The sequence below is a fragment of the Burkholderiales bacterium genome, assembly GCA_035543335.1.
Classification (GTDB): Bacteria; Pseudomonadota; Gammaproteobacteria; order Burkholderiales; family JAHFRG01; genus JAHFRG01.
The window spans coordinates 1-53,884 of sequence record DASZZH010000034.1; the positions used below are offsets into that span (position 1 = coordinate 1).

Annotated in this window: 51 protein-coding genes and 1 pseudogene; 35 read left to right on the forward strand and 17 right to left on the reverse strand. The window is 56.9% G+C overall.

Translation table 11 applies throughout. The annotated features are described in order from the left end of the window. Positions 1 to 376 precede the first annotated feature (376 nt). The 10 genes from VHE58_09215 (at position 377) to VHE58_09260 (ending at position 9,640) form a co-directional block, all read left to right on the forward strand. Positions 377 to 877 carry a DUF3305 domain-containing protein gene (locus VHE58_09215; protein ID HVS27455.1) on the forward strand — a complete coding sequence of 167 codons (501 nt, stop codon included), beginning with the start codon at positions 377 to 379 and terminating at the stop codon, positions 875 to 877. A gap of 3 nt (positions 878 to 880) precedes the next feature. Beyond that, the gene (locus VHE58_09220) at positions 881 to 1,369 is read left to right on the forward strand and encodes a DUF3306 domain-containing protein (GenBank protein ID HVS27456.1); all 489 of its coding nucleotides are present in this window, start codon (positions 881 to 883) and stop codon (positions 1,367 to 1,369) included. A 108-nt stretch (positions 1,370 to 1,477) separates the two neighbouring features. Further along, positions 1,478 to 3,517: a 4Fe-4S binding protein gene (locus VHE58_09225; protein ID HVS27457.1), complete on the forward strand. Its 2,040-nt coding sequence runs from the start codon at positions 1,478 to 1,480 to the stop codon at positions 3,515 to 3,517. Continuing rightward, a complete protein-coding gene (locus VHE58_09230; protein HVS27458.1) occupies positions 3,517 to 4,149 on the forward strand; it encodes a molecular chaperone TorD family protein in 633 nt (210 codons plus the stop codon). Before VHE58_09225 ends, VHE58_09230 begins: the two co-directional genes overlap by 1 nt. Before the next feature lie 38 nt (positions 4,150 to 4,187). Continuing rightward, positions 4,188 to 4,388 carry a twin-arginine translocation signal domain-containing protein gene (locus tag VHE58_09235; protein HVS27459.1) on the forward strand — a complete coding sequence of 67 codons (201 nt, stop codon included), beginning with the start codon at positions 4,188 to 4,190 and terminating at the stop codon, positions 4,386 to 4,388. A gap of 17 nt (positions 4,389 to 4,405) precedes the next feature. Further along, the gene (locus VHE58_09240; protein HVS27460.1) at positions 4,406 to 7,345 is read left to right on the forward strand and encodes a formate dehydrogenase subunit alpha; all 2,940 of its coding nucleotides are present in this window, start codon (positions 4,406 to 4,408) and stop codon (positions 7,343 to 7,345) included. 31 nt (positions 7,346 to 7,376) lie between these two features. Beyond that, positions 7,377 to 7,994, forward strand: a complete 618-nt coding sequence (fdh3B, locus tag VHE58_09245) for a formate dehydrogenase FDH3 subunit beta (GenBank protein HVS27461.1) — start codon at positions 7,377 to 7,379, stop codon at positions 7,992 to 7,994. Between the two features lie 2 nt (positions 7,995 to 7,996). Then, complete coding sequence (locus VHE58_09250; protein ID HVS27462.1) at positions 7,997 to 8,215, forward strand: hypothetical protein; 219 nt, start codon at positions 7,997 to 7,999, stop codon at positions 8,213 to 8,215. Between the two features lie 20 nt (positions 8,216 to 8,235). Beyond that, the gene (locus VHE58_09255; protein ID HVS27463.1) at positions 8,236 to 9,300 is read left to right on the forward strand and encodes a formate dehydrogenase subunit gamma; all 1,065 of its coding nucleotides are present in this window, start codon (positions 8,236 to 8,238) and stop codon (positions 9,298 to 9,300) included. A gap of 25 nt (positions 9,301 to 9,325) precedes the next feature. Further along, a complete protein-coding gene (locus VHE58_09260) occupies positions 9,326 to 9,640 on the forward strand; it encodes a hypothetical protein (protein HVS27464.1) in 315 nt (104 codons plus the stop codon). A 55-nt stretch (positions 9,641 to 9,695) separates the two neighbouring features. On the opposite strand, the gene glp is transcribed toward VHE58_09260, so the two are convergent. Together glp and moaA are read right to left on the reverse strand one after the other, a co-directional pair. After that, on the reverse strand, positions 9,696 to 10,970 hold the full coding sequence (gene glp, locus VHE58_09265; protein ID HVS27465.1) for a gephyrin-like molybdotransferase Glp: 1,275 nt from the start codon (positions 10,968 to 10,970) through the stop codon (positions 9,696 to 9,698). Positions 10,971 to 11,056: 86 nt separating this feature from the next. After that, entirely contained in the window at positions 11,057 to 12,058 is a 1,002-nt protein-coding gene (moaA, locus tag VHE58_09270; GenBank protein ID HVS27466.1) for a GTP 3',8-cyclase MoaA, read from the reverse strand. A 468-nt stretch (positions 12,059 to 12,526) separates the two neighbouring features. Between moaA and VHE58_09275 the strand changes: the two genes are divergently transcribed. Next, a complete protein-coding gene (locus VHE58_09275; GenBank protein HVS27467.1) occupies positions 12,527 to 14,035 on the forward strand; it encodes an aldehyde dehydrogenase family protein in 1,509 nt (502 codons plus the stop codon). A 128-nt stretch (positions 14,036 to 14,163) separates the two neighbouring features. On the opposite strand, the pseudogene VHE58_09280 reads toward VHE58_09275, so the two are convergent. Beyond that, a pseudogene (locus VHE58_09280) lies at positions 14,164 to 14,277 on the reverse strand (IS3 family transposase). A 5-nt stretch (positions 14,278 to 14,282) separates the two neighbouring features. Here VHE58_09280 and VHE58_09285 point away from each other — a divergent pair. The 3 genes from VHE58_09285 (at position 14,283) to VHE58_09295 (ending at position 15,226) form a co-directional block, all read left to right on the forward strand. Beyond that, positions 14,283 to 14,504, forward strand: coding sequence for an NAD-binding protein (locus VHE58_09285; GenBank protein ID HVS27468.1), 222 nt, complete (start codon positions 14,283 to 14,285; stop codon positions 14,502 to 14,504). Positions 14,505 to 14,537: 33 nt separating this feature from the next. Next, a complete protein-coding gene (locus VHE58_09290; GenBank protein HVS27469.1) occupies positions 14,538 to 14,978 on the forward strand; it encodes a hypothetical protein in 441 nt (146 codons plus the stop codon). Between the two features lie 137 nt (positions 14,979 to 15,115). Next, a complete protein-coding gene (locus VHE58_09295; protein HVS27470.1) occupies positions 15,116 to 15,226 on the forward strand; it encodes a MoaD/ThiS family protein in 111 nt (36 codons plus the stop codon). A 55-nt stretch (positions 15,227 to 15,281) separates the two neighbouring features. Here the strand turns inward: VHE58_09295 and VHE58_09300 are convergent, their stop codons facing one another. Next, positions 15,282 to 16,364: a substrate-binding domain-containing protein gene (locus tag VHE58_09300; GenBank protein HVS27471.1), complete on the reverse strand. Its 1,083-nt coding sequence runs from the start codon at positions 16,362 to 16,364 to the stop codon at positions 15,282 to 15,284. Positions 16,365 to 16,467: 103 nt separating this feature from the next. On the opposite strand from VHE58_09300, the gene VHE58_09305 reads away from it, so the two are divergent. From VHE58_09305 to VHE58_09335, 7 genes are all read left to right on the forward strand, one after another. Beyond that, entirely contained in the window at positions 16,468 to 17,283 is an 816-nt protein-coding gene (locus tag VHE58_09305; GenBank protein HVS27472.1) for a substrate-binding domain-containing protein, read from the forward strand. After that, positions 17,283 to 17,978, forward strand: a complete 696-nt coding sequence (locus tag VHE58_09310) for an ABC transporter permease (protein ID HVS27473.1) — start codon at positions 17,283 to 17,285, stop codon at positions 17,976 to 17,978. The genes VHE58_09305 and VHE58_09310 overlap by 1 nt, the downstream gene beginning before the upstream one ends. Further along, a complete protein-coding gene (locus VHE58_09315; protein ID HVS27474.1) occupies positions 17,975 to 18,661 on the forward strand; it encodes an ABC transporter ATP-binding protein in 687 nt (228 codons plus the stop codon). The genes VHE58_09310 and VHE58_09315 overlap by 4 nt, the downstream gene beginning before the upstream one ends. A gap of 164 nt (positions 18,662 to 18,825) precedes the next feature. Further along, entirely contained in the window at positions 18,826 to 19,344 is a 519-nt protein-coding gene (gene mobB / locus VHE58_09320) for a molybdopterin-guanine dinucleotide biosynthesis protein B (GenBank protein HVS27475.1), read from the forward strand. Positions 19,345 to 19,353: 9 nt separating this feature from the next. Continuing rightward, positions 19,354 to 19,608, forward strand: coding sequence for a molybdopterin converting factor subunit 1 (gene moaD / locus VHE58_09325; GenBank protein HVS27476.1), 255 nt, complete (start codon positions 19,354 to 19,356; stop codon positions 19,606 to 19,608). Between the two features lies 1 nt (position 19,609). Then, the gene (locus VHE58_09330; protein ID HVS27477.1) at positions 19,610 to 20,059 is read left to right on the forward strand and encodes a molybdenum cofactor biosynthesis protein MoaE; all 450 of its coding nucleotides are present in this window, start codon (positions 19,610 to 19,612) and stop codon (positions 20,057 to 20,059) included. Between the two features lie 136 nt (positions 20,060 to 20,195). Next, positions 20,196 to 20,522: a DUF190 domain-containing protein gene (locus tag VHE58_09335; GenBank protein ID HVS27478.1), complete on the forward strand. Its 327-nt coding sequence runs from the start codon at positions 20,196 to 20,198 to the stop codon at positions 20,520 to 20,522. A gap of 636 nt (positions 20,523 to 21,158) precedes the next feature. Here the strand turns inward: VHE58_09335 and VHE58_09340 are convergent. From VHE58_09340 to VHE58_09350, 3 genes are all read right to left on the reverse strand, one after another. Then, positions 21,159 to 21,590: a hypothetical protein gene (locus tag VHE58_09340; GenBank protein ID HVS27479.1), complete on the reverse strand. Its 432-nt coding sequence runs from the start codon at positions 21,588 to 21,590 to the stop codon at positions 21,159 to 21,161. A 331-nt stretch (positions 21,591 to 21,921) separates the two neighbouring features. Next, positions 21,922 to 22,827, reverse strand: a complete 906-nt coding sequence (locus tag VHE58_09345; GenBank protein ID HVS27480.1) for a hypothetical protein — start codon at positions 22,825 to 22,827, stop codon at positions 21,922 to 21,924. Positions 22,828 to 22,914: 87 nt separating this feature from the next. Then, entirely contained in the window at positions 22,915 to 24,450 is a 1,536-nt protein-coding gene (locus tag VHE58_09350; GenBank protein ID HVS27481.1) for an NAD(P)H-hydrate dehydratase, read from the reverse strand. A 99-nt stretch (positions 24,451 to 24,549) separates the two neighbouring features. Between VHE58_09350 and purL the strand changes: the two genes are divergently transcribed. After that, the gene (gene purL / locus VHE58_09355) at positions 24,550 to 28,509 is read left to right on the forward strand and encodes a phosphoribosylformylglycinamidine synthase (GenBank protein ID HVS27482.1); all 3,960 of its coding nucleotides are present in this window, start codon (positions 24,550 to 24,552) and stop codon (positions 28,507 to 28,509) included. 160 nt (positions 28,510 to 28,669) lie between these two features. Here the strand turns inward: purL and VHE58_09360 are convergent, their stop codons facing one another. From VHE58_09360 to msrB, 5 genes are all read right to left on the reverse strand, one after another. Beyond that, a complete protein-coding gene (locus VHE58_09360) occupies positions 28,670 to 29,485 on the reverse strand; it encodes a peptidylprolyl isomerase (protein HVS27483.1) in 816 nt (271 codons plus the stop codon). 23 nt (positions 29,486 to 29,508) lie between these two features. Next, the gene (locus tag VHE58_09365; GenBank protein HVS27484.1) at positions 29,509 to 29,775 is read right to left on the reverse strand and encodes a BolA family protein; all 267 of its coding nucleotides are present in this window, start codon (positions 29,773 to 29,775) and stop codon (positions 29,509 to 29,511) included. Between the two features lie 64 nt (positions 29,776 to 29,839). Then, positions 29,840 to 30,142, reverse strand: a complete 303-nt coding sequence (locus tag VHE58_09370; protein ID HVS27485.1) for a YciI family protein — start codon at positions 30,140 to 30,142, stop codon at positions 29,840 to 29,842. Then, positions 30,142 to 30,681 carry a septation protein A gene (locus tag VHE58_09375; GenBank protein HVS27486.1) on the reverse strand — a complete coding sequence of 180 codons (540 nt, stop codon included), beginning with the start codon at positions 30,679 to 30,681 and terminating at the stop codon, positions 30,142 to 30,144. The genes VHE58_09370 and VHE58_09375 overlap by 1 nt, the downstream gene beginning before the upstream one ends. 74 nt (positions 30,682 to 30,755) lie before the next feature. Then, positions 30,756 to 31,154, reverse strand: a complete 399-nt coding sequence (msrB, locus tag VHE58_09380; protein HVS27487.1) for a peptide-methionine (R)-S-oxide reductase MsrB — start codon at positions 31,152 to 31,154, stop codon at positions 30,756 to 30,758. A gap of 613 nt (positions 31,155 to 31,767) precedes the next feature. Between msrB and VHE58_09385 the strand changes: the two genes are divergently transcribed. Further along, positions 31,768 to 32,973 (forward strand): MFS transporter, encoded by a 1,206-nt coding sequence (locus VHE58_09385; protein ID HVS27488.1) that lies wholly within the window; start codon positions 31,768 to 31,770, stop codon positions 32,971 to 32,973. A gap of 435 nt (positions 32,974 to 33,408) precedes the next feature. Here the strand turns inward: VHE58_09385 and VHE58_09390 are convergent, their stop codons facing one another. The 5 genes from VHE58_09390 to VHE58_09410 all read right to left on the reverse strand — a co-directional run bounded on the left by VHE58_09390 (position 33,409) and on the right by VHE58_09410 (position 40,855). Next, positions 33,409 to 36,261, reverse strand: a complete 2,853-nt coding sequence (locus VHE58_09390; GenBank protein HVS27489.1) for an aconitate hydratase — start codon at positions 36,259 to 36,261, stop codon at positions 33,409 to 33,411. A gap of 83 nt (positions 36,262 to 36,344) precedes the next feature. Continuing rightward, the gene (locus VHE58_09395) at positions 36,345 to 37,787 is read right to left on the reverse strand and encodes a bifunctional 2-methylcitrate dehydratase/aconitate hydratase (GenBank protein HVS27490.1); all 1,443 of its coding nucleotides are present in this window, start codon (positions 37,785 to 37,787) and stop codon (positions 36,345 to 36,347) included. Positions 37,788 to 37,801: 14 nt separating this feature from the next. Further along, positions 37,802 to 38,956 (reverse strand): 2-methylcitrate synthase, encoded by a 1,155-nt coding sequence (prpC, locus tag VHE58_09400; GenBank protein HVS27491.1) that lies wholly within the window; start codon positions 38,954 to 38,956, stop codon positions 37,802 to 37,804. Beyond that, the gene (gene prpB / locus VHE58_09405; protein HVS27492.1) at positions 38,953 to 39,837 is read right to left on the reverse strand and encodes a methylisocitrate lyase; all 885 of its coding nucleotides are present in this window, start codon (positions 39,835 to 39,837) and stop codon (positions 38,953 to 38,955) included. The genes prpC and prpB overlap by 4 nt, the downstream gene beginning before the upstream one ends. A gap of 31 nt (positions 39,838 to 39,868) precedes the next feature. Continuing rightward, positions 39,869 to 40,855, reverse strand: coding sequence for a malate dehydrogenase (locus VHE58_09410; protein ID HVS27493.1), 987 nt, complete (start codon positions 40,853 to 40,855; stop codon positions 39,869 to 39,871). Positions 40,856 to 41,073: 218 nt separating this feature from the next. Here VHE58_09410 and VHE58_09415 point away from each other — a divergent pair, with 218 nt between their 5' ends. From VHE58_09415 to VHE58_09470, 12 genes are all read left to right on the forward strand, one after another. Beyond that, on the forward strand, positions 41,074 to 41,808 hold the full coding sequence (locus VHE58_09415; GenBank protein ID HVS27494.1) for a GntR family transcriptional regulator: 735 nt from the start codon (positions 41,074 to 41,076) through the stop codon (positions 41,806 to 41,808). A gap of 25 nt (positions 41,809 to 41,833) precedes the next feature. Further along, positions 41,834 to 42,208, forward strand: a complete 375-nt coding sequence (gene sdhC, locus VHE58_09420) for a succinate dehydrogenase, cytochrome b556 subunit (GenBank protein ID HVS27495.1) — start codon at positions 41,834 to 41,836, stop codon at positions 42,206 to 42,208. Beyond that, complete coding sequence (sdhD, locus tag VHE58_09425) at positions 42,202 to 42,549, forward strand: succinate dehydrogenase, hydrophobic membrane anchor protein (protein ID HVS27496.1); 348 nt, start codon at positions 42,202 to 42,204, stop codon at positions 42,547 to 42,549. Before sdhC ends, sdhD begins: the two co-directional genes overlap by 7 nt. After that, positions 42,550 to 44,313: a succinate dehydrogenase flavoprotein subunit gene (sdhA, locus tag VHE58_09430; protein HVS27497.1), complete on the forward strand. Its 1,764-nt coding sequence runs from the start codon at positions 42,550 to 42,552 to the stop codon at positions 44,311 to 44,313. Between the two features lie 8 nt (positions 44,314 to 44,321). Next, the gene (locus VHE58_09435) at positions 44,322 to 45,017 is read left to right on the forward strand and encodes a succinate dehydrogenase iron-sulfur subunit (protein HVS27498.1); all 696 of its coding nucleotides are present in this window, start codon (positions 44,322 to 44,324) and stop codon (positions 45,015 to 45,017) included. Positions 45,018 to 45,031: 14 nt separating this feature from the next. Beyond that, on the forward strand, positions 45,032 to 45,253 hold the full coding sequence (locus VHE58_09440; protein HVS27499.1) for a succinate dehydrogenase assembly factor 2: 222 nt from the start codon (positions 45,032 to 45,034) through the stop codon (positions 45,251 to 45,253). Between the two features lie 61 nt (positions 45,254 to 45,314). Then, positions 45,315 to 46,619, forward strand: coding sequence for a citrate synthase (gltA, locus tag VHE58_09445; GenBank protein HVS27500.1), 1,305 nt, complete (start codon positions 45,315 to 45,317; stop codon positions 46,617 to 46,619). Positions 46,620 to 46,630: 11 nt separating this feature from the next. Continuing rightward, complete coding sequence (locus VHE58_09450) at positions 46,631 to 49,522, forward strand: 2-oxoglutarate dehydrogenase E1 component (protein ID HVS27501.1); 2,892 nt, start codon at positions 46,631 to 46,633, stop codon at positions 49,520 to 49,522. An 18-nt stretch (positions 49,523 to 49,540) separates the two neighbouring features. Then, positions 49,541 to 50,713, forward strand: coding sequence for a 2-oxoglutarate dehydrogenase complex dihydrolipoyllysine-residue succinyltransferase (gene odhB / locus VHE58_09455; protein ID HVS27502.1), 1,173 nt, complete (start codon positions 49,541 to 49,543; stop codon positions 50,711 to 50,713). 106 nt (positions 50,714 to 50,819) lie between these two features. Continuing rightward, a complete protein-coding gene (gene lpdA, locus VHE58_09460; protein ID HVS27503.1) occupies positions 50,820 to 52,250 on the forward strand; it encodes a dihydrolipoyl dehydrogenase in 1,431 nt (476 codons plus the stop codon). Positions 52,251 to 52,380: 130 nt separating this feature from the next. After that, a complete protein-coding gene (locus tag VHE58_09465; GenBank protein HVS27504.1) occupies positions 52,381 to 53,370 on the forward strand; it encodes an oxidoreductase in 990 nt (329 codons plus the stop codon). Positions 53,371 to 53,383: 13 nt separating this feature from the next. Next, a partial coding sequence (locus VHE58_09470; protein HVS27505.1) for an acetyl-coenzyme A synthetase N-terminal domain-containing protein occupies positions 53,384 to 53,884 on the forward strand: 501 nt, incomplete at its 3' end.

Consider the following 53,884-nt stretch of genomic DNA (forward strand, 5'->3'; position numbering starts at 1 on the left):
ACACCCGCGCGAGCCGTAAACATTCTTCCAGAGACAATACCTGTTCCCGGGGCAGAAAGGTCATTTCTTCAGCCATGCAATAGCTGCAGCGGAAATCACAGCGATCGGTTACCGAGAGCCGGATATAGCTGATGCTGCGACCGTATTTGTCGATTAGGGATTGGGCGCCAAGGGTCATGATTTACGAAAGGTCAGGTTCCTGCTTAGGGTAAAACAATACGTGTTCCAGAAAAAATGGAGCTTCAATCAATATTACAACAAGATGTGACCATGAGTAGCAAGAAAAGAAAATGCACCAAATACCCTTATTATGAGAGTTGCTTTTTGTTTTTGTTGAATATTTTACTGCCTAAGCGCAAAATCTACAAATAGGTGAATGGCGGAAAAAGCGATGGAGCATCCCAGCATATCGGTAGCGGTAATCATGGAACGCCTGAATTTGGACAACAAGTGGTGTTCTGAAAAGTGGGAGGCGAAAGGAATTATTCCTGACATCAGCGGTGGGAATAAGCAGTGGCGTGTCATATTCGAAGACTCTCAGCAAAAACAAATATTATTCCCAGGGTTCGATGTGACACTTTATAGGGATGAGGCGGAGGGCTATTATTTAAATTTGAGTTCCCCCCACCCCAAAGTTTTTGTCACATGGCGTCCCCAGGAAGATTTGGCCGTGCCACACATCGTCACTGTAAGCTATAACGAAGCCGCGCGCTGGATGGATTCCAATGAACAAGTTGATGGAGTGCCGATGCCGCTGGACATTGCCGAGTGGCTGGGTGATTACGTAAACCAAAACTACAAGCCAGAACCCAAAAAACGGCAGCGTCCCCAATCTTTTATGTCGCCTGCGCGTAGGGCCGACAAAAGTACCGGCTGAGCCATGCAAAGCAAGGAATCCTTACTGAGCAGATGGTCCCGTCTCAAAAAAGAGGCGGAGAGCCTCGCCAAGACCGAGCCGGTGAAGCCTTTGGCTAACGAGCCTAAACTGCCGCCAGTTGAACAACTCAATCTGGAATCGGATTACACTGCTTTCTTTCATCCGAAAGTGGAGGAGAAGCTGCGCCGCGAAGCGCTGCGCAAATTGTTCGGCGACCCGCATTTCAACGTCATGGATGGTCTTGATGTATATATTGACGATTACGGCAAACCCGACCCGATCCCTCCTGAGATGCTGGCACGACTGATGGAATCGAATCCGTTGCTATTTCCTCCCAGCAAGGAGCAGCCTTCTGATGAAATCCAAGAGCAAAAGAGCCAAGAAGCTCTGCCGCGCCAGCAGCCTCAACCCGCTTTGGAGTCCAAACTGGAAAATACCGAACCCAGTACTCAATCCGACGCCAAGTTAGGACAAAATGTTGCAAAAGGATAGGTTTGCTGTTGCTCAATACTTTATATGAATAGCTTCTTTTCCTAGAGTATATATTGGCTTATGGCTGTGGATAGCAAAAGAATACTGGTGTGTAACTGCAACAAGACCATGCCGCTGGATGCCAAGGCGCTTACACGCGCTTTGCAGCTCAAAACCCCAGTAGTGGTGCATCAGGAACTGTGCCGCCACCAAGCCACTGCGTTTGAAGCTGGACTTAAACAAGGCGGAGAGGTGTTGGTAGCCTGTACCCAGGAGGCGCCGCTTTTCAACGAGCTTGCCCAACAAATCGACCCGAATGCCGAAATTTCTTTCGTCAACATTCGTGAACAAGCAGGCTGGTCGGCGGACGCCGACAAAGCCACTCCTAAAATCGCGGCGCTCATAGCTGCAGCCTCGCTTCCCGAACCCGAACCGGTTCCCAGTGTTTCCTACAAATCCGCAGGGCAACTCCTGATCATTGGCCCGTCATCGGCTGCTCTTTCGTGGGCGGAACAGCTTTTCGAGCAAAGGGATGTGAGCGTGCTGCTGACCGATATAAAGGGCGGCCATGAGCTTCCGGTACGGCGGGATTATCCGGTGTATTCCGGCAAGGTCGAGGCTTTAAAGGGCTACTTGGGTGCGTTTGAGGTGTCATGGAGCCAGGTGAACCCGATTGATCTTGAAACTTGTACACGCTGCAATGCCTGTATCGAAGTCTGCCCTGAGCACGCGATTGATTACAGCTACCAGATCGATCTGGATAAGTGTAAAGCGCACCGCAAGTGTGTTGCGGCTTGTGGTGAAATCCGGGCGATTGATTTTGAGCGGCGCGATACGGTGCGCTCGGACAGCTTCGATCTGATTCTCGATTTGTCTGATGCTCCGTTGTTCACCATGCAACAGCCGCCGCAGGGTTATTTCGCGCCGGGCCGCGATCCGCTCAAATTGGCGCGCGCGGTGGCGCAACTGGCGCAAATGACGGGAGAATTCGAAAAGCCGAAATTCTTTACTTACAAGGAATCGATTTGCGCACACAGCCGTGCGGAAATCACCGGGTGTACGAAGTGCATTGACATCTGCTCGACCCGTGCTATTTTCCCCGATGGCGACCACGTTAAAGTGGAGCCGCACTTGTGTATGGGCTGCGGCGCCTGTGCCAGCGTCTGTCCCTCAGGCGCGATGGGCTACGCTTATCCCCGCGTGGCCGACTTGGGTGCCCGTATCAAAACCCTGCTGCAGACCTACCTTAATGCCGGCGGCGAGGATCCCTGTTTACTGCTGCACAATGCGACTGATGGGCGTGAGTTAATTGCCAAGCTCGGCCGCCGCGGCAAAGGCCTGCCGGCCAATGTTATCCCGCTTGAAACCTTCCATGTCGCCTCGCTGGGCATGGATGTGATGCTGGGTACGGTGGCGCTCGGCGCGTCGGGACTGATGGTGCTTTCCACCGGCAGCGAGGCGCCTCAATACAAAGTTTCACTGCAAACGCAAATGGGGTTCGCTGAAGAAATCCTGCAAGAACAGGGGTATAAGGGCGAGCATTTCCAGCTGATCGAAGCGACTGAGGTGGCGGCTTTGGAACAAGCAATATGGGGTTTCAAACCGGCGCAGGCGGTTAAACCGGCGACTTTCAACCTCTCCAACGAAAAGCGCACCACACTGGATTTTGCTTTTGACCATTTGGCCAAAAATGCCCCCGTGCCGAGAGACGAAATCCCGCTTTCAGACGGCGCTCCTTACGGCAAAATAGACGTTAATAAAGATACCTGTACCCTATGCATGGCTTGTGTCGGCGCCTGTCCGGAAAAGGCATTGCTTGACAGCAAGGAAGTGCCTCAGCTCAAGTTTATCGAGCGCAACTGCGTGCAGTGCGGGCTGTGCGAGAAAACCTGCCCTGAGCAGGCCATCAACCTTACCCCCAGATTGCTATTGACTAAGGAAGCGCGGAGTTCGAGAATACTCAATGAAGCCGAGGTTTTCGCCTGCATCCGCTGTGGAAAACCTTTTGCCACAAAGCAGATGATAAATAACATGCTTGGCAAGCTTGGTACTCATTCGATGTTCAGCGGAGGCGCCGCGCTTACCCGGTTGCAGATGTGCGCGGATTGCCGTGTCGTTGACATGATGAAAAACAAAGACGAGCTGACGATTTTTGATGTGAGGAGTTGATGAGCGTAGCAGTCGCTCCAGTCAAATTCAGTCCCCTTCCTGTGGCCCAGGAAGACGTGGCGCGTGCAGACATGTATGCGCTGATCGCGCGCCTGTTGTATGCCCCCGATGGACAATTGCTGCGGGCCATTGCCACCGCCGACGAAATCGTTGCGGAAACCGCCAACGCGCCCTTGGCAGAAGCGTGGCATGCGCTCGCTGCAGCAGCAGAGGCCTGTGACACGCAAGTCGTGAAAGACGAATATGAGAAACTGTTTATCGGAGTCGGGCGGCCCGAAGTGATGCTGTTCGGCTCATATTACCTTGCAGGCTTCATGATGGAAAAACCGCTTGCGCTGCTGCGGGATGATCTGGCGCAGATGGGGCTTGCCCGCAATGAGTCAGTGCACGAACCCGAGGACCACCTTTCCGCGCTGTGCGACGTGATGCGCTATTTGATTACCGGCGATGAAAATCGCGACGCAGCGGGCTTGGAACAGCAAAAGCAGTTTTTCGCCCGCCACATCCAAACCTGGTATCAGCGTTTTTGCGATGCTGTGCTTGAGACGGAAGCGGCAAATTTTTACAAGCACGTAGCGCGCTTTATAAAGGTTTTTTTCAATATAGAAGTTGAGTCTTTCGAAATGTTATAACTTTAAGCAGCAACGATCTTTTTGGAAGGAGACATAAAATGTCAGAAAGAAAAAGCAGATTGAGCAGGAGAAACTTCCTGCTCGCGGTTGGCGCAGGGGGTGCCGGCGCAGCGGCAGCCATGCTTGCCAAAGGCGTGCCCCAGGCCGAAACCAGTGCAGAGGCGGGGGACGAAGCCAAGCGCCAGGGCTATCATGTCTCCGAGCACATTCGCAATTACTACCGAACCACTAAAGTCTGATACATAGGAGAATTAAAATGCTGCTTACTAGAAAATCCAGCGCGGTTGCAGGAATGCCCAGCCGCCTAAGCCGCAGCTTGTCAGGCGTGATCGGCAAAACCATGGACCGGCGGACGTTCCTTAAACGCTCCGGTCTCACTGTGGGTACGGGTGCTTTTGCTAGCCAGTTGCCATTTAACATGATGATTGGCAAAGCCAGCGCTGCATCCGAAGCCAAGGGTGACGGCAAGATCCAGGTCAAGCGTACTGTGTGTACGCACTGTTCAGTCGGCTGTGCCATTGACGCCGTAGTGCAAAACGGCGTGTGGATCCGCCAGGAGCCGGTATTTGATTCGCCGCTCAACCTGGGGGCGCACTGCGCGAAAGGCGCCTCGGTGCGCGAGCACGGGCACGGCGAGCACCGTCTGAAGTATCCGATGAAGCTCGAGGGCGGCAAATGGAAACGTATTTCCTGGGATCAGGCGCTCACTGAAGTGAGCGACAAGCTGCTCAAGATTCGCAAAGAGAGCAATCCCGATGCCACCTTCTGGATCGGTTCCTCCAAATACAGCAACGAGCAGGCCTACTTGCTGTGCAAATTCGTCAGGCTGTTCGGCACCAACAACACCGACCATCAGGCGCGTATCTGCCACTCGACCACCGTGGCGGGCGTGGCCAACACCTGGGGTTATGGCGCGATGACCAACTCGTATAACGACGAGCAGAACTCCAAGATGATTCTGTTCCTCGGCAGCAACGCCTGCGAGGCGCACCCGGTTTCGATGCTGCACACGCTACATGCGAAGGAAGCGGGTGCCAAGGTGATTGTGGTTGACCCGCGCTTCACCCGCACAGCGGCCAAGGCGGACATGTATTTCCGTCACCGCTCCGGCAGCGACGTGGCGCTGATTTGGGGCCTCCTGTATCACATCTTCAAGAACGAGTGGGAGGACAAGCAATACATCCATGACCGCGTCTACGGCATGGAAAAAGTGCGCGAAGAAGTCATGAAATGGACGCCCGACAAAGTGCAGGACGTGACGGGGCTCACCGAGAAAGAGGTGTACACGATTGCCGAAGCCATGGCCAAGAACCGTCCCAGCACCATAGTGTGGGCGATGGGCCAGACCCAGCATACTATTGGCAACGCCATGGTCCGCGCAAGCTGCATCCTGCAACTTGCCTTGGGCAATGTCGGTGTCTCCGGCGGCGGCTGCAACATTTATCGCGGCCACGATAACGTGCAGGGCGCGACCGACGTCGGCCCCAATCCGGATTCGCTGCCCGGTTACTACGGCCTCGCGGAAGGCTCGTTCAAGCACTGGTGCCGGGTCTGGAACGTGGATTTTGAATGGCTGAAAAGCCAGCACGCGCCGGGCATGATGGGCAAACCAGGAATCCCGGTGTCGCGCTGGATTGACGCCGTGCTCGAGAAAAACGAGAACATCGACCAGGGTCCGAACCTGCGTGCGGTCATCTACTGGGGCCATGCCCCGAACAGCCAGTCCCGCGGCGCGGAAATGGTCGAGGCGATGAAAAAGCTTGACCTGTTGGTGGTGATTGACCCGTATCCGAGCGCGACCGCGGCAATGGCGGCCATGGTGCGGCAGGATGGCGTTTATTTGCTGCCCGCGGCCACCCAGTTCGAGACCTCTGGCAGTGTTACCGCCTCGAACCGTTCGCTGCAATGGCGTGAAAAAGTGATTGATCCGCTGTTCGAGTCGCGCACCGACCAGATGATCATGTATCAACTGGCGCAGAAGTTCGGCTTTGCCGACCAGTTTGTCGGCAAGAAGGACGGCAAGCAAAGCATCAAGCTGGTTAAAGGCAAAGGTGGCATGGACGAACCCGAGATGGAAGACACGCTGCGCGAAATCAATCGCGGCACATGGACCATCGGCTATAGCGGCCAATCGCCCGAACGCCTGCAAGCGCATATGCGCAACATGCATGTGTTCGATGTGAAGACTTTGCGCGCCAAAGGCGGCAAGGACGCCAAGACCGGTTATGTGCTGGATGGCGATTACTTCGGTCTGCCATGGCCGTGCTACGGTAATGCGGCACTCAAGCACCCAGGCACCCCCAACCTTTACGACACCTCCAAGCACATGATGGACGGCGGCGGCAACTTCCGCGCCAACTTTGGCGTCGAGAAGGATGGTGTGAATCTGCTCGCTGAAGACGGCTCGCACTCGAAGGGCGCAGACCTCACGACCGGCTATCCCGAATTCGACCACGTTCTGCTCAAGAAACTTGGCTGGTGGGACGAACTCACGGAAGAGGAGAAGAAGGAAGCTGAAGGCAGGAACTGGAAGACCGACCTCTCGGGCGGCATCATCCGCGTGGCCATGAAAAACCACGGCTGCCATCCTTTCGGCAACGCCAAGGCGCGCGCCGTGGTGTGGAACTTCCCGGATCCCGTGCCTCTGCACCGCGAGCCTTTATATTCGCCGCGGCCGGATCTGGTCGAGAAGTATCCGACCCACGACGACAAGAAAGCTTTCTGGCGGCTGCCTACGCTGTTTAAGACGATACAGCAGGCCAACAAGGATATCTCCAAGCAATATCCTCTGATCATGACCAGCGGTCGCTTGGTGGAGTACGAAGGCGGCGGCGAAGAAACCCGCTCCAACCCGTGGCTGGCCGAGCTGCAGCAGGAAATGTTCGCGGAAATCAATCCGAGGGACGCCAACGACCGCGGCATCCGCAACAACGAGTACATGTGGGTCGAATCGCCAACCAAGGCGCGCCTCAAGGTGAAGTCCCAGGTGACAGAGCGTGTCGGGCAGGGAACCGTGTTCCTGCCGTTCCACTTCTCCGGATGGTGGATGGGCAAGGACATGCTCGAATACTATCCGGAAGGCGCGCACCCGATAGTGCGTGGCGAGGCGGTCAATACTGCAACCACCTACGGATATGACGCGGTCACCATGATGCAGGAAACCAAGACCACCTTGTGTCAGGTCACCAAGGCCTAACAACCCATCATGCATATAAAGGAGCAGACAAATGGCTAGAATGAAATTTCTGTGTGATGCGGAACGCTGCATCGAATGCAATGGCTGCGTGACAGCCTGCAAAAACGAGCACGATGTTCCTTGGGGCGTGAACCGGCGCCGGGTAGTCACGATAGACGACGGCATCCCGGGAGAAAAATCCATTTCCGTGGCGTGCATGCATTGTTCGGATGCGCCGTGCATGGCAGTTTGCCCGGTGGATTGTTTTTACAAGACCGAGGATGGCATTGTGCTCCACGACAAGGACCTGTGCATCGGCTGTGGCTACTGCTTCTACGCCTGTCCGTTTGGCGCGCCGCAGTTCCCGCAGGACGGCGCGTTCGGCCTGCGTGGCAAGATGGACAAGTGCACTTATTGCGCCGGCGGGCCGGAGCAAAATTTCTCCGAAGCCGAGTTCAAGAAATACGGCCGCAACCGCATCGCTGAAGGTAAGCTTCCGGCTTGCGCTGAGATGTGCTCGACCAAGGCGCTGCTTGCCGGTGATGCCGACGTGATTTCCGATATCTATCGTACCCGCGTCACCAAGCGCGGCAAAGGCTCGGAAATCTGGGGTTGGGGCACCGCTTACGGCAGGCCCGAAAAAGCTGCGGCGCAGCCGGGAGGAAAATAATCATGAGAAAAGCCATGCTGGCATTTTTGATCGGCGCGCTCGCCATCGGTCTTTCCGGCTGCGGAGAGAAGCCGGCCGTCATCTACAAGCAGGGCAAGTATCAGGGCAAACCGGATACCCAGCCCTGGGACAACGAGCAGTTCAAGGGCGACCGGGTGGCTTGGGAAAATGCGCTGAAAGCGCGCGCGCAGGGTGAAAACGAGTACAACAGGGCCAACTAATCAACTTAAGGAGAACAACGATGAGGAGAACGGCCCTTGGCGGTTTTCTGTTGAAGCTCATGTTGGCGGTGGCGTTTTTGCTATCCAGCGACGTTGTTTCAGCCGCTGACACAGGTCAGAAAGATGCAGCGGCAGTGGCTGCTGAAAATAAAGACACCCAAGCCCAACGCCAGTTAGTTCAACCTTATAACAATGCCCCGATTTGGCGTGAAGTGCGCTCCGGGGAGGAGAACTTCACCACTGTGAGGGGCGTGGAAACCGGTGTACTGGTGCAATCCGGCGGCGAGACGTGGCGCGAACTGCGTAACGGTCCGGTTACTTTTTACGGGGGCATCCTGCTGATTGCGGTGCCGGTGCTGATTTACCTTTATTTCCATATATACGGTGCGCTCAAGCTGCACGACAAACCCACCGGCCGTATGATCCAGCGCTTCAGCGATTGGGAGCGGGTGGTGCATTGGTCCACTGCGATCAGCTTCGTGGTGCTGGCAATCACCGGGGTCATCATTTTATTTGGTAAGCACGTGATTCTGCCGATCTTCGGCTACACCTTGTTTTCCTGGCTCGCCATTCTCGCGAAAAACCTCCACAACTTTGTCGGACCGCTGTTCATTTTCTGCGTGGCGACGATGTTCGTGACTTTCATCAAGGATAATCTATGGAAAGCGAATGATTTCCTATGGTTCAAGAAAGCGGGCGGCATGTTTAGCAAGGAGCACGTGCCCTCCGACCGCTTCAATGCCGGCGAGAAATCGTGGTTCTGGTTCGGCGTGTTTCTGTTGAGCATTATTGTCGTTGTGACCGGGCTTATTCTGGATTTCCCGAACTTTGAGCAAGGGCGCGCCGTGATGCAGCAGGCCAACGTAATTCACGCGGTCATTGCGGTCATTTTCATTGCCGCTTCGCTAGGGCACATCTACATGGGCACGTTGGGAGTGGAAGGCGCTTACGAATCGATGCGTAACGGCACAGTTGATGAAACTTGGGCCAAGGAGCATCACGAACTCTGGTACAACGATATCAAGTCCGGCAAGATTGCCCAAAAACCTATAGGTGCAGCGGGTGCAGCGCGGGCCAGGCCGTAATTATTTTGATTATCGGGGGGAAAGAATGAGAAAACTAGCTGAAGTAATTATCTGCGGCTTGACGCTGGTGTTTTTGAGCACCGGTTTGGCTTATGCCAAGCTGCCTCCGCCTTCGGAAGAAGCGAAAGCCAAGGCGGCGGAAGCCAAGGCCAAGGCCGATCACGGCGACAAGGTTGGCGCTTACAAGCTATGCTTGACTCAAAACCGCGTCGCCGAGCACTACCTGAAAGCAAAAGGCGTGAAGCCTGAATTATCTGCCTGCCAGGATCCGGGGCCTTTCGGAGCAGCGCCGGCGCCAGATGCTAAGTCAGCGCAAGCCGCTCCGCAACAAAAAAAATAAGGCAAATCTCAGATTTGCATAAAAGCCCGGGTCAATCCCGGGCTTTTGTTTGAAATTAAACTAGGCCGTTGAGGACTTGCACTTCAACCAGAGTACCGGGAGCGACATTGCCCTGGGATTCGGGCAGGATGATGAAGCAGTTCGCTTCGGACATCGAGCGCAAAATTCCCGAGCCCTGTTCTCCGGTGACGCGTACGCTCCAGGTGCCGTTGGTGTCCCGGCTCAATATACCGCGCTGGAATTCGGTGCGCCCGGGCGCTTTTTTCAACGCGCTCACGCAAGTGGCTTTGAGTGTGGGAATAGCATAATCGTCCTTGCGCCCCATCAGGATCAGCAGCGCCTCGCGTACGAACTGGTAAAACGTGACCATGACCGACACCGGGTTGCCGGGCAGGCCAAAAAAATGCGCCTGGCCGATTTTGCCGTAAGCCAGCGGTCTTCCGGGTTTCATCGCGATTTTCCAGAACACCACTTCGCCCAGCCGGCTAAGCAGCTCTTTGATGTAATCCGCTTCTCCCACAGAAACGCCGCCGCTGGTGATCACCACATCCGCTGTGGCCGCTGCTTCGCTTAACGCTCGTTCCAAGCTGGCCGGATCATCCTTGACCACGCCCATGTCTAAAACTTCCGCGCCCAAACGCCTGAGCATGCCGTATATCGTGTAGCGGTTGCTGTCGTAAATCTGGCCTTCTTCGAGCAGACTGCCTATTGAACGCAATTCATCGCCGGTGGAAAAAAAAGCCACGCGCAGGCGCCGGTGTACCGTGATTTCTGCAATGCCGAGGGAAGCAATCAGTCCCAGCTCGGCAGGGCGGATGTGCTTTCCAGTTTTGAGCACGACCTGGCCGATAGCGAGATCTTCGCCTGCCTGGCGGATGTTTTGCCCCTGCTTATGGCCCGCGTCGAAGCGGATGTCATGACCTTGGGCACGGGCATGTTCCTGCATGATGACGGTGTCGGTTCCTTGCGGTAGCACCGCGCCGGTCATGATGCGCACGCACTCCTTTTCACTCACTTTGCCGGTATAGGGTTTGCCGGCAAAAGCGATGCCGGCCAGGCGCAACACGGTTTCGCCGCTCGCGTTCAAATCTTTGAAGCGCACTGCATAGCCGTCCATTGCCGAATTGACATGCGCGGGCACATTGAAGGGGGAGATTATGTCTTCGGCCAGAACCCGCCCCAGCGCGGCACGGATATTGACCTTCTCCGTGCCGGTGATGGGGTTGAGATAAGCCTGGATAAATTCGCGCGCCTTGGCCACCGCCATCGAGTTTGGATCGTAATCGTCGGCGCAACTCAGTTCACGCAGGGATTTTGCCGGGCTGGGCATCAACTCGCTCCTTGTTTTATAGGGTCATAGCGGGTTATTTTATTGCATCCAGCAGGGCGGGAGCCAAGCCAGTATAGAGGGCGGAACTAGCCTCCCGTGATAGACATGAAGCGGACGATTTTGGGGGTGGGGAGATAGACATTGAAGTCATGGCCCTTGGGCTTGATACCCATCGTCTCGATGATACTGGTGCGCAATGGCGCATCATCCCCCGGGTGAGCGCGCAATACCGGCAGCAGGTTCACCGCGTCATTTTGTCCCAGGCACGGGTATAACTCGCCGGTGCAGGTAATCCGCACCCGGTTGCAGGATTCGCAGAAGTTGTGCGAGTGGGGGGAGATGAAGCCCACCTTGGTTTTTGCCCCGGGGATGCGCCAGTACCGCGCAGGCCCTCCGGTGGTTTCTGCTGAACTCACCAGATTAAAGCGTTCCTGCAATAAGGGCAGCGCCTCATCCTGGCTGAAATAGGTATTAGCGCGGAGATGATCCACTTCTCCCAAGGGCATTTCCTCGATAAAGGAGATATCGAGATCCTCTTTAAGCGCAAACCGCACCAAATCCACCAACTCATCATCGTTAACTCCCCGCAGCATCACGCAATTGAGCTTAATGCCCGTAAAGCCTGCGACTTGGGCGGCCTGAATGCCGCGCAGCACCTTGGACAGATCCCCCACCCGAGTCAGGGCCTTAAACCGCTCAGGTTTAAGACTATCCAGACTGATGTTCACGCGTTTGACCCCCGCCGCCTGGATGGCTTGGGCCATTTTGTCAAGCTGTGAGCCGTTGGTGGTTAACACCAGCTCTTTTAACCCCGGGAGCTCCCCCAACGCCTCTAACAGCCACAGCACGTTCTTTCTCACCAGCGGCTCGCCCCCGGTAATGCGCACCTTGGTCACGCCTAAGCCCACAAAGACGCGGGCAAGCCGCAGGCACTCTTCCAGGGATAACACCTGTTCCCGGGGCAGAAAGGTCATCTCTTCGGCCATGCAATAGCTGCAGCGGAAATCACAGCGATCGGTTACCGAGAGCCGGATATAGCTGATGCTGCGACCGTATTTGTCGATTAATTGGGGGGCGGAGGATGGCATTGGGATTTAACTTTAACTGATGCTTGAATTGTAAGCGATATGTTGCGCTAACGCCATAGCAAAATGACTCGCGGTCGGGCTTTTGCAGCACCACAACGTGGCATCACAGGCTGGAACTTAAGAACAAATTGGCAGCAATGGTTAGAATATCGCACCTGTTTAATTTTGCAACAGAAAATACTGTTTTATTATTAATTTGTGGATCTCGCACAGCCGCCCGCACCCGAATAACACTGTCATGAAAATTGGGCGCAATACAAATATGCAGCTGATTTCAAAAGTGCTAGGATAATAATCAACCGCGGATGTGTCCACTACCAGACTTTTGTCCGTAGAGCAGGCTGCGTCGTTCATTAACCAGAGCCGCGGGCTATGCTATCGATTGCAGGCGAGGAATCGTTGATGCGGCGGCTGCCAAAGGGTCACTTTCGCGGTACTACATCTATCCATTAGAGGAGGTTGACAGTTATGAGCGCAGTCCTGGAAGATATTTTCGTGTCAAAACCGGTCTCGCAGTTCCTGCGCGGGCCGAAGAAGATGTTAATCGACGGTAAGTGGGTGTCCGCGGTGTCCGGCAAGACGTTTGCGGTCACCAACCCCTCCACCGGCGAAGTGATCACCCATGTTGCGGAAGGCGATAAAGCGGATGTCGATGCCGCTGTTAAGGCCGCCCGCCGCGCCTTTGAGTCGGGTCCTTGGGCGTCGATGACGCCGTCGGAACGCGGCAAGCTGATCTGGAAGATCGGCGAACTGATCACCAAGTATCTCGACGAGTTTGCTGAACTTGAATCTCTAGACAACGGCAAGCCGATCAGCGTCGCCCGCGCCGCTGACGTACCTCTGGCTGCCGACATGTTCCACTATATGGCCGGTTGGGCCACCAAGATCGAGGGCAAGACCATCCCGCTGTCCGTTCTTTACACACCCGGCGTCCAATACCATTCCTACACGCGTCCGGAGCCGATTGGTGTTGTCGGCCAGATCATTCCCTGGAACTTCCCGTTGCTGATGGCTGCCTGGAAGCTGGCGCCGGTATTGGCGACCGGCTGTACGGTCGTGCTGAAGGTAGCCGAGGAGACTCCGCTTTCCGCCTTGCGTCTCGGTGAGGTCCTGCAGGAGGCAGGGCTGCCGGACGGCGTAGTGAACATCATCACCGGCTTTGGCGAGACGGCTGGTGCGGCACTCGCGGCGCATCCCGGCATCGAGAAAGTGGCTTTCACGGGCTCCACGGAAGTGGGCAAGCTGATCGTCAAAGCCGCTGCCAATGACCTGAAAAAGGTTACCCTCGAGCTGGGTGGCAAGTCGCCGAATATCGTCCTCAGGGATGCGGATCTGGACATCGCTATCCCCGGTGCGGCTAGCGCCATCTTCTTCAACCACGGGCAGAGTTGCTGCGCGGGCTCCCGTTTGTACGTAGAGAAGGTGGTTTTCGACAAGGTGGTCGAGGGGGTGGCCGAGTACGCCAAGAACATCAAGCTGGGGCCCGGACTCGATCCGACCACGCAGATGGGACCAATGGTCTCCGACATCCAACAGAACCGTGTCTGCGGCTACCTGGAGTCCGCCTTGAAGGAAGGTGCCAAAGCGATCGCCGGCGGCAAACGCATGCCGGGTAATGGTTACTTCGTCGAACCTACGGTCCTGGTGGATACCAAGCCGAACATGAAGGTCGTGCAGGAAGAGATCTTCGGGCCGGTCGTGACCGCCATGCCGTTCAAAGAGCTGGATGCGGACCTCGTACGGCAAGCCAACGATACGGTGTACGGACTGGCGGCAGGTATCTGGACGCGCGACGTGAGTCGGGCCCACACTCTCGCTGCGCAGTTGAAGGCCGGCACGGTCTGGGTCAACTGCTACAGCATCTTCGATTCAGCGTTGCCGTTCGGCGGTTACAAACAGTCGGGTTGGGGCCGCGAGATGGGCGAGGCTGTGCTCTCTAACTACATCGAGACCAAAGCCGTTACCGTCCGGCTGTAGTCACAGGTTCATCGCCAGTTCATCGGCGAACGCTCTAAGCGGGCTGTCTGGTCGACAGCCCGCTTTTTTGTAGACCGTTGGAGAAATGGGGTCGGAGTGAGCTGTCCCGGGTTGTACGGACGGTTTAATCAGGATACACCTTTCATCTGCTCGAACTGCACGGGGCTCACATATCCGAGCGTCTGGTGCAAGCGCTGACGGTTGTAGAAGATCTCGATGTAATCGAGGACCGCCGCGCGCGCTGCAAATGGGGGCGGGATTTATCGGCTGCATCATCTTGGAAGCGCTAGCTTCGCGCGGCGTGGAGCTTACCGTGATGGAAATGGGTAACCGCATGGTACCGCGTAAGATGACCGAGGGCGCGGGAAGCCTCATCAAGAAATGGTGCGAAAAGAAAGGCGTGATCGAGTTCCTCAAAGGCAGCGGCATCGCCTGCGATGCCGGCATACAGGTTGACGATTCCATGTAGACTAGCGTACCTGGCGTGTATGCGGCAGGAGATGTGGCGCAAGCGACGGAGTTTTATACCGGCGCACAACTGGTGAATGCGATTCAGCCAAACGCAGCCGACCAGGCGCGCATCGCTGCGCTCAACATGGCGGGTAAGGCCACCTGCTCGCAAGGGACTATGGCCATCAACGTGCTGAATACGCTGGGCCTCATTTCCTCCTCCTTCGGGCAGTGGATGGGCGTAAAAGGGGGTGAGCACACCGAACTGGTGGACGAGGAAAATTTCCGCTACATGCACCTGGAATTCAAGGACGATATTCTCGTTGGCGCAACCAGCTTGGGACTCACTCAACATGTGGGGGTTATTCGCGGCCTGATCCAGGGTAAAATACGCTTGGGTGCATGGAAAGAGCATCTGCTCAAGGACCCGACGCGCATCATGCAAGCCTATCTCGCTTGCACGCAGGGGTCGAACTTCAAGATCGCTGCATGAAAATCAAGTTCAAGCTGTTTGCCACGCTTGCCGACCACCTGCCGCAACCTTCGAAAACCAATACCGTTGAGCTCGAAATTGCGGCGGACTCCACGATTTAATCCATCATCGATCAGTTCCAGCTTCCTGGGAAACTGGTGCATTTGGTGCTGGTGAACGGCTTTTACGTTTACCCCACCGAACGCACCACACGCAACTTGAAAGACGGCGATGTGCTGGCAATCTGGCCGCCCATCGCTGGCGGATAACATGTCGGGTAAGTTCCGTCTGGTGCGTGAAATAACCAAGCGTTTAGTGCTGGTTTTACGGGCTGATCCTAGGGAAAACTTTTCTGATTGAAGTGAATTCGCCGGCGCGCGAAGCATCATAGCCCGGCAAGCGGGCGATCATATTTTTGAACTCGCTGCTTTGCATCGCCAAGATCAGCTGCTTGACTGCCGGTTGGAGCAGGCTTTGCTGGCGGGCAATTAGGAAATACCGCTCGCTGGCGAGCGGCACAAAATCCAGATCGAATTGCTTCGCTGCCGCTTCTATGCCCATGCCTGCGTCGGCCTTGCCGCTGGCAACTGTGGCGGCCACCGCGGCGTGCGTAAATTCCTCATGCTGAATGCCTTGAATCTGTCCCTGTTTGATTCCGGCTTGATCCAACAGCATATCCAGCAGCAGGCGTGTTCCTGAACCCTGCTGACGGTTGACGAAGCGGACCTCGGGTTTGGCAAGATCGCCCAAGTCATAAATCTGCCTGGGATTGCCCGGGGCCAGCATCAAACCTTGCTGGCGGGTGACGAATTCAATCAGTTTTTCACTTCGGGGCCGCAGCCACTTACGATAACGGAGCAACAGGTTTTTGCTTACGCCGTGTTCGGGCAGGTGAAAGCCGGCGAGATCGCATTGCGAGCGCGCCAGCGAGGCCAGGCAATCCAGGCTGCCGCGGAATTGCAAATCCAGGCGAGGACCGTTTTGCGTCTGGTTCAGGATATCGCGCAGTTCCGATAAAGCGAGATCGTGGCTTGCGTGGATGCGCAGTGTGGAGCGACCGGCATTGAAAGTTTCGTTAAGCTCCTGCTCGAGCTCCGAAGCCAGGCTTTCCAATTGCGGCCCCAGCCGGGCTTTGACGCGCTGGTCGGCCCACAGCAGTTTCTCGCCGAATGGGGTCAATCGCGCACCACGGCCACGCTCCAGAATCGCAAGCGGCTGACCCAGCATTTCCGACCATTTTCCGATCTGGTTCCATAAATGGCGGTAGGAGAGGCCGATTATCGGAGCCGCTTTATTGAGCGAACCGGTACGGTGTATGGCCTCCAGCAAGCGAAAAATTTGCGGGTCGTAATGTTGCGCAAAAACACTACCCAAAGACCACTGGCAGTTGAGCTTGACTTGAATCATTATGAATATAAATTCATATTTAGTTATGAATTCATAACTAATAGTATATTAAAGGTTATTTTAGAACAATTATGCATGTTTTTATTAATTTAAGGGGTTTTGGATGAAGCGCGTACTGAAAAAGCTGACACTGGTTTTACTGGGGTTCATGTTCGCGAGCGGGGCCTATGCCGCTAGGGACATCCGGATGTCCACCACTACAAGCACTGAGAATTCCGGCCTATTGAAATATTTGCTGCCTGCGTTTGAAACTAAGTGTAGCTGTAAGGTGCGGGTGATTTCGGTGGGCACCGGCAAGGCGCTGGAACTTGGCAAAAACGGAGACGTGGATGTGGTACTGGTGCACGCGCGGCCCGCCGAAGACAAGTTTGTGGCCGAAGGTCATGGCGTTAACCGAAAAGACGTGATGTACAACGATTTTATTCTGGTAGGCCCGCAGTCTGACCCGCTGCAGCTTCGCGGCTCAAAGGACGTGATTGCGGCGTTCAAAAAACTCGGTGAAGGCAAAGCCAAGTTTATTTCGCGCGGCGACAATTCAGGCACCGACCAAATGGAAAAGAATTACTGGAAAATCGCCGGCATCGAGCCCAAGGGCGGCTGGTTTGTTTCTGCCGGTCTCGGCATGGGCGAAGTGCTGACCATGGCGGGCGAAATCCAGGGTTATACTCTCTCTGACCGCGCCACTTACGGCGCCTACCGCGCCAAGACCGGGCTGGACATTCTGGTGCAGGGTGACTCCAGGATGTTCAACCCTTATGGCCTTATCGCGGTCAATCCGAAAAAATATCCCGATATTAATTATCAAGGCGCGGCAGACTTCATCAATTGGATTATTTCGGATGAGGGACAAAAGATAATTGCCGAATTCAAGGTGAACGGCGAGCAATTGTTTTATCCTTCCGCCAAGAAAGCTCAATGATGGATTTGCTCGAACCCGCGCGGCAGGCGTTTCATCTTCTATTCGCCGGCGACCCGGAATTGTGGCAGATCATCTTCATCTCGCTGCGTGTTTCCGTGACCGCGATGCTCGTCATTACACCCTTTGCGATAGCCGCAGGTTTTTTTCTGGCCACGGTGCCGTTTCCAGGACGTCGTGCTTTGGTGATTCTGGTGCAAGGCTTGCTGGCCTCGCCCACGGTAGTGGTGGGTTTGCTGCTTTATCTTTTGCTGTCGCGCGCGGGGCCGTTTGGCGATTGGCGCCTTTTGTTCACCCCGGCAGCGATGATGATAGGCCAGGGCATCATCGCTTTTCCGGTATTGGTCGCTTTTACTTTGTCCGCGGTGCAAGGCGCCGATCCGCGCACGCATGAAACCGCGGTGAGTCTCGGCGCCGGCACCACGCGCGCCGCGCTGACCACGCTTCTGGAAGTGCGCTTTGGGGTGATGGCGGCCGTCTTCAACGGCTTCGGGAGGGTATTTTCCGAAATCGGCTGCTCGCTGATGGTGGGCGGCAATATCTTGGGGTTGACACGCAACATCCCCACGGCGATAGCGCTTGAAACCAGCAAAGGAGAGTTCGCTCAAGGTATCGCCTTGGGTTTCGTGTTGATGCTAACGGCCTTGGGCGTGAATTACGCTCTGGCTTTCCTGCAAGGCGAAGGCGGGCTCAAGTGAACGGACCTTTGCTGCGGATCGAAGGCGTGCGCAAAAGCTATGGTTCGCGCCTGATTCTGGACGTGGATTGCCTGGAGTTGCATGCCGGTGAGAGCTACGTGGTGACCGGCGATAATGGCGTGGGGAAAAGCACCCTGCTGCGGATTCTTGCCGGCCTGGAAAGTGCGCAAGTTGCGAAATACCTGTTTGAAGGTTATTCCGTGTCGCTTGAAAACTATCCGCAGGAGCTGCGGCATGAAATCATTTACGTCCGCCAGCACCCCTACCTTTTTAAAACCAGTATCACTGACAATATCGCCTATGGTCTCAAAGCCCGGGGCGTTCCCAAGCTGCAGCGCGAGGCACTGGTGAAGGAAGCCATGGAGTGGGCGGGCGTTGCTAATCTTGATCACGTGCCCCCGCAGAAGCTTTCCGGCGGCGAAAAACAACGGGTCGCTCTGGCCAGGGCCAAAGTGCTCAGCCCGAAGTTATTTTTACTGGATGAACCGACTGCCAACCTCGACGCAGAAGCGCGCCGCCAGACTATCGAATTGATTCAGCGCCTGTGCCTGAATAACAACTGTGTACTGATTGCCTGCCACGATTACGAGATTATCAACCTTCCCCGCATGCGCCGCATGACCTTGGCTGAAGGCCGACTTGTGCCTCAAGTGGCAGCAGCAAGGCAAAAGGGGACTGTCTAGACAGAAAAAAAGCCATTGTTCCATAATGGTTTTCTGCCGCATTCAGAGTTGAACAAAATGTCGCACCCGTGTTTAAATGAGGGAATAGCAGGTGACTATGAATGGCGAGCAATCGGAAAAGCGGGCAGGAAACTGAGGCCGTGTGAGTCATCTTAATGGCGGTCATGATGAAAATTTTTGGATTTGCAGGATACTCGGGCAGCGGCAAGACCACGCTGATTGAACAGATCGTGCCGCAATTTGCGATGCAGGGCCTGAAAGTGTCGCTCATCAAGCATGCGCACCATGGTTTTGATATCGACCACCCGGGTAAGGATTCCTACCGCCACCGCGAGGCCGGCTGCAGTGAAGTGCTGATCACTTCCAGCCAACGGTGGGTGCTGATGCATGAATTGAGCGGAGAGCCGGAACCCGGCTTACAGCAGCAGTTAAAGCGCATTTCGCCCTGCGACCTGGTTTTGGTGGAAGGCTTTAAAAAAGAACCCATCCCGAAGCTGGAGATCCACCGCGCGGCGATGGGCCAGCCTTTGCTGCAGCCGGACGACCCTTATATTGTGGCCATCGCTTCCGACACCCCGATTAAAGCCGGCGTACCGGTGCTGGATCTTAACGATCCGGAGCGAATTGCCGGATTCATTCTGCGGCATCTCGGAATAAAACTTGCGGCGGAGCTCAAAGCGTAGAATGCAAACATGGTAAATCTCGTTTATTTTGCCCGACTGCGCGAAGCGCTGGGACTTGCCTCCGAACAAGTTGCTCTGCCTGACGACGTGCACAGCGTGGAGCGATTGACGCAATGGCTGCGCCGCCGCAGTGCACCCTGGGATGCCGAGCTGGCGCCTGGAAAGAGAGTGCGGGTGGCGGTGAATCTGGAAATGGCGAAGCCGGATACTTCGATTGACGACGGCGATGAAGTGGCGTTTTTCCCACCGGTGACGGGAGGTTAAAGTGGCGGTGCGCGTGCAAACCGGGGATTTCGATATCAGCGCGGAAATCTTGCAGCTTCGAAGGGGCAACCCAAAAATCGGCGCAGTCGCTTGTTTCATTGGTTTAGTGCGGGACATTAATGAGAATGCCACGGTTGCCGAAATGACCCTGGAGCATTATCCCGCAATGACCCAAAAGGCGCTCTCCGGCATCGTTGAGGAAGCTAAACAGCGCTGGGACATCATGGATATTTTAGTAGTGCACCGGGTGGGCACGCTCAAGCCTATGGACCAAATCGTACTGGTGGTGGTGGCAAGCGCCCATCGCGGGACGGCATTCGCTGCGTGTGAATTCATCGTGGATTATTTGAAGACCAAGGCGCCATTCTGGAAAAAAGAACAGACCGAGAAAGGAGCGCGTTGGGTCGAGGCGCGCGACAGCGATGACGATGCCTCCCAGCGCTGGCATTGACAGGCGCCCGGTCGAAGCAGAACTTGATCGAGTTCAATGTCCAGGCCACCCGGAACGGCTTGAGGGTGAATTCCGAGGCGCGGCTCTATGCCATCCCGGTCCCACAGCGAATTTCGGATTTTCATGAGGAGAAACAATGAAAGGCATTTATCTGAAGCTTTATGTGCCCGAATTCGAGAAGCATTCAAATGACGAGGCGTTGCACCAGTGGTTGATGAACAAGGCAAAGTCTTTGGGCATCCAGGGCGGGACGGCCATCCGCGGTATTTACGGCTATGGCCGACACGGCGACATCAGCGTGGACAATGTTTTCGGCGAGTCGCCAATGGAGGTGGCGTTCATGACGAGCGAGGAGCTGGCAGGCAAGTTGCTCGATCTTATCAAGAAGGAAAAGATCACGCTGTTCTACATCAAGAGCGAGGCTGAGTACGGCTGGCTGGGAGAAATGCAGAAGAGCGATTAAGGGCGATTCTGAAGGCCCTTGTCTTCCCGGCCCCGACTGGCGCGCAAAGACGCCGTGGCTTCACCCTACATCAATCACTTATTGCGCTGGCCAACGTGCTTTGGAACGAAGGCGGCATTCGCGACCGTTATTGTGGCTTAACGTCCCAATTGAGCCGCGTGCAGCTTGCTGGCGTCGGTCTCGAATTGGCGGTTAGACCGCGCGCCCCAAACACACGCCAGTTATCTTTGTACTTTCCGACCTTTTCAAGGTAGATGGAGTACCAAGCAGATTTTCGCGATGGCGTGGGGGGTGAGATCCTCATGTTCCGCGAGACAATCCGACTTGGCACCAAGTAGTACTCTATTCGATCCTTTCTCAAGTTCACAAGCGCGTAAATCAGACTGTTGGATTTCAGCTCTTTAGCGTTAGCGTTCAGCAACCAGAAGTTAAAGGTGCTCGCATTTGTTTTTACTTGAACCGCGAAGGTGCGCTTCCCTTTAGCATTTGTGACGAGAAGGTCAGCACCCTGAGCGTTGCGAGAAGTTGGCGACGCAATGAAGCCCCGACGGGAGAGTTCCGCCGCGACGAGAAACACCCCCGTCATGCCAGTAAATTGTCCCTTCGATGCCATTACTGCGCGGTCTAACGCCTGAGTTAAGCCGCCGCCGGCTTGGAGCGCTTGAACGAAGCGCGGCGCGTTCCCGCTATCGGCTTGAACGTCTTGTTGGGCTCCAGCGCGACCTCGATGAGCTTACAGGACAGCAGTTCGTTTCGTCCGACGGGCACGTTGGAGATAATCGCCACGACGCTTTTAATCCCTTCGATCTGAGGCAATGTGTCGTACCACGCACCATAGGTACGAGGTCCTGATTCGGGTACAGGATCGGTGTAAACAAGGCCCAGGAAGCCACGCACAGATTCAAGCGAATGCATAGCCAACCAGGACGCAGAACCGCAGGAGCGAAGTTTGTTGATGTTTGCACGGAACTCACTGAAGTTCTTAGAACCAGCGCCCCCTTTCTTGTGGAGCTGACGTCCAGACAAGTCGAAGAGTAGCTGCGATTGGTAGAACTTGAGCTCGATCAAAGACGCCTGCTTTCCCTCCCGAAGCAATACATCATGCGGTTCCACTCTGTGAAGCAAGTGACGCGTGGTGTCGCCACGAGCAGGTGGCGAACAAAGAAAAACCGAAAGACGCTCTCGTTCCAATGTGGCAACGGAACCTCTGACACTCCCACTATAACGTCATGGCATGCCGCTCTCAGTGCATCCGTGACAAGCATCATTCCTCTCCGATACTCAAGTCGCACGCGGTAATGCCAATGGAGCCCAACGTCGGCGTTAACCAGCCGCCGAGGCGTGCAGCGCCGAGGGAACCCAACGGCGCAGCTGTTGGGCGGTCCGGTTGACGCGCGGGTCAGATCCCATTCGCTGTCCGATGGATAGCTGGTATGTAAGCGCTGCCACTCGAACTCAGTTGTCGCGACACCGTGAACTCGCAGCCATAGCTCCGGAAGTCGGGCACACCGAATGTCTCTTTACCCGGAGCCAGATCACGAACGTTCTTGGGCCCATCGTGAGCCGCGAGGCGCTTGAGGAATTCCGGATCGTTAGCCTCTCGCATATCTAGGTAGTAAGCGAGGCGAAACGTTGTGGGGTTCATCTGGGTTACCCACGCTGCGGTTTGCCCGAGGTCTGAGCCGACTGCTGCCGCCAAACGCGAGATCTCTAGCATGTCCAGGGCATTCGGAAAGGCGTTGGCGATGACGTCGTATGCCCGCTTGCGCAGACCGGTTCCGAAGACCACGGCTCTCCCGTGAACGATCGTTTCCCAGACAGGGGGATTCCTGAATGGCTGACCTGACCAATAGCGCTCAACCCAGGATAGGTCGGTTTGATCGAGTCTTCCATCCCCGTCGACTTTGGCGTAGGTGATCCAGTTGGAGTCAACGCGCGCAGGAATACCGACTGGGTGTACCTCCAGTTCAACAATATTCTCCTGGCGGAAATGGCCACCCCATGCCGTTGCTTTATCAGCTTGTGCAAGATCCTCGAGGAAATACATGCCCGCAAGACGAGACATCTGTTGGGGATAGCGCTGGGCACGGACGGCGTCGATCAGCAGCTCGTTCTGAAACCGTGCGTTGTTCTGAGACTGGACGATGCCAGCGAACATTACGGACACCGGACACTTGGGAGGAGTTCCGGCCGCCTGCGCAGAGACGAGTACGCCGCGATAGACTCCCCATGCGACTACTTGATGATCAACGTTCAGATAAGCGAATCCTTTAAACGACAGTGCCTTGCTCTTGTTTTCGTCCATAATTTAATCCTTCTCATGACTGAAGGATTATGGCACAAGTGGTCAAACGCCGGAAGGCGGAAACAAACGACGAAATCTCACGCGAGCCTAGCGTCTCGCGTAGGTTGCACGCCGCGGGTTAGGTGCGTTTTGCTTGGCAAGTGATATCGACTGATTCAATAAATTCCTTGCCGCGTCGGTAACTTCAGATGCGGTTGAGCCTGCCGGCCCAACTCCGCGAGCAACCAAATCATCCGCCGCGGCACCGTGCAGGTAAACCGCGAGCAGCATTGCGTCGCCTGCGTTCAAACCCTGCGCGATCAGCGCTGCAATCATTCCCGTCAGCACATCACCCATGCCTGCGCTGGCCATGCCCGGATTGCCGGTTGAATTGATATACCAGCTTCCATCCGAGAGCGCGCAAATGCTGCCCGCGCTTTTTAATACGACGTGGCAATTAAACCGTTTGGCGATGCCGGTGGCCGAAGCAATGCGGTCGTGTTGAATTTCCTGAGTGGAGACGCCGAGCAGCCGCGCCGCTTCGGCGGGGTGGGGCGTGAGGATGGTCGGGGCATTCCTTTTTTTCAGCAATTGTCGCAGCTTGACGTCGGCTCCAATCAGGTTAAGTGCATCGGCGTCCAGCACCAGCGGCAGCTTGGTTTTGAGCGAGACACCGAGATGTTCCTTTGCTTTTTTCGATTTCCCCAAGCCGGGCCCGACCGCCAGGCAATTGAGATGGTCGAGCGCGAGCAACTCTTCGGGTGTGCGCAGCATCAGTTCCGGTTGGAGGGAATCGGCACTCGGCGCATTTTCCGCAAGCAATGCGACATAAGTTCGGCCTGCGCCGAGTTTCAGCGCGGCGCGGCCTGCAAGCAACGCCGCGCCCACCATGCCCTTTGCTCCGCCGATAATCCCCGCGTTGCCGAACAGGCCCTTGTGACTATTGCGCGGCCGCGGCTTGAGCCTGGGGCAAGTGGCTTTCGATAACAGCCAGCCTGGTGCCGGCAAAATTGAGTTGGCATTGATGCCGAGTGTGCATGGATGAATCTCGCCGCTGTAATCCAGGCCATCGAGCGTGAGCAGGCCGGGTTTTAATGCAATAAAAGTTGCGGTATGGGTCGCGCGCACCGCGATGCCCATGATACGGCCACTGTCCGCTTCCAGCCCGCTGGGGACATCGAGCGACAGCACGGGGATATTCATGTGGTTGATGCGTTCCACCAGTCTGGCGTATTTCCCGGTGAGGTTGCGCGCCAATCCGATGCCAAACAAGCCATCCACCACCAGATCCCATTTGCTCTCTGGAATTTGAGTGCGAAGCGTGCCGCCGGCCTTTTTCCATTTGCGCAAGGCGCCGGCGGCATCACGTGGCAGTTTTTTGACGTCGCCGGTAAATACGACTTCAATTTTGAACCACCATTGCTTGAGATGGCGCGCCAGTTCCAGGGCGTCGCCGCCGTTGTTTCCCGGTCCGGCAAACACCAGCACGGCATTGCCTGTGGAACCCAGCAAATCACGAGCGAGTTCAGCCGCGGCCAAGCCCGCCGCTTCCATAAGCTTGCCCGCCGGGCCTGCCCTGGCCTCGATTTTTCTGATGTCGCGGCTCAAGTAAATGGGTTGAGGCGTGGCGAAAAGATCGGACATTTTTGCATCATGCATAAAGTGGGGCAGATGCTAGTTTAGCTGTAAAGCGACTGTTCGGTTAGGGTATAATTCAACCTTTCGGGAGCCTATCTGCAACTCATGCTTCGACTCCTTAAGCTGCGTGGGCGCAACGCCCTCTCCGGCTTCCGTCTCAACCAGCTCACCTCCTCTCTGAAAATCTTTGTTCCCTCGATTATCGGGATTTATCCCAAGTTTTGGCATTTTGTGGCGCTCACTGGAGATTTGAGTGAAACGGAAAATGCAGTGTTGCGGCGGATTTTAACTTATGGGCCGGTGACACAGGCAGAGCAGGCGAAAGGGGAATTGCTGCTGGTGGTGCCGCGCATCGGAACGGTTTCTCCCTGGTCATCGAAGGCGACTGACATCGCGCGGCACTGCGGTTTGCAGGCGGTGGAGCGCATCGAACGCGGCATCGCATTTTACTTCGACAGCCGCGGCCCGCTTTCCAGTCAAGACAGGCGGGCGCTGTTGCCGCTGATTCACGACCGCATGACCGAATCGGTGCTTGATTCCTTTGATGAGGCCGAAAAATTATTTAAGCATTTTGCGCCGACGCCGCTCAACACCGTAGATATTCTCAACGAAGGCGCGCCGGCGCTGGTTCGCGCCACCCGGGAAATGGGACTGGCGCTTTCCGACGATGAAATCGACTATCTGCTGGAAAACTTCAAGCGCCTCGGCCGCAACCCCACCGATGTGGAACTCATGATGTTTGCGCAGGCGAACTCCGAGCATTGCCGGCACAAGATTTTCAACGCCGACTGGGTGATTGATGGCGTGAAACAGCCGTATTCGCTGTTCGCCATGATCAAGCACACCCACCAGCAGCACCCTGAGGGGACGCTGGTGGCGTATGCGGACAATGCGGCGGTCATCGAAGGCGCGAAGGTGGAACGTTTTTATCCGGTAAACGGCGAATACCGCCATGCGTTGGAAGACACGCACATCCTGATGAAGGTGGAAACCCATAACCATCCCACCGCGATCTCGCCTTTTCCCGGCGCCGCCACCGGTTCGGGCGGTGAAATCCGCGATGAAGGCGCAACCGGCCGCGGCGCCAAGCCCAAAGCCGGGCTGACAGGCTTCTCGGTTTCTAATCTCAACATTCCGGACTTCAAGCAACCATGGGAGATTCATCATGAGGCCGTTAACGACGGTTACGGAAAGCCTTCGCGCATCGCTTCGGCTTTGCAAATCATGCTGGAAGGGCCGATAGGCGGTGCTTCGTTCAACAATGAATTCGGGCGTCCCAATCTCTGTGGCTATTTCCGCACTTATGAAGAATGGGTGGCGGGCGAGATGCGCGGCTACCATAAGCCCATCATGATTGCCGGCGGCTTGGGCAATATCGCTTCGCTGCACACGCGCAAGCAAAAATTCCCGCAGGGCGCCTTGCTGATTCAATTGGGCGGGCCGGGCATGCTGATCGGTCTGGGCGGCGGCGCGGCATCGAGCATGGATACCGGTACCAACGTGGAAAACCTCGACTTCGATTCGGTGCAAAGAGGCAACGCCGAAATGCAGCGGCGCGCGCAGGAAGTAATCGACCGCTGCTGGGCTCTCGGTGAAAAGAACCCGATTCTTTCCATACACGATGTAGGCGCCGGCGGATTGTCCAATGCGGTGCCGGAGCTGGTGCACGGTTCAAGCTGCGGCGGGCGCATCAAGCTGCGCGACATTCCCAGCGAAGAACCCGGCATGTCGCCGCTGCAAGTCTGGTGCAACGAAGCGCAAGAGCGCTATGTGCTGGCAATAAAGCGGCAGAATGTGGATTTATTCGATGAAATTTGTGAGCGCGAGCGCTGCCCGTATGCGGTGATGGGCGAGGCGACCACCGAGCCGCAATTGCAAGTCGAGGATGACGTTTTCAACAATCGGCCGGTGGATATGCCTTTGGACATCTTGCTGGGCAAACCGCCGAAAATGACCCGCAACGTTACGCATCACGCCAGGGACTTGCCGGCGTTCGATGTCGGCAATCTCAATTTGGCGGATGCGGCTTACCGCGCGTTGTGCTTGCCGGCGGTGGCCGATAAAACTTTTCTCATCAGCATCGGCGACCGCACTGTCGGGGGTTTAAGCGCCCGCGACCAGATGGTGGGACCGTGGCAAATTCCAGTGGCCGATGCCGCCGTGACCTCGATGGGTTTTAAAACTTTTCACGGTGAAGCTTTTGCCATGGGCGAGCGCTCGCCGCTTGCGCTGTTGGATGCCAGGGCTTCGGCACGCATGGCGGTGGCGGAGGCGATTACCAATATCGCAGCCGCTCCGATAGCAAAACTTGGTAATGTGAAACTTTCCTGCAACTGGATGGCGGCGGCAGGACACCCGGGTGAAGACGCGGCGCTCTATGATGCGGTGCAGGCAACGGCCATGGAGTTATGCCCGCAGCTCGGCATCAGTATTCCGGTGGGCAAGGATTCGCTGTCGATGAAGACGGTTTGGGAAGACAACGGCAGAAGAAAAGAGGTTACCGCTCCACTTTCGCTCATCGTCTCGGCGTTTGCTCCGGTTGGGGATGTGAGAAAAACGCTTACTCCCCAGTTACGTGCGGACTGCGGCGAAACCGAGTTGATCCTGATTGATCTGGGCAATGGCAAAAACCGCCTAGGAGGCTCGGCGCTGGCGCAAGTGTACAAGCAGACCGGCAACACCGCTCCCGACGTGGATGAGCCGCGCGAGCTGAAGTGCTTTTTCGAGGCCGTGCAAAAGCTCAATAATGAACAGAAAATCCTTGCCTATCACGACCGCTCGGATGGCGGGCTGTTTGTCACGCTGTGTGAAATGGCTTTTGCCGGGCATATGGGCCTTACCGTAAATCTGGACGGGCTTTGTTACGATCCGCTTTGCAACGATGTGGAAGGACAGGAACGCGAGCCGGATTATTTGCTGCCAGGCCGCTACCGAGAACGCATTCTCCAAGCGCTGTTTAACGAAGAGCTGGGCGCGGTGCTGCAAGTTAAGGCAGAGGACCGCAAGGTGGTGCTGCAGGTATTGTCTCGAGCCGGTTTGCAGGCCCATCTCATTGGCGGCCCGAACCAAAACGATGAGCTGCGCCTGGTGCGCAATGCCAAGGCGATTTTCTCCGAACCCCGGGTGAAGTTGCAGCGCGCCTGGTCGGAAACCACTTATCACCTGCAAAAGCTGCGCGACAATCCGGAAGCCGCGCAGCAGGAGTACGACCGTATTTTGGATGTTGCCGATCCGGGCTTGCATGCCGAGTTGTCATTTGACTTGAACGAAGACATTGCCGCACCTTATATTGCGACTGGAGCGCGTCCACGCGTGGCAATTTTGCGCGAGCAGGGTGTCAATGGCCAGGTGGAAATGGCGGCTGCTTTCGACCGCGCGGGCTTCGCCGCGGTGGATGTGCATATGAGCGACATCATCGCGGGGCGCGTCTCGCTCAGGGACTTCAAAGGATTTGCCGCCTGCGGCGGTTTTTCCTATGGGGATGTGCTGGGGGCGGGAGAAGGCTGGGCCAAATCGATTTTGTTCAACCCGCGCGCGCGCGATGAATTCGCGGCTTTTTTTTCGCGCAAGGACAGTTTTGCCCTGGGTGTGTGCAACGGCTGCCAGATGATGTGCAATCTGCGCGAGCTCATCCCCGGCGCAGAAAGCTGGCCGCATTTCGTGCGCAACCGCTCGGAGCAGTTCGAGGCGCGTTTTGTGCTGGTGCAGGTGGAGAAAAGCACGTCGCTGTTTTTTGACGGAATGGCCGGCAGCCGCATGCCGATCGCGGCGGCTCACGGCGAGGGCTACGCTGAATTTGCGGATGAAAAGCAACTGCAAGCGGCGCTGGTGAGCCTGCGTTTCGTTGATAACCACGGCAAAGCGACCGAAACCTATCCGTTCAATCCCAACGGCTCACCCTCCGGGATTGCCGGCCTCACCACGCCCGACGGACGCTTCACCATTCTCATGCCGCATCCCGAGCGGGTGTTCCGTACCGTGCAGCATTCCTGGCATCCGCGGGAGTGGGGCGGGGACGCTCCGTGGCTGCGGGTGTTCCGCAACGCCCGCACGTGGGTGGGGTGAGCCTTCAGGTAGTTGTGGCAGTTTGATTGAAGCCAGGCCGTTCGCCCTGAGCTCGTCGAAGGGAACGGCCGTTCATGTCCTTCGGCAAGCTCAGGACAGGCTCTGTCGAACGCTCTCCTGAGCTTGCCGAAGGGCTCACCACCAACGGCTGCCACCCGCGTTATTCGATTTTGGCTTTGGTGCGCAGCTCGCCCACGTATTTTTCAAGTTGTTGCTGCTGTTCGCGCTGTTGCAGATTGGATTTGACGTTTTCAAACGGCGGGATTTTCAACGGTCGCACGTCTTCGAGCTTCACCACGTGCCAGCCGAACTGGGTTTCCACCGGGGTCTGGGTATATTGGCCTTTTTTGAGCTTGGTTAACGCGTCAGCGAATGGTTTTACATAATTGGCCGGCGGAGCCCAATCCAGATCGCCGCCCTTGGCGCGGCTGCCCGGGTCTTTGGATTTTTCCGCAGCGAGTTTCTCGAACTTCGCGCCTTTTTTCAATTGTGCGATGATGTCTTTCGCTTCCGCTTCCTTTTCCACCAGAATGTGGCGGGCGTGGTATTCTTTGTCGCCCAGTTGCGACGTGATCTTGTCGTATCCCGCCTTCAAAACCTCTTCGCTGACGGGATGGGTCTTGAGATAATCCTGGAGATAAGCTCTGACCAGGACGGTTTGCCGCGCAAATTCAATCTGCGTGGCGACTTCAGGATTTTTATCCAGGCTGTTTTTGGCCGCTTCCTGGGCGAGCAGCTCGCGGTTGATGAGCTCATCGCGCAGATTTTTCCGCAGTTCTTCGGTATCCGCCTGTCCTTGAGCGGCGCGTTCCCTGGCCAGCAGATCGAGTTGGCTTTGCGGAATGGCTTTGCCATTCACGGTGACGGCGATTCCGGATTTAGGCGCGGCTTTAGCGGCGTCCTGTGCATGGCATAAAGTAAAAACGGCAAAGCTGGAAACTGCAACCAGCAGCAGTTTTGAAGTCTTGAGGCGCATCTTCAGGTTCCTTTTGGCAAAAGTTAAGTCAATTCTTCGGGGGTGCAGGCTTTTATGCTGAGGGCGTGAATTTCCTGGCTCATCATCCCGGAAAGCGCGGTATACACCATGCGGTGGCGGGCCATCGTGCTTTTTCCCTGAAACTGCCGGGAGACGATAGTAATCCAGTAATGTCCGCCGCCGCTTTTCGCGCCTTCATGCCCTGCGTGCTTGCTGCTTTCATCCACGATTTCCAGGCTTTCCGGCGCGAGCACGGCTAGCTGTTGCTGGATACGCTCGAGGGTGCTCATGAGGCAACGCCGTGCGTGAAGCAACGCATAGTATAAATAGTATAAAACGAAATGGCTTCTGGCACTATGCGGGGAAGACCTTTTTGAAAGGCTTGACCGCGACTTTTCCGTATACACCGGAAGCCACATAGGGATCGGCGTTGATCCAGACTTTCGCTTCCTGCAACGAGGCAAATTCGGCCACGATCAGGCTGCCGCTGAAACCGGCAGGACCAGGATCCGGGCCGTCGATGGCCGGGCACGGGCCGGCTAGAATCAGGCGGCCGGCATCCTGCAATTCCTTGAGCCTTGCCAGGTGCGCGGAGCGGGTCGCCTGTCTTTTGGGCAGGCTGTCCGGTGCATCTTCTCCGATGATTGCATAAAGCATTACTTCGTCTCCTTGTCTTCAACGTACTTCGCCAGCATCAGTCCCTGCAGCAATACGAAGACAAGCATCAATCCAATGCCGCCAAACAGCTTGAATTTGACCCAGACGGATTCGGGAAAATTGTAAGCCACGTAAAGGTTGACTGCGCCCATGAACAGGAAAAAACCAACCCAGCTTAAGTTGAGTCTGCTCCACACGGGTTCCGGCAGGACAATCTGGTTTTGCATCATGGTTCGCATCAGATTCTTCTTGAATCCCCATTCGGAGACCAGCAGCGCGACGCCAAACAGCCAGTAAAGCACGGTGGGTTTCCACATGATGAAGGTTTTATCATGGAGGATCAGTGTGGCGCCCCCGAATACCACAATCAACACCAGGCTGACCCATAACATGATATCCACCTTGCGGTGTCTCATCCATACCCAGCCGATTTGGCAAAAAGTCGCAATGATCGCCACCGCGGTTGCAACGAAAATGTCCGCAAACTGGTACGCGACGAAAAAAAGAATGATCGGAAAAAGGTCAAACAGAAATTTCATGGACTATGTGGGGTGCATGGCCAAAGTATGACGGTTTAACAAGGGCTTGTCCATTTTCCGGCGTGCCGGCTCTTTCACTTCTTCTGGTCGAGTTTGAGCGCCGCCGAATTGATGCAATAACGCAAGCCGGTTGGGTTGGGGCCATCGGGGAAAACGTGGCCGAGGTGCGCGTCGCACTTGCTGCATATGACCTCGGTGCGGCGCATGAAGAAACTGTTGTCCTGCTCGGTCTTGACGTTCCCGGTGTCGACCGGCGCCCAAAAACTCGGCCATCCGCTGCCGGAGTCGAACTTGGTCGCGGAGCCGAAGAGTTCGGCGCCGCAGCAGACGCAGTGGTAAACGCCTTGTTCCTTGCAGTTCCAGTATTGTCCGGTGAAGGCGGGCTCCGTGCCTTTCTTGCGGGTGATTTCGTATTGTTCAGGCGTGAGCTGCTCTTTCCATTCCCGCTCGGGTTTAACGGTTTTGTCTTTCATGGTGTGATGTCCCTTTGTTGGGTGTGGCGTAGGGAACCTCTGATTAAGTCCCACGCGGTTGCGACGGTGGCTTTCCGGGATGGGATGCGCGAAGAGAGGCGCAGCCAATGGCCAGACCCCCTTGGCAAGCCGAGCGACAAAGTAGACCGCCCGGAAAGGCGCCCCGGACTCGGTCTCGCGCAGCGTGGTGCGGGCAGGGGCGCAAGCTGCCGCAAGAATCACTGTTAAACGGGGCGCTCATGCTGCCGCTCCCGCACCCCAGCTTCGCTCACCGTGTCGCGGCAGCCTTCCCTCCGGGTTGCGCTAAAATGCGGCGTCTGCGTCGTGCTCGCCGGAGCGTGAAGCCTCGGGTACGTGCGACCGCGAAGGCGAGCGCTGGCCCGCTCCGCTGCACAGCTTCGCAGGTGCGACGCTACGCGGGCCCTCCTCGGTGTCGTAGTCCTGGCTACGACCTTCGTCGCGCGTCTTGCATCCATCCGCATTTTACCTGCAACGCAATCCACGGAGGACTTAATCAGAGGTTCCTGAGTTCCTAATATATAACATAAGTTCATGGGGGGGGTGTCCACTCGCATGGTAAAATGCGCGGCCTTTATGCAATTTAAGGAGCGCAATGGATTCTGCCGCCGGAACATTAAGAGGCGACGCCAAAGTTATCGGCCTGATAGGCTCGGCACACTTCGTAAGCCATTTCTACCAGCTTGCGTTGCCGCCGCTTTTCCCCATGCTTAAAAACGAGTTCGGCGTGAGTTATGCCACGCTGGGCGCTTTAATGACGGTTTTCTATTCCTGCTCCGGGGTATTCCAGGCGCTGGCGGGTTTCGCGGTTGACCGCTTCGGGGCGAGGGCGGTGCTGTTAAGCGGCATGGGCCTGCTTGCAGCTTCATGTATGCTGGCCGGGCTTGCGCCGGTGTTCTGGCTGTTGTTTCCCGTCATGGCGCTGGCGGGGATCGGCAACAGCGTATTTCATCCGGCCGATTTTGCAATTCTCAATGCTTCGGTGACGCCGCCGCGCCTGGGACATGCCTACAGCGCGCACGGCATCGGCGGCAATCTCGGCTGGGCGGCCGCGCCGGTGATGAGTTTCGCGCTCGGCAGCGTTTATGGCTGGCGCGTGGCTTTGATTGTCATGAGCGTGATGGGATTAGCCGTCTTGGCATTTCTCCTGGCGCAGCGTGCTGTGCTGGTCTGCCATCGCCATAAGGTGGAGGCTGCGCAGGGCGGTCTTACCCGCGCCAATATCGTTTTGCTTCTGCGGGCGCCCATTCTCATGTGTTTTGCTTATTTCTGCTTCTGGTCGATGGCCACGGTGGGCATGCAGACTTTCTCGGTCACGGCGCTCACCGCCGTTTATCACGTGCCACTGGCTCTGGCCACTACGGCGCTCACCGCTTTTCTCCTTGGAACTTCGGCCGGAATACTGGCTGGCGGTTTTGTCGCTGCTCAAACCAGCCGCCATAGTCTGGTTGCGGCGGGAGGCATGCTGCTCAGTGCATTTTTTGCCTTTGTTTTGGCTGACGCAACAGCGCCTTCGGTGATGGCGCTCACCACGTTGATGGGCTTTTTTCTCGGCATGACCGTGCCTTCGCGCGTCTTGCTGGTTCGGGCCGCCACCCCTGCCGGCGCCGTGGGCCGTGTCTATGGCTTGGTTTATTCCGGCCTGGATCTCGGCGCATCTATCGCGCCGCTGTTTTTCGGCTGGATGCTCGACGGGGGACATGGGACGGGAATCTTCTACGGCATTGCCGGTTGCATGCTGCTTACCATGCTCACCGCAGTGCAGATGCCCAGGTTTGCGCGCGCCGGCGCTGCGGCGTGAGCCGCGAATAAAAAAATCGGCGCTTTATGGATGCCGACTTTTCAATTGAAAGCGTCAGATCAGGCGGCCTGGCTCACCAACTCACGCAGCACGCCTCACCCCTAGCAGGGTGTTGAAAAACTCTCCGGGAGCCGCGTTTGACACGAAAAATGCTCAGATGCAAGGCGCGCGACGAAGGTCGTAGCTAGGACTACGATGCCGAGGAGCGAAACGCAGCAGATGGGCATTTTTCGTGCAAACCCGGATGGGGCGTGGTTTTCCGGGCGGTCTGCTTTGTCGCTCGCCTTGCGAATATGCAACGGCTATTCGACGCGGCTCGCTTCGCGCATCCCATCCCGGAAAGCCGACGCCGCGGCCCCGTAGAGTTCTTCAACACCCTGCCAGCCCTCTCCCCGCTGCACGCGGAGAGGGGGAATCGGACGAACTGACAGCAGCCTACGCCGCCATCAGTTCTCTTAGAACATACGGCAGAATCCCACCGTGCCGGTAGTAGTCCACCTCGATCGGCGTGTCGATGCGCAGCAGCACTTTTACTTCCTGCTTACTGCCATCCTTGCGCTTAATCACCAGCGTCACGTCCTGCTGCGGCTTAATCTCGCCCTCGATACCCAGAATGTCAAATTCATCGTCGCCGTGGATAGCCAGCGTCTGCACACTGTCGTCGCTTTTGAACTGGCAGGGCAGCACGCCCATGCCGACCAGGTTGGAGCGGTGAATGCGCTCGAAGCTTCTCGCAATCACGGCTTTCACGCCAAGCAGCTGGGTGCCCTTGGCCGCCCAGTCGCGCGAGGAGCCGGTGCCGTATTCCTCGCCGCCAAAAACGACGGTGGGCGTGCCTTGGGCGATGTATTTCATCCCCGCGTCGTAAATGCTCATCTGTTCGCCTGAAGGCTGGTGCTGTGTGATGCCACCTTCGATCCGAGTGCCGTCCGTTTTCGGCGGCACCATCAGGTTTTTGATGCGCACGTTGGCAAAGGTGCCGCGCATCATCACGTCGTGATTACCGCGCCGCGCACCGTAGCTGTTGAAATCGGCCTTGATGACGCCGTTGCCAATGAGATATTTGCCGGCGGGCGAGGTTTCCTTGATCGAGCCCGCCGGGCTGATGTGGTCGGTGGTCATCGAATCGCCGAAAATACCCAGTGCCCGCGCGCCCTTGATATTGCTGCTCTTGCCGGCTTGCATGCCGAAGCCCTGAAAAAACGGCGGCTCGGCGATGTAGGTGGATTTCGGCCAATCGTAAACCTGCCCGGAAGCGGAAGGCACGCTGTTCCACAGCTTATGATCCTTGGTCGGGTTGCTGTAGAGCCGCCGAAAGGTCGCCGGGTCGGTGGCGTATTTCATGAGCGCATGCACTTCGCTGCTTGCGGGCCAGATGTCCTTGAGGTAAACCGGTTTGCCGTCCTTGCCGGTTCCCAACGGCTCGCTTTCCAGATTTTTGAGCACGGTGCCGGCAATCGCAAACGCCACCACCAGCGGCGGACTGGCGAGGAAATTAGCGCGCAGGTTGGGATGAATGCGCGCTTCGAAGTTGCGGTTGCCCGAGAGCACCGCGGCGCAAACCAAATCGTTTTTCACGATCGTTTCCTCAATCGGCTCCGCCAATGGCCCGGCATTGCCGATACAGGTGGTGCAGCCGTAAGCGGCAACCGTGAAGCCCAATTGCTCAAGGTAAGAGAGCAAACCCGCTTTTTGCAGATATTCAGTGACCACACGCGAGCCGGGGGCGAGCGAGGTCTTGATGTGTTTCTTGACGGTAAGGCCTTTGTCCACCGCTTTCTTCGCCAGCAAACCCGCCGCCAGCAGCACGCCGGGATTGGAAGTGTTGGTACAGGAGGTAATCGCGGCGATCAGCACATCGCCGTGACCAAGTTCAACCGTAGGTGATGGGCCGGACGACTCGATGACATTGCCAGGTGTGGGGTGGTTGTCCACCATTTCCACGACATTGGCCGGTGCGCCGCTCTTGAGCGATTCGGAGTTCTGCATGTCTCTGCCGGATACCGGTTCGGCGCCGCTGCTGACGGTGTTAGGCCTGGTCGAATAGCGCTGGGAGAGGTCGTCGGCTTTTTTGGCAAAACCATTCTCGTCGACCGGTCTGGAAAAGAGTTCGGTGAATTTGTTTTTGAGCAGCCCAAGCTCGATGCGGTCTTGCGGGCGCTTGGGACCGGCGACGGAGGGTTTGATGGAAGCAAGGTCGAGTTCCAGCACCTTGCTGTAATCGATCTGGCCTTTTTTCGGAATGCCAAACAGCCCTTGGGCCTTGAAGCAAGAGCTGAAAGCATCAATTTCGTCGGCGGTGCGGCCCGAGCCTTTGAAGTATTCAATCGTCGCCTCGTCCACCGGGAAGAAGCCCATGGTCGCGCCGTACTCGGGCGCCATGTTGGCAATCGTCGCACGGTCCGGCACGGCAAGGGAAGCTGTGCCTTCGCCGAAGAACTCGACGAACTTGCCCACCACTTTTTCCTTTCTCAGCATCTCGGTGATGGTGAGCACCAAGTCGGTTGCGGTCACGCCTTCGCGCAGACGCCCGGTCAGGTTCACTCCCATTACATCCGGCGTGAGGAAATACACCGGCTGCCCCAGCATGCCGGCCTCGGCTTCAATGCCGCCCACGCCCCAGCCGACCACGCCGATACCGTTGATCATGGTGGTGTGCGAGTCGGTGCCGACCAGCGTGTCGGGGTAGTACACGCCGTTTTTCTGATGCACCCCGCGCGCGAGGTATTCTAGATTTACCTGGTGCACGATGCCGATGCCGGGCGGAATCACTTTGAACGTGTCGAACGCCTGCATGCCCCATTTCATGAACTGGTAGCGCTCGGAATTGCGCTGGAACTCGATCTTCATGTTGAGATCGAGCGCATCCCTGGTGCCGTAGTGATCCACCTGCACCGAATGGTCCACCACTAGATCCACCGGCACCAGCGGTTCGATGACCTTGGGATTCTTGCCCATTTTGTGCGCCACGCCGCGCATCGCGGCAAGATCCGCAAGCAGCGGCACGCCGGTGAAATCCTGCAGCAGGATGCGCGCCACCACGAAGGGGATTTCGTCCACACGCGCGGCATTGGGCTGCCAGTTGGCGAGCTGCTTTACATGTTCTTCGGTGACTTTCTTGCCGTCGACGTTGCGCAGCACTGATTCCAGCACGATACGAATGGAAACCGGCAGGCGCGAAATTTTGCCGACGCCGGTTTTTTCCAGAGCGGGCAGGGAATAGAATTTTCCGGTTTTACCGGATTCCAGCTTGAATTCGTGGAGAGAGTTATAAAGATTATGGCTCATTGCTAACCCTTAAAAAGCTATCAGCTCCCGGCACTCGGCTTTCAGAGGATTTGCTGGCCGCTGATTGCCGACCGCCAAAAGATTTAGATTACAAACAAATCCACAAATTCGTTGACCGGCGTGGCCTCCAGCCGCTTCCGGTCGAGACAAAGGTTGAGGATGGCTTTCTGCCGCTTGGCGGGGAAGCGGCGCGCCAGGTGGGTCTTGAACTTCTCAACCAGCAGCGGAATGCCCTCGGTGCGGCGGCGGCGGTGCCCAATCGGGTATTCTACTTCCACTTTCTCGGTCTTGCCGCCGTCCTTGAAGAATATTTGCACCGCGTTGGCAATCGAGCGCTTGTTCGGGTCCAGATAATCCTTGCTGTATTGTTTACTTTCCACGCATTCCATTTTGTCGCGCAACGCATCAATACGCGGGTCTTTGGCGACCTGGTCTTCGTAATGCTGCGCGGTAAGATTGCCGAAAATGAGACCAATCGCCGTCATGTATTGAATGCAGTGGTCGCGGTCGGCGGGGTTGTGCAGCGGCCCTTTCTTGTCGATGATGCGGATGGCCGATTCGTGGGTGGTAATCGTCACTTTCTTGATATCGTCCAAACGGTTTTTGACTTGGGGATGCAGCTGCAATGCACATTCTACTGCCGTTTGCGCGTGGAATTCGGCGGGAAAGGAAACCTTGAACAACACGTTTTCCATAACGTAGAAACCGTAGGGACGCTGGAACTTGAATTCCTTGCCCTTGAACAGCACGTCGTAGAAGCCCCAGGTCTTGGCGGTCAGCGCCGACGGATAACCCATTTCGCCCTTGAGCGTCATCAGCGCCAGGCGCACCGCGCGGCTGGTGGCGTCGCCCGCCGCCCAGGATTTGCGTGAGCCGGTGTTCGGCACGTGGCGGTAAGTGCGAAGCGATTGTCCATCCACCCAGGCTTGCGATACCGCGTCGATGATTTCATCGCGGCTGCCACCCAGTATTTTCATCACCACGGCCGTCGAAGCAACCTTAACCAACAGCACATGATCCAGGCCGACACGATTAAAACTGTTTTCCAGTGCCAGCACCCCCTGGATTTCATGCGCCTTAATCATGGCGGTAAGCACATCGCGCATTACTTGCGGTTTTTTTCCTTGCGCCACGTTGTTGCGCGAAATCCAGTCGGCGGTAGCGAGAATCCCCCCCAGGTTGTCGGAAGGATGCCCCCATTCGGCAGCAAGCCAGGTGTCGTTGAAATCAAGCCAGCGGATCATGCAGCCAATGTTGAACGCCGCCATCACCGGGTCGAGCTGGTATTGCGTGCCCGGAACTTTGGCGCCGTTGGGCACGATGGTGCCGGGAACAATGGGGCCCATGAGCTTGGCGCAGGCAGGGTAGGCGAGCGCTTCCAGCCCGCAACCCAGCGTGTCCATCAGGCAGTTGCGCGCGGTATCGTAGGCTTCCTTGCTTTTGATCTCGTATTTGCTGGCGTAGTCTGCGATATCGACCAGGACTTTGTCGGGCTTGGGGCGGATGTTGGAGATGTGGCTGGACATTCAGTTGTTCCTGTTCACTTTCTTTTCTCAATCGGCACGTACTTCCGATTCTCCGGCCCAATGTAGTTCGCGCTCGGGCGGATGATCTTGTCGTCCACGCGTTGCTCGATGATGTGCGCCGACCAGCCGCTGGTGCGCGAAATCACGAACAGCGGCGTGAACATCACGGTAGGCACGCCCATCATGTGGTAGGAGACCGCGGAGAACCAGTCGAGATTGGGGAACATTTTTTTCTCATTCCACATCACGGTCTCGATGCGCTCAGCGATTTGGAAGAGCCGCACGCTGTCCGCGTCCGTGGAAAGCCGGCGCGCGACTTCCTTGATCACCTGGTTGCGCGGATCGCCGGTGGTGTAAACCGGGTGGCCAAAGCCGGTGATAATTTCCTTGTTGGCGATACGGCGCTTGATGCCGGCTTCCGCTTCGTCGGAGGTTTTGTAGCGGCCTTGCACTTCGAACGCGACTTCGTTGGCGCCGCCGTGCTTGGGGCCGCGCAGCGCGCCAATCGCGCCGGTAATCGCCGAGTAGACATCGGAACCCGTGCTGGCGATTACCCGGGCGGCGAAGGTGGAAGCATTGAATTCATGTTCGGCGTAAAGAATCAGCGAAGTCTGCATTGCGCGCTCATGCAGCGCGGAAGGTTTTTTGCCGTGAAGCAGATGCAGGAAATGCCCGGCGATGGAATCATCATTACTTACCGCCTCGATGCGTTTGCCCGATGCCGTGTAGTGATACCAGTAGAGCAGCATCGAGCCGAATGAAGCCATCAGCCGGTCGGCGATATCGCACGCACCGGCGGGGTTGTGATCGTCTGGTTCAGGAAAGATGGTGCCCAACATCGAACAGCCCGTACGCAGCACATCCATCGGATGAGCGGATGCTGGCACGCATTCCAGCGCTTTTTTCACATTATCCGGAATCTGGCGCAAGCTCTTCAGCTTTTTTTTGTAGGCGTCAAGCTCGGTCTGCGTCGGCAGTTTTTCGTGCACCAGCAAATAAGCGATTTCCTCGAAGGCCGCCACATCCGCGAAATCCAGAATGTCGTAGCCGCGATAATGCAAATCGTTGCCGGTGACACCGACAGTGCAGAGAGCCGTGTTGCCGGCGGTGACGCCGGACAGCGCAACCGACTTCTTTTTCTTCACTTCAGGCACTGGCTGCGCGCTCATGATTTCTCCTGCGCAAACAGTTCATCCAGTTTCTTTTCGTAGGCGTGATAATCAAGGTATTCGTACAAGTCGGCGCGGGTTTGCATCAGGTTGACCACATTCTTTTGCGTACCTTCCTTCCGCAGTACTTGATAAACCTTGAGCGCCGCCGCATTCATGGCGCGGAAGGCGGAAAGAGGGTAGAGCGCGAGACTGACATTGGCGGAACGCAACTCGTCAAGTGTAAACAAGGGTGTGGCGCCGAACTCGGTGATGTTGGCGAGCACCGGCACCCTGACTGCGTCGGCGAACTGTTTATACATGTCAAGCGCGGTCATCCCCTCGGGGAAAATCATGTCCGCGCCGGCTTCGGCGCAGGCGCAGGCACGGTCGATTGCGGCTTGCAGGCCTTCCACCGCCAGCGCATCGGTGCGCGCTATTACCACGAAATCGGCATCGGTTTTGGCATCCACCGCGGCTTTGATGCGGTCCACCATTTCTTCCTTGGAGACGATGGCCTTGCCGGGACGATGGCCGCAGCGCTTGGCTTGAACCTGGTCTTCGATGTGCATCGCCGCCGCGCCGAATTTGATCAGCGATTTCACCGTTCGCGCGATGTTGAAAGCGCTGCCGAAACCGGTGTCCGCGTCAACCAGGAGTGGCAAGCTGGTGACATCGGTAATGCGCCGCGCATCGGTGAGCACATCATCGAGTGTGCCGATGCCCAGATCGGGAAGACCGAGCGAGCCCGCCGCAACGCCGCCGCCGGAAAGATAAATTGCCTTGAAGCCGACTCGCTCCGCCATACGCGCACAATAAGCATTGATGCAGCCCGCTACCTGCAGCGGTTTTTCCTGAACGACGGCGGCGCGGAAGCGTGCGCTTGGCGAGACAGGGCTCATGGGAGTTCCTTGGTTAGAAATGTGCGTCTGATCAACCGAGCAGGTGCTTCACGCCGTCGCGCTCTTCCTGGAGTTCTTTAAGCGTCGCGCCCATTTTTTCTCGCGAGAAGCCGTCGATTTCCAGGCCTTTGATGATTTGATATTTACCGCCGGAACAGGTTACCGGGAAGCCATAAATAATGCCTTCGGGAATACCGTAGCTGCCGTCGGAAGCAATACCCATGGTCACCCATTTGCCATTGGTGCCCTGCGTCCAGTCGCGCATGTGGTCAATCGCGGCGTTAGCGGCGGAAGCCGCGGATGAAAGGCCGCGCGCTTCGATAACCGCCGCACCGCGCTTGCCTACAGTGGGGATGAAAATCTCGCGGTTCCATTTATCGTCGTTGATCATGGCTTTCACGCTCCGGCCATCAATGGTGGCGAAGCGATAATCCGGATACATGGTGGGTGAATGATTGCCCCAGACGACCAGTTTTTCTATCGAATCCACCGGCTTGCCGGTTTTAACGGCGAGTTGCGACAGCGCGCGATTATGGTCGAGCCGCAGCATGGCGGTGAAGGATTCGCGTGGAAGACTGGGCGCGCTGTTCATGGCGATATAGGCGTTGGTATTGGCGGGGTTACCCACCACCAACACTTTCACGTTGCGGCTTGCCACCTCATTGAGCGCGCGCCCCTGCACGGTGAAAATCGCGCCATTCGCTTCGAGCAAATCTTTTCTTTCCATGCCCTTACTGCGGGGACGGGCGCCGACCAGAAGCGCCGCATCGGCATCCTTGAATGCAGCTTTTGGATCGGGAGCGGCAGTCATACCGGCAAGCAGGGGAAAAGCGCAGTCCTCGAGTTCCATCATCACGCCTTTGAGCGCCGCCTGAGCTTTATCATCGGGAATCTCGAGCAACTGCAGGATCACCGGCTGATCCTTGCCCAACATTTCGCCACTGGCGATTCTGAAAAGAAGGCCATAGCCAATTTGGCCAGCGGCACCGCTAACCGCAACACGAACTGGTTTTTCCATTTAAATTATATGAATCATATCATTAAGAATTTTTATTCAAGTTTAATATGAGGATAAATTCAGGGTGTTTTCCGTGGTGAAGCAGGCTAGAAAAAGGCCGCATAAATTCTTGGCATGGTATGAAATAACCCCTGTCCCTGTCAATCAATTATTATATCTTATAAAAGATATATAACATCATGGACGGGACGCCGATTTTGTGTTAGAAATTGAGGCCAATGAACCACGCCAATCCATCCCCGGCTTTTCGCCCTCTCTACCAGCAGATCAAGATCCTGATCACCCAAAGGCTGATTTCCGGGGAGTGGCGTCCGGGGGAAGCGATTCCCAGCGAAACCGAGCTGGCCTCACGCTATAACGTAAGCCAGGGCACCGTGCGCAAGGCGATTTCCGAACTCGCCGATGAAAACCTTCTGATCCGCCACCAGGGCAAGGGCACTTTTGTTGCCTCACACACTGAGGAGCGGCGCCAGTTTCATTTCGTGCGCATTACCTCGGACAAAGGCGGGGCGATTTATCCGGAAGGGGAGCTTCTGGAATGCCGGCGCGGCAAGGCTGATAGCGCCACGGCAAAACTCCTGGAAATCCACAGCGGCGCCTCGCTGGTAGTGATCCGCCGTTTGCTCAAGGAATCGGCAAAGCCGGTGCTGCTGGAAGAAATCCGCGTACCCGCCGCGTTGTTTAAGGGTCTTAACGACGAAGTCATCAACCAGCACCGGTGCAAGATGTACAGTATGTTCGAGTCTGCCTTCGGCATTCGCATTACCCAAGTGGTCGAGCAACTCAAGGCGGTGGCTGCCAGCAGCGAGGCCGCCAAATTATTAAAGCTGGCCGAGGGTGCGCCGCTGCTTTCCATCGAGCGCGTAGCTTACACCTATGGGGATAAACCGGTAGAGTGGCGCAAAAGCCTGTGCAACGCCAAAGAACACTATTACATGAATAAAATAGTATAAGTCCATGTAATATAATTGAAAACTAATGAGCAAAAAACGACCTAAATATCTCGATTTGCTGAAAATACGGCTGCCGCTTCCGGGGTGGGTTTCCATCCTGCACCGTATCAGCGGCGTGGCACTGTTTCTGTTCATTCCTTTTTTACTTTGGCTGCTGCAATTGAGCGTTGTTTCGCCGGAAAGTTTTGCCGGCTTCAAGTCCTCGCTGGCCAACCCGCTGGTGAAATTAATCCTGTTCGGCTTGCTGTGGGCGTTTCTGCACCACTTCCTTGCCGGCATTCGCTATCTGACGCTGGATGTACATTGGGGCACCGAGCTTTCCCAGGCGCGGGCGACCAGCGTAGCGGTATTGGTTGTGAGCATCGTGCTAACGCTGCTAATAGGGACGAGGCTATGGTGAAGCGCATCGTCCTCGGCGCCCATCACGGCCTGCGTGACTGGCTGGTGCAGCGTGTGAGCGCGGTGGTGATGGTCGTCTACACGTTGATTGTGCTTTGTGTGCTGCTGGTCCAGCCGTCGCTGCAATATGCCGAATGGAAAGCGCTGTTCAGTGACCAGTGGATGCGTCTGGCAAGCCTGCTTTTTTTGTTGAGCATGTTTATCCACGCATGGATCGGCGTACACGACGTTCTCATGGATTACATCCAGCCAACCGGCGTGCGCTTGTTGCTCCAGGCGCCGGTAATTCTTGCACTGATCGGCTATGCAGCGTGGTCAATCCAGATTCTTTGGAGCGTGTAAATGGCGTTGGCGAAAAGAACATTTGATGCGGTGATCGTTGGCGGCGGCGGCTCCGGCTTGCGCGCTGCGTTGCAGCTTTCTGATGCCGGGTTGAAATGCGCGGTGCTGTCGAAAGTGTTTCCCACTCGCTCTCACACTGTCGCGGCGCAAGGCGGTATCGGGGCGTCACTCGGCAACATGGGCGAAGACAATTGGCTGTGGCACATGTATGACACGGTAAAGGGCTCCGATTACCTCGGCGACCAGGACGCGATTGAGTTTATGTGCCGCATGGCGCCGCAGGTGGTGTATGAACTTGAGCACTTTGGCATGCCGTTTGACCGCAACGAGGACGGCACTATTTATCAGCGCCCATTTGGCGGGCACTCGCGGAATTTCGGCGAGCGGCCGGTGCAGAGAAGCTGCTGTGCGGCGGATCGTACCGGGCATGCCATGCTCCACACCCTGTATCAGCGCAACGTGCGGGCCCGTACCCAGTTTTTCGTGGAGTGGATGGCACTCGATCTGATTCGTGACCCGAGCGGCCATGTGCTCGGCGTCACCACACTGGAAATGGAAACCGGCGAAGTGATGATTCTGCAAGCGCGTGCGACCTTGTTTGCTACTGGCGGGGCGGGACGCATTTATGCGGCGAGCACCAACGCTTTCATCAATACCGGCGACGGCCTGGGCATGGCGGCACGTGCCGGTATTCCGCTGGAAGACATGGAGTTCTGGCAGTTCCACCCGACCGGCATCGCCGGTGCCGGTGTGCTGATTACCGAAGGCGTGCGCGGCGAGGGCGGTTATCTGCTTAACAAGAACGGCGAGCGCTTCATGGAGCGCTATGCCCCCACCATGAAGGATTTGGCTTCGCGCGACGTAGTGTCGCGGGCCATGGCGACCGAAATCAAGGAAGGCCGCGGTTGCGGCAAAAATGCCGATTACATTTTCCTCAAGCTCGATCATCTCGGTCCGGAAGTGATCGAAAAGCGATTGCCCGGCATTCGTGAAATCGCCAGGAAATTCGCCAACGTCGACCCGGTGAAAGATCCGATCCCGGTGGTGCCGACCTGCCATTATCAGATGGGCGGCATCCCGACCAATTATCACGGCCAGGTGATCGTGCCCAAAGGCGACGACATGGAACAGCCGGTGCCGGGCTTCTATGCGGCGGGCGAGTGCGCCTGCGCCTCGATTCACGGTGCAAACCGCCTCGGCACCAATTCGCTCACCGATCTTTTGGTGTTCGGCAAGGCGGCAGGCGACCACATGCTCAAGTTTCTCGAGGAAAACCCGAGCCACAAGAACCTGCCCAAGGACGCTGGCGATCTTACTCAGGCGCGGCTGACGCGGCTGGAAAGCCAGCAAAACGGCGAGAATGTTTATACCGTGGCGGCGGAAATGCGCAAGACCATGCAGGCGCATTGCGGCGTGTTCCGCTTTCCTGACTTGCTGAGGGAAGGCGTGAAAAAAATCAGGGAAATCGTTGAGCGCGTGAAGCACACAGAAATCAAGGACAAGAGCAAGGTGTTCAATACCGCGCGCGTGGAAGCACTGGAGCTTGATAATCTGATCGAAGTAGCGCAGGCCAGCGTGATTTCCGCCGAGGCGCGCAACGAGTCGCGCGGCGCGCACGACCGCGTTGATTTTCACAAGCGCGACGACATCAACTGGCTCAAGCATACCCTTTACTATAAAGACGGCCAGCGTCTGGTCTACAAACCGGTGCATTTGAAACCATTGACCGTCGAGACGTTTAAACCCAAAGCCCGCGTCTATTAGGAGCAGACATGCGATTCAGCATTTTCCGCTATGACCCGGACCAGGACGCCAAGCCCTACATGCGGGATTACGACATCCAGCTCGAGCCCGACGACCGCATGCTGCTCGACGCGCTGGAGCGAATCAAGGCGGTGGACGATTCGCTTTCCTTGCGCCGCTCCTGCCGTGAAGGGGTGTGCGGCTCGGATGCGATGAACATCAACGGCAAGAACGGCCTGGCCTGTGTCACCCGGCTTGCCGAGTTAAAGGAACCGGTGGTCTTGTGCCCGCTCCCTGGCTTACCGGTGATTCGCGACCTGATTGTGGACATGTCGCAGTTCTTCAAGCAGTACAACTCGATCAAGCCCTATGTCGTCAACAACGATCCGCCGCCCGAGAAGGAGCGGCTGCAGTCACCCGCGGACCGCGAGAAGCTGAACGGGCTCTATGAGTGCATCCTGTGCGCGTGTTGCACGACTGCCTGCCCCTCGTTCTGGTGGAACCAGGACAAGTTTGTCGGCCCGGCGGGCTTGCTGATGGCCTACCGTTTCATCGTGGATTCCCGCGACCGGGCGACCAACGAGCGGCTGGATGATTTGGAAGACCCGTACCGGCTGTTCCGCTGCCATACCATCATGAATTGCGTGGACGTTTGCCCGAAAGGGCTAAATCCGACGCGCGCTATAGGTAAAATCAAGGAGCTTATGGTCAAGCGCAGCGTATGAAAGGTGAAGATTTAATGCGTTTACGGTGGCAGTGCCGGCGCGGCCTGCTGGAGCTGGACTTGCTATTGAGCCGTTTTCTGGACACGCATTATGCAGGCTTGAGCAAGCCCCAGATCCGGGCGTTTGAACAGCTTCTCGATTATCCGGATCAGGAGCTTCTGGATCTGATCATGGCCCGGGCCGAGCCGGCGGATTCCGGTATCAACACGGTGTTGCGGCTGGTGCGTGGCAGCTGAGGCAATGGTTTGGACTCGCGCAGGGCAAGATAACAATCATGAATAATCCAAGGAAATAATCATGGATAAGCAGCGTAAAGCGGTTCTTTCATTCAGCGACGGCAGCAGGGAGTCGATCGAATTCCCGATTCTTTCGGGAGCCATCGGCCCGGAGGTGATCGATATCCGCACGCTGCACGCCAAGAGCGGCATGTTTACTTACGATCCCGGATTTCTTTCGACCGCGAGCTGCACCTCAACCATCACTTATATTGACGGCGACAAGGGCATACTGCTCTATCGCGGCTACCCGATAGAGCAGCTCGCGCAGCATTGCGATTTTCTCGAGGTTTGCTATCTGCTGCTGAACGGGGAACTTCCAAACAAGGCGCAAAAGGAAAGTTTTGACAACACCATCAAAGACCACACCATGGTGCATGAGCAGCTGGCGCGCTTCTACAGCGGCTTCCGCCGTGACGCGCATCCGATGGCGGTGATGGTGGGCGTGGTGGGTGCGCTGTCCGCTTTCTATCACGACGCCATGGATATCAGCGATGCACAGCATCGTGAAGTCTCGGCCTACCGGTTGATCGCCAAAGTGCCAACCATTGTCGCCATGTGCTACAAGTACAACATCGGCCAGCCGTTCATGTATCCGCGTAATGCGCTGAATTATGTGGAGAATTTTTTCCACATGATGTTTTCCACGCCGGCGGGGGACTACAAGGTCAATCCGGTGCTGGTGCGCGCGCTCGACCGCATCTTGATTCTGCATGCCGATCACGAACAAAACGCGTCTACCTCTACCGTGCGCCTGTCGGGCTCGAGCGGCGCCAACCCGTTCGCCTGCATTTCCGCCGGCATCGCCTGCCTGTGGGGGCCGGCGCACGGCGGCGCCAACGAGGCCTGTCTCAACATGCTGGAGCAAATCGGCGACGTTTCCCGCATCGGCGAATACATCAAGCGCGCCAAGGACAAGAACGACCCTTTCAGGCTGATGGGCTTCGGCCACCGCGTGTACAAGAACTATGACCCGCGGGCCAAACTCATGCGCGAAACCTGCCACGAGGTGCTGAACGAGCTGGGGCTGCAAAACGATCGTCTGTTCAAGCTTGCCGTCGAGCTCGAGAAGATCGCGCTGGAAGACGATTATTTTGTTTCCAGGAAACTCTACCCCAACGTCGATTTCTATTCCGGCATCGTGCAGCGCGCGCTGGGGATTCCGGTGAGCATGTTCACCGCGATTTTCGCCATGGCGCGCACCGTGGGCTGGATTGCGCAATGGAACGAAATGGTCTCGGACACCGAATACAAGATCGCCCGGCCGCGGCAACTCTATAACGGCGCGATGAAGCGCGACGTGGTGCCGATCACCAAGCGCAAGTAAAGGAGATAATCATGTGGCAAAAAATGCTGGGCAATTCCTACCTGTACGGAGCGAATGCGCCGTTCATCGAGGAATTGTACGAATCTTATTTGCGCGATCCAAATTTGGTGAGCGGCGCCTGGCGCGAGTACTTTGACCAGATCAAGGGTACGGCCAACGAGGTTTCGCACAGCCTGATCCGGCAGACCTTTGTCGAGCTGGCGAAGCGCCGCGGCAATGTCCAGGCTGTGGCGGCGCCGACTCCCACCATCGCGGCGGCGGAGAAGAAACAGGTTTCAGTCCTGCAGCTGATCAACGCCCACCGCTTCCTTGGCGTGCGCCACGCCACTCTCGATCCGCTGAAGCGTCATGAGCGGCCGCACATCCCGGAACTCGACCCGGCGCATTACGGACTCGCCGAAGCGGACATGAACACCGTGTTCAACACCGGTTCGCTGGTCGGCCCCGAGACGGCGACCCTGCGGGAGATCCTGCACTCTGTCAAGCAGACCTATTGCGGCAATATCGGCGTTGAGTACATGTACATCGCCGATACTGCGCAGAAGCGCTGGATCCAGCACCGCTTCGAGTCGGTCCGCTCGCAGCCGAATTATTCTCCCGATTACAAGCGCCACATCCTGGAGCGGCTCATCGCGGCCGAGGGCCTGGAAAAATATCTGCACACCCGTTACGTCGGGCAGAAGCGGTTTTCGCTGGAAGGCGGCGACACGCTGATCCCGATGCTTGACAACCTGCTGCAGCGCGCGGGCGGGGCCGGCGTGCAGGAACTGGTGATCGGCATGGCCCATCGCGGGCGGCTCAACGTGTTGGTCAACATCATCGGCAAGATGCCGAAGGACCTGTTTTCCGAGTTCGAGGGCAAGCACGCGGAAGACCTGCCTTCCGGCGACGTGAAGTACCACCAGGGCTTTTCTTCCGATGTCATGACACCGGGCGGGCCGATGCACCTGACGCTGGCGTTCAATCCGTCGCACCTGGAGATTGTCAACCCGGTGGTGGAAGGCTCGGTGCGCGCGCGCCAGCACCGCAGGAAAGACCGCGAAGGCAAGCAGGTGCTGCCGGTGCTAATCCACGGTGATGCCGCGTTTGCCGGGCAGGGCGTGGTCATGGAGACGCTCAACCTCTCGCAGACGCGAGGCTACGGCACCGGCGGCACGGTGCACATCATGGTCAACAACCAGATCGGCTTCACCACTTCGGATCCCCGCGACAGCCGCTCGACGATCTACTGCACCGACGTGGTGAAGATGGTCGAGGCGCCCATCTTCCACGTCAACGGCGACGACCCGGAGGCGGCGGTGATGGCAATCGAGATCGCGCTCGACTACCGCATGAAATTCCAGAAGGACGCGGTCGTGGACCTGGTCTGCTTCCGCAAGCTCGGCCATAACGAACAGGACGAGCCGATGGTTACGCAGCCGCTGATGTACAAAATCATTAACAAGCATCCCGGGACCTGCAAGCTCTATGCAGACAAACTGGTTGCAGAAGGAGTCCTCAAGCCGGGCGAGGCCGAGGAAATGATTAATTCCTACCGCAGTGCAATGGATGCGGGCACCCACACCAACAAAACCATTCTTTCAAACTACAAGCCGCCGTTCGCGGTGAACTGGGCGTCCTACAAGAACACCAAGTGGAACGAGAACGACGACACGACGCTGCCGCTCGCCGATCTGCGGATGCTGGCTGAAAAGCTGACCACCATACCGCCGAACTTCAAGCTCCATCCCCGGGTCGAAAAGATTATCGCCGACCGCCGTCTGATGGGGCAGGGCAAGCTGCCGGTTGACTGGGGCATGGCGGAGAACCTCGCCTACGCCTCGCTGCTCAAGGACGGCTTCGCGGTGCGCATCTCGGGGCAGGACTCCGGGCGCGGCACTTTTTTCCACCGCCACGCGGTGCTGCACGACCAGAACCGGGAGAGATGGGACTCGGGAAGTTACATCCCGCTGCAACACATAGCGCCCAACCAGGGCGATTTCCTTGTCATCGACTCGGTGCTGTCGGAAGAAGCGGTTCTCGGTTTCGAGTACGGGTACTCAACCTCGGAGCCGAACGAATTGGTGGTGTGGGAGGCGCAGTTCGGCGATTTCGCCAACGGTGCCCAGGTGGTGATCGATCAGTTCATCGCGGCCGGCGAAGTCAAATGGGGCCGCATCAGCGGGCTGGTCATGATGCTGCCCCACGGCTACGATGGCCAGGGACCCGAACACTCCTCCGCGCGCCTGGAGCGTTACCTGCAACTGTGCGCCGACTACAATATTCAGGTTTGCGTGCCGGCGACACCGGTGCAGATGTTCTTCCTGCTGCGCCGGCAGATGATCCGTCCTTACCGCAAGCCGCTTGTCATCATGACACCGAAGAGCCTGCTGCGCCATAAGGAGTCGGTGTCACCGCTGAAAGAGTTTGCAGAAAGCAAGTTCAAGCCCGTTAACGCCGAATGGGACGCCGACATCAAGCCGGAAAACGTCAAGCGCGTGATCTTCTGCAGCGGCAAGGTGTTTTACGATCTGCGCGCGGCGCGCCGGGAACGCGGCATCAAGGATGTCGCCATTGTGCGCATCGCCCAGCTCTATCCTTTCCCTCACGACGATTTCCAGGAGCAGATCGACCTCTACGGCAACGCGAAGGAGGTCCTGTGGTGCCAGGAAGAACCGGGCAACCAGGGCGCGTGGCACCGCATCCAGCACTACCTCCTGCGGCATATGCGCGCCGACCAGGTCTTGAGCTACGCCCTGCGGCCCTCATCGGCGTCGCCCGCGGTGGGATACCTCTCGCTTCACAACCAACAGCAGAAAGAGGTCGTTGATGCCGCTTTCGGGGAAATCACGGATAACTTTGTCGTTCCGGCGAAGGGCGCCGAGTGGCAGAATATTCAACGCAAACCGCAGCGCGGCGGGTAAATTACTAACGGAAAAAGCATGCTGATTGAAGTCAAAGTACCGCAACTATCGGAATCGGTCGCCGAAGCGACGCTGCTCGCGTGGCACAAGAAGCAAGGTGAGGCGGTCAAGCGCGACGAAAATCTGATAGACATTGAGACCGACAAGGTGGTGCTGGAACTTCCCGCGCCAAGCTCGGGGGTGCTGGCGAAAATCATCAAGAACGACGGCGCCACCGTGGTCAGCAATGAAATCATCGCCACCATTGATACCGATGCCAAACCGACAGCCGCTTCCGCTTCAGCGGCATCGGCGCTGGCCAAAACCGCGCCGGCCAAAGCGGAACAACCGGTTTTGCTGCCGGCCGCCAGGAAAATGGTTGCTGAAAACAAGCTCGATCCCGCAGAAATCAGCGGCACGGGCCGCGGCGGGCGCGTCACCAAAGGTGATGTGCTGGCGCATCAGGAAGGTGTCGCGCAGCCCAAAGCCCGTGAACCCGCGGCGGCCGGCAGCCGCCCGGAACAGCGGGTACCGATGTCGCGGCTGCGTGCCCGCATTGCCGAGCGCCTGGTGCAATCGCAGCAGACGGCCGCGATTCTCACTACGTTTAACGAAGTCAACATGCAGCCGGTGATGGAACTGCGCAACCACTACAAGGAAAAATTCGAGAAGGAGCATGGCGTGAAACTGGGTTTCATGTCATTTTTTGTCAAGGCGGCCGTCTCCGCGCTCAAAAAGTTCCCGATCGTCAATGCATCGGTGGACGGCAATGACATTATCTATCATGGTTATTTCGATATCGGCATCGCGGTGGGTTCTCCGCGCGGGCTGGTGGTGCCCATCATCCGCGACGCCGACCAGTTGTCGTTTGCGGACGTCGAGAAGCAGATCGCCGAGTTCGACAAGCGCGCGCAGGACGGCAAATTGAGCCTCGAAGAGCTGACCGGCGGCACCTTTTCGATTTCCAACGGCGGGGTGTTCGGCTCGATGCTGTCCACGCCCATTATCAATCCGCCGCAAAGCGCGATCCTCGGCATCCATGCCACAAAAGAGCGCCCGGTGGTGGAAAACGGCCAGATCGTGGTGCGCCCGATGAATTATCTTGCGCTTTCCTATGACCATCGGATTATCGACGGGCGCGAAGCGGTGCTATCGCTGGTGGCGATCAAGGAAGCGCTGGAAGACCCGGCGCGGTTGCTGTTGGAACTCTGAAAATCTTGAACCGCTGAGGACGCAAAGGACGCGGAGGAAGACAAGAACCAATAATTGATTTGGTTTTCCTCGGCGACCTCCGCGGTGCAATTATTAAAGGTAAATCATGGCGAAGACGTTTGATGTGGCCGTCATCGGCGCCGGTCCTGGCGGTTATGTGGCGGCGATCCGCTGCGGGCAACTGGGTCTTAACACTGTCTGTGTCGACGAGTGGAAAAACGACAAGGGCAAACCCAGCCTTGGCGGCACTTGCCTGAACGTCGGTTGCATCCCCTCCAAAGCACTGCTCGAATCCTCGGAGAATTACCAACGCGTGAAGCACAAGTTTGCCGAGCACGGCATCCAAGCGCAGAACGTGAGCCTGGACGTAGCGGCGATGCTGGCGCGCAAGAACAAGATCGTCGAGAACTTCACCGGCGGCATTGCCTTGCTGTTCAAGAAAAACAAGGTCGCGGCCATGCACGGCAAAGGCCGCCTGGTTTCCGCCGGCGCGATTTATCGGATAGAAATTGCGGATAATGGCAAGACGGAAACAATAGAAGCCAAGCATGTCATTATCGCCACCGGCTCGGTGCCGCGCCCGCTCCCCGGCGCGGAGGTGGACAACAATTTGATTGTGGACAATGCCGGCGCGCTTGCATTTAATGAGGCGCCGAAACGCCTGGGCTTGGTCGGTGCGGGCGTGATCGGGTTGGAGATGGGCAGCGTGTGGCGGCGTCTGGGCTCGGAAGTAACCATTCTCGAGGCGCTGCCGGGATTTCTGCCGGCGGCGGATGAGCAGGTCGCGAAAGAAGCACAAAAGATTTTTACCCGGGAGCAGGGACTGGATATCCGCACCGGGGTCAAAATTACTTCGGTTAAAACCGGAAAAAAACAAGTCACGGTGGAATACCGGGATGCCCAAGGCGCCAGTCAAACGCTGGAATGCGACAAGCTGATTGTCGCCATTGGCCGCATGCCCAATACGTCCGGCTTGGGCGCGGAGAAAGTGGGATTGAAGCTTGATGGCGGCGGCTTCATCGAGGTCGATGCGCATTGCCGCACCAATTTGCCCAATCTGTTTGCGATTGGCGACGTGGTGCGCGGTCCAATGCTGGCGCACAAGGCTTCCGAAGAAGGTGTGATGGTGGCGGAAACCATTGCGGGGCAGGCGGGACACATCAATCCTGACACTATTCCTTGGGTTATCTATACTTCGCCTGAAATCGCCTGGGTGGGCAAAACTGAACAGGAATTGAAAAAAGCCGGAGCGCAATACCGCACCGGGCAGTTTCCGTTCATGGCCAATGGCCGCGCCAGGAGCCTCGGCGAAACCGCCGGTTTTGTAAAAATCCTCGCCGATGCCAGAACCGACCGCATTCTCGGCGTGCATATCATCGGCCCATACGCTTCGGAAATGATTGCCGAAGCGGTGGTGGCGATGGAATTTGCCGCGAGTGCGGAGGACATCGCGCGCATCGTGCACGCCCATCCATCGCTTTCCGAGGCGTTTCACGAAGCAGCTCTGGGCGTAGACAAGCGCACCTTGCATATATGAGCCGCTTGAGAGGCGGCGGGGGAATTTCAACGCACGGCAAGCCGGCTGATCGAAATGCAGTCGCGCAGCTACCTTTCGCAGACTCACCTGTCGTAAATTTTTCTACTAGAGCCTGATTAAAAAATTGTCCATGCAGAAATTCAAGGCTTACCGGATTTTCAATGAAGCCGGCAAAACCCAAAGCCGCGTGGTGGAAATGACTCTGGATGAGCTGGATAAAGGGGAAGTGGTGCTGAAAGCCGCTTATTCCAGCGTCAATTACAAGGATGCGCTGGCGGCGACCGGCGCGGGCAAGGTGATTCGCCGTTTTCCCTGCGTCGGCGGCATCGACGTTTCCGGTACGGTGGTTTCCTGCAGCGATTCGCGATTCAAAGTGGGCGATGAAATTCTCGTGACCAGCTTCGATCTGGGCGTTTCTCACGACGGCGGCTATGCCGAATACGTGCGCGTGCCGGCGGATTGGGTGGTGCCGCTGCCCAAAGGTCTGAACCTTTTTGATGCCATGGCGCTGGGGACGGCCGGCTATACGGCGGGTCTTGCGGTGCTGCGCATGGAGCACGAAGGCCTCAAACCCGCCAACGGCCCGGTGATCGTCACCGGCGCCACCGGCGGTGTCGGCTCGATCGCGATTGATTTACTTGCCAAGCTTGGTTACCACGTGGTGGCGTTGACCGGGAAGGAGGCCGAGGCCGATTACCTGAAAAAACTGGGCGCAAAAGAAGTGATGCTGCGCTCAAGTCTTGACTTGTCAAAGATTCGGCCCTTGGACAAAGCGACTTGGGCAGGAGCGGTGGACAGCCTTGGCGGCGACGTGCTGGCTTGGCTGGCGAGCACCATGAAGCAGGCCGGGACGATCGCGTGCATCGGTTTGGTCGCCAGCGTCAGCCTCAACACCACGGTCGCGCCTTTCATTTTCCGCGGAGTAAGCCTGCTCGGCGTGGATTCTGCTTATACGCCGATGCCGCAGCGGCTGGAAGTCTGGAAGCGGCTTGCGACTGACATGCGCCCGTCGCATTTAAAGGACATGACGCGTACCATTCCTCTCGACGAATTGCTGCAGGTGTTCGACGGTTTTCTCAAAGGGCAGGTACGCGGACGCACGGTGGTTAAAATCAGCTAGGCAGGGGAGACCAATGGCGCAAAGCTACCAAGAGTTTTACCGCCGCTCCATAGAGCAACCCGATGCCTTTTGGAGCGAGCAGGCGAAGCTGGTTGATTGGCACAAGCCGTTCAATAAGGTCCTGGATTACAGCAAACCGCCGTTTGCCAAGTGGTTTGTCGGGGGCGAAACCAATCTTTGCCATAACGCGGTGGACCGTCATGTCAAGACGCGCGGTGATCAGAAGGCGCTGATCTGGATTTCCACTGAAGTCAACCAGGAGCAAAGTTACACTTACCGCGAACTGCACACCGAAGTGCAGCGCGCAGCAGGCATGATGCAGTCGCTGGGCGTCAAAAAAGGCGACCGCGTCATCATTTATATGCCTATGGTTCCCGAAGCGGCGTTCGCAATTCTGGCATGTGCCCGCATCGGCGCGATTCATTCGGTGGTGTTCGGCGGCTTTGCCGCGGTGAGCCTGGCGGCACGCATCGATGACGCAAAACCGAAGCTGATGATCACCGCCGACGGCGGC

Coding starts and splice junctions, on each gene's coding strand:
- odhB (HVS27502.1), top strand. CDS start 49,541: ATGCTGATTGAAGTCAAAGTACCGCAACTATCGGAATCGGTCGCCGAA.
- VHE58_09235 (HVS27459.1), top strand. CDS start 4,188: ATGTCAGAAAGAAAAAGCAGATTGAGCAGGAGAAACTTCCTGCTCGCG.
- mobB (HVS27475.1), top strand. CDS start 18,826: ATGATGAAAATTTTTGGATTTGCAGGATACTCGGGCAGCGGCAAGACC.
- VHE58_09465 (HVS27504.1), top strand. CDS start 52,381: ATGCAGAAATTCAAGGCTTACCGGATTTTCAATGAAGCCGGCAAAACC.
- msrB (HVS27487.1), bottom strand. CDS start 31,154: ATGAAAGACAAAACCGTTAAACCCGAGCGGGAATGGAAAGAGCAGCTC.
- VHE58_09335 (HVS27478.1), top strand. CDS start 20,196: ATGAAAGGCATTTATCTGAAGCTTTATGTGCCCGAATTCGAGAAGCAT.
- VHE58_09230 (HVS27458.1), top strand. CDS start 3,517: ATGAGCGTAGCAGTCGCTCCAGTCAAATTCAGTCCCCTTCCTGTGGCC.
- VHE58_09220 (HVS27456.1), top strand. CDS start 881: ATGCAAAGCAAGGAATCCTTACTGAGCAGATGGTCCCGTCTCAAAAAA.
- moaA (HVS27466.1), bottom strand. CDS start 12,058: ATGCCATCCTCCGCCCCCCAATTAATCGACAAATACGGTCGCAGCATC.
- VHE58_09215 (HVS27455.1), top strand. CDS start 377: ATGGCGGAAAAAGCGATGGAGCATCCCAGCATATCGGTAGCGGTAATC.
- VHE58_09310 (HVS27473.1), top strand. CDS start 17,283: ATGGATTTGCTCGAACCCGCGCGGCAGGCGTTTCATCTTCTATTCGCC.
- VHE58_09275 (HVS27467.1), top strand. CDS start 12,527: ATGAGCGCAGTCCTGGAAGATATTTTCGTGTCAAAACCGGTCTCGCAG.
- purL (HVS27482.1), top strand. CDS start 24,550: ATGCTTCGACTCCTTAAGCTGCGTGGGCGCAACGCCCTCTCCGGCTTC.
- VHE58_09255 (HVS27463.1), top strand. CDS start 8,236: ATGAGGAGAACGGCCCTTGGCGGTTTTCTGTTGAAGCTCATGTTGGCG.
- VHE58_09360 (HVS27483.1), bottom strand. CDS start 29,485: ATGCGCCTCAAGACTTCAAAACTGCTGCTGGTTGCAGTTTCCAGCTTT.
- VHE58_09250 (HVS27462.1), top strand. CDS start 7,997: ATGAGAAAAGCCATGCTGGCATTTTTGATCGGCGCGCTCGCCATCGGT.
- VHE58_09365 (HVS27484.1), bottom strand. CDS start 29,775: ATGAGCACCCTCGAGCGTATCCAGCAACAGCTAGCCGTGCTCGCGCCG.
- VHE58_09305 (HVS27472.1), top strand. CDS start 16,468: ATGAAGCGCGTACTGAAAAAGCTGACACTGGTTTTACTGGGGTTCATG.
- VHE58_09350 (HVS27481.1), bottom strand. CDS start 24,450: ATGTCCGATCTTTTCGCCACGCCTCAACCCATTTACTTGAGCCGCGAC.
- VHE58_09225 (HVS27457.1), top strand. CDS start 1,478: ATGCCGCTGGATGCCAAGGCGCTTACACGCGCTTTGCAGCTCAAAACC.
- VHE58_09450 (HVS27501.1), top strand. CDS start 46,631: ATGTGGCAAAAAATGCTGGGCAATTCCTACCTGTACGGAGCGAATGCG.
- VHE58_09375 (HVS27486.1), bottom strand. CDS start 30,681: ATGAAATTTCTGTTTGACCTTTTTCCGATCATTCTTTTTTTCGTCGCG.
- VHE58_09410 (HVS27493.1), bottom strand. CDS start 40,855: ATGGAAAAACCAGTTCGTGTTGCGGTTAGCGGTGCCGCTGGCCAAATT.
- VHE58_09385 (HVS27488.1), top strand. CDS start 31,768: ATGGATTCTGCCGCCGGAACATTAAGAGGCGACGCCAAAGTTATCGGC.
- VHE58_09435 (HVS27498.1), top strand. CDS start 44,322: ATGCGATTCAGCATTTTCCGCTATGACCCGGACCAGGACGCCAAGCCC.
- VHE58_09240 (HVS27460.1), top strand. CDS start 4,406: ATGCTGCTTACTAGAAAATCCAGCGCGGTTGCAGGAATGCCCAGCCGC.
- VHE58_09260 (HVS27464.1), top strand. CDS start 9,326: ATGAGAAAACTAGCTGAAGTAATTATCTGCGGCTTGACGCTGGTGTTT.
- prpB (HVS27492.1), bottom strand. CDS start 39,837: ATGAGCCCTGTCTCGCCAAGCGCACGCTTCCGCGCCGCCGTCGTTCAG.
- lpdA (HVS27503.1), top strand. CDS start 50,820: ATGGCGAAGACGTTTGATGTGGCCGTCATCGGCGCCGGTCCTGGCGGT.
- prpC (HVS27491.1), bottom strand. CDS start 38,956: ATGAGCGCGCAGCCAGTGCCTGAAGTGAAGAAAAAGAAGTCGGTTGCG.
- sdhA (HVS27497.1), top strand. CDS start 42,550: ATGGCGTTGGCGAAAAGAACATTTGATGCGGTGATCGTTGGCGGCGGC.
- sdhC (HVS27495.1), top strand. CDS start 41,834: ATGAGCAAAAAACGACCTAAATATCTCGATTTGCTGAAAATACGGCTG.
- fdh3B (HVS27461.1), top strand. CDS start 7,377: ATGGCTAGAATGAAATTTCTGTGTGATGCGGAACGCTGCATCGAATGC.
- VHE58_09300 (HVS27471.1), bottom strand. CDS start 16,364: ATGATTCAAGTCAAGCTCAACTGCCAGTGGTCTTTGGGTAGTGTTTTT.
- VHE58_09415 (HVS27494.1), top strand. CDS start 41,074: ATGAACCACGCCAATCCATCCCCGGCTTTTCGCCCTCTCTACCAGCAG.
- VHE58_09395 (HVS27490.1), bottom strand. CDS start 37,787: ATGTCCAGCCACATCTCCAACATCCGCCCCAAGCCCGACAAAGTCCTG.
- VHE58_09345 (HVS27480.1), bottom strand. CDS start 22,827: ATGGACGAAAACAAGAGCAAGGCACTGTCGTTTAAAGGATTCGCTTAT.
- moaD (HVS27476.1), top strand. CDS start 19,354: ATGGTAAATCTCGTTTATTTTGCCCGACTGCGCGAAGCGCTGGGACTT.
- gltA (HVS27500.1), top strand. CDS start 45,315: ATGGATAAGCAGCGTAAAGCGGTTCTTTCATTCAGCGACGGCAGCAGG.
- VHE58_09440 (HVS27499.1), top strand. CDS start 45,032: ATGCGTTTACGGTGGCAGTGCCGGCGCGGCCTGCTGGAGCTGGACTTG.
- sdhD (HVS27496.1), top strand. CDS start 42,202: ATGGTGAAGCGCATCGTCCTCGGCGCCCATCACGGCCTGCGTGACTGG.
- VHE58_09390 (HVS27489.1), bottom strand. CDS start 36,261: ATGAGCCATAATCTTTATAACTCTCTCCACGAATTCAAGCTGGAATCC.
- VHE58_09370 (HVS27485.1), bottom strand. CDS start 30,142: ATGCTTTATGCAATCATCGGAGAAGATGCACCGGACAGCCTGCCCAAA.
- glp (HVS27465.1), bottom strand. CDS start 10,970: ATGCCCAGCCCGGCAAAATCCCTGCGTGAACTGAGTTGCGCCGACGAT.
- VHE58_09285 (HVS27468.1), top strand. CDS start 14,283: ATGGGGGCGGGATTTATCGGCTGCATCATCTTGGAAGCGCTAGCTTCG.